The sequence below is a fragment of the Rhizobium sp. S152 genome (genome assembly GCF_030380735.1).
Taxonomy (GTDB): Bacteria; Pseudomonadota; Alphaproteobacteria; order Rhizobiales; family Rhizobiaceae; genus Rhizobium.
On sequence record NZ_JAUDRZ010000010.1, the window covers coordinates 1 to 53684 of the forward strand.

63 protein-coding genes (1 of these 63 running past the window's edge) are annotated in these 53684 nt (G+C 62.9%); 21 read left to right on the plus strand and 42 right to left on the minus strand.

The window, feature by feature from the left end; genetic code table 11:
* Window positions 1–177: 177 nt before the first annotated feature.
* The 10 genes from QTL95_RS14235 to QTL95_RS14280 form a co-directional block, all read right to left on the minus strand.
* Complete coding sequence (locus tag QTL95_RS14235; RefSeq protein ID WP_289720618.1) at window positions 178–1434, minus strand: phage major capsid protein; 1257 nt, start codon at window positions 1432–1434, stop codon at window positions 178–180.
* A gap of 25 nt (window positions 1435–1459) precedes the next feature.
* Window positions 1460–2068 (minus strand): HK97 family phage prohead protease, encoded by a 609-nt coding sequence (locus QTL95_RS14240; protein WP_442981295.1) that lies wholly within the window; start codon window positions 2066–2068, stop codon window positions 1460–1462.
* A 47-nt stretch (window positions 2069–2115) separates the two neighbouring features.
* The gene (locus QTL95_RS14245; RefSeq protein ID WP_289720620.1) at window positions 2116–2433 is read right to left on the minus strand and encodes a DUF6107 family protein; all 318 of its coding nucleotides are present in this window, start codon (window positions 2431–2433) and stop codon (window positions 2116–2118) included.
* 182 nt (window positions 2434–2615) lie between these two features.
* Window positions 2616–2927 (minus strand): type II toxin-antitoxin system RelE/ParE family toxin, encoded by a 312-nt coding sequence (locus tag QTL95_RS14250; RefSeq protein ID WP_289720621.1) that lies wholly within the window; start codon window positions 2925–2927, stop codon window positions 2616–2618.
* Entirely contained in the window at window positions 2924–3202 is a 279-nt protein-coding gene (locus QTL95_RS14255; RefSeq protein WP_289720622.1) for a CopG family ribbon-helix-helix protein, read from the minus strand. Before QTL95_RS14255 ends, QTL95_RS14250 begins: the two co-directional genes overlap by 4 nt.
* Before the next feature lie 52 nt (window positions 3203–3254).
* On the minus strand, window positions 3255–3848 hold the full coding sequence (locus QTL95_RS14260) for an alpha-ketoglutarate-dependent dioxygenase AlkB (RefSeq protein ID WP_289720623.1): 594 nt from the start codon (window positions 3846–3848) through the stop codon (window positions 3255–3257).
* Window positions 3849–3886: 38 nt separating this feature from the next.
* Window positions 3887–5044, minus strand: coding sequence for a phage portal protein (locus tag QTL95_RS14265; RefSeq protein WP_289720624.1), 1158 nt, complete (start codon window positions 5042–5044; stop codon window positions 3887–3889).
* Window positions 5045–5238: 194 nt separating this feature from the next.
* Window positions 5239–5649, minus strand: a complete 411-nt coding sequence (locus tag QTL95_RS14270; protein WP_442981296.1) for a hypothetical protein — start codon at window positions 5647–5649, stop codon at window positions 5239–5241.
* A 104-nt stretch (window positions 5650–5753) separates the two neighbouring features.
* Window positions 5754–6131: a response regulator gene (locus QTL95_RS14275; protein ID WP_289720625.1), complete on the minus strand. Its 378-nt coding sequence runs from the start codon at window positions 6129–6131 to the stop codon at window positions 5754–5756.
* Between the two features lie 6 nt (window positions 6132–6137).
* Window positions 6138–8144, minus strand: coding sequence for a GAF domain-containing protein (locus QTL95_RS14280; RefSeq protein ID WP_289720626.1), 2007 nt, complete (start codon window positions 8142–8144; stop codon window positions 6138–6140).
* A gap of 172 nt (window positions 8145–8316) precedes the next feature.
* Between QTL95_RS14280 and QTL95_RS14285 the strand changes: the two genes are divergently transcribed.
* Entirely contained in the window at window positions 8317–8760 is a 444-nt protein-coding gene (locus tag QTL95_RS14285; RefSeq protein WP_289720627.1) for an SRPBCC family protein, read from the plus strand.
* A 22-nt stretch (window positions 8761–8782) separates the two neighbouring features.
* On the opposite strand, the gene QTL95_RS14290 is transcribed toward QTL95_RS14285, so the two are convergent.
* Window positions 8783–9091, minus strand: coding sequence for a Dabb family protein (locus QTL95_RS14290; RefSeq protein ID WP_289720628.1), 309 nt, complete (start codon window positions 9089–9091; stop codon window positions 8783–8785).
* A gap of 20 nt (window positions 9092–9111) precedes the next feature.
* The gene (locus tag QTL95_RS14295) at window positions 9112–9798 is read right to left on the minus strand and encodes a hypothetical protein (RefSeq protein WP_289720629.1); all 687 of its coding nucleotides are present in this window, start codon (window positions 9796–9798) and stop codon (window positions 9112–9114) included.
* 149 nt (window positions 9799–9947) lie between these two features.
* Here QTL95_RS14295 and QTL95_RS14300 point away from each other — a divergent pair, with 149 nt between their 5' ends.
* Entirely contained in the window at window positions 9948–10079 is a 132-nt protein-coding gene (locus tag QTL95_RS14300; RefSeq protein ID WP_289720630.1) for a hypothetical protein, read from the plus strand.
* Between the two features lie 160 nt (window positions 10080–10239).
* On the opposite strand, the gene QTL95_RS14305 is transcribed toward QTL95_RS14300, so the two are convergent.
* Both QTL95_RS14305 and QTL95_RS14310 read right to left on the minus strand, forming a co-directional pair.
* Window positions 10240–11727: a DNA-packaging protein gene (locus QTL95_RS14305; RefSeq protein ID WP_289720631.1), complete on the minus strand. Its 1488-nt coding sequence runs from the start codon at window positions 11725–11727 to the stop codon at window positions 10240–10242.
* Between the two features lie 64 nt (window positions 11728–11791).
* Window positions 11792–12361: a hypothetical protein gene (locus tag QTL95_RS14310; RefSeq protein WP_289720632.1), complete on the minus strand. Its 570-nt coding sequence runs from the start codon at window positions 12359–12361 to the stop codon at window positions 11792–11794.
* 310 nt (window positions 12362–12671) lie between these two features.
* Here QTL95_RS14310 and QTL95_RS14315 point away from each other — a divergent pair, with 310 nt between their 5' ends.
* Together QTL95_RS14315 and QTL95_RS14320 are read left to right on the plus strand one after the other, a co-directional pair.
* Window positions 12672–14054, plus strand: coding sequence for an HD-GYP domain-containing protein (locus QTL95_RS14315; RefSeq protein ID WP_289720633.1), 1383 nt, complete (start codon window positions 12672–12674; stop codon window positions 14052–14054).
* 46 nt (window positions 14055–14100) lie between these two features.
* Window positions 14101–14445 carry an MmcQ/YjbR family DNA-binding protein gene (locus QTL95_RS14320; RefSeq protein WP_289720634.1) on the plus strand — a complete coding sequence of 115 codons (345 nt, stop codon included), beginning with the start codon at window positions 14101–14103 and terminating at the stop codon, window positions 14443–14445.
* Between the two features lie 14 nt (window positions 14446–14459).
* On the opposite strand, the gene QTL95_RS14325 is transcribed toward QTL95_RS14320, so the two are convergent.
* Entirely contained in the window at window positions 14460–14963 is a 504-nt protein-coding gene (locus tag QTL95_RS14325; RefSeq protein ID WP_289720635.1) for a YcgN family cysteine cluster protein, read from the minus strand.
* Window positions 14964–15149: 186 nt separating this feature from the next.
* Between QTL95_RS14325 and QTL95_RS14330 the strand changes: the two genes are divergently transcribed.
* On the plus strand, window positions 15150–17285 hold the full coding sequence (locus QTL95_RS14330) for a transglycosylase domain-containing protein (protein ID WP_289720636.1): 2136 nt from the start codon (window positions 15150–15152) through the stop codon (window positions 17283–17285).
* 7 nt (window positions 17286–17292) lie between these two features.
* Here QTL95_RS14330 and QTL95_RS14335 read toward each other — a convergent pair whose 3' ends face one another.
* Together QTL95_RS14335 and QTL95_RS14340 are read right to left on the minus strand one after the other, a co-directional pair.
* Complete coding sequence (locus tag QTL95_RS14335; RefSeq protein ID WP_112535359.1) at window positions 17293–17613, minus strand: HigA family addiction module antitoxin; 321 nt, start codon at window positions 17611–17613, stop codon at window positions 17293–17295.
* Window positions 17585–17869: a type II toxin-antitoxin system RelE/ParE family toxin gene (locus QTL95_RS14340; protein WP_289720637.1), complete on the minus strand. Its 285-nt coding sequence runs from the start codon at window positions 17867–17869 to the stop codon at window positions 17585–17587. Before QTL95_RS14340 ends, QTL95_RS14335 begins: the two co-directional genes overlap by 29 nt.
* A 140-nt stretch (window positions 17870–18009) precedes the next feature.
* Here QTL95_RS14340 and QTL95_RS14345 point away from each other — a divergent pair, with 140 nt between their 5' ends.
* Both QTL95_RS14345 and QTL95_RS14350 read left to right on the plus strand, forming a co-directional pair.
* Window positions 18010–18597: a DUF1214 domain-containing protein gene (locus tag QTL95_RS14345; protein WP_037180500.1), complete on the plus strand. Its 588-nt coding sequence runs from the start codon at window positions 18010–18012 to the stop codon at window positions 18595–18597.
* On the plus strand, window positions 18590–19144 hold the full coding sequence (locus tag QTL95_RS14350; protein ID WP_289720638.1) for a DUF1254 domain-containing protein: 555 nt from the start codon (window positions 18590–18592) through the stop codon (window positions 19142–19144). Before QTL95_RS14345 ends, QTL95_RS14350 begins: the two co-directional genes overlap by 8 nt.
* A 33-nt stretch (window positions 19145–19177) precedes the next feature.
* On the opposite strand, the gene QTL95_RS14355 is transcribed toward QTL95_RS14350, so the two are convergent.
* Complete coding sequence (locus QTL95_RS14355) at window positions 19178–19348, minus strand: hypothetical protein (protein ID WP_289720639.1); 171 nt, start codon at window positions 19346–19348, stop codon at window positions 19178–19180.
* 520 nt (window positions 19349–19868) lie between these two features.
* Here QTL95_RS14355 and QTL95_RS14360 point away from each other — a divergent pair.
* Window positions 19869–20075 carry a hypothetical protein gene (locus tag QTL95_RS14360; RefSeq protein ID WP_289720640.1) on the plus strand — a complete coding sequence of 69 codons (207 nt, stop codon included), beginning with the start codon at window positions 19869–19871 and terminating at the stop codon, window positions 20073–20075.
* Window positions 20076–20833: 758 nt separating this feature from the next.
* Complete coding sequence (locus tag QTL95_RS14365; RefSeq protein WP_442981297.1) at window positions 20834–22081, plus strand: DUF2336 domain-containing protein; 1248 nt, start codon at window positions 20834–20836, stop codon at window positions 22079–22081.
* 101 nt (window positions 22082–22182) lie between these two features.
* Here the strand turns inward: QTL95_RS14365 and QTL95_RS14370 are convergent, their stop codons facing one another.
* The 3 genes from QTL95_RS14370 to QTL95_RS14380 all read right to left on the minus strand — a co-directional run bounded on the left by QTL95_RS14370 (window position 22183) and on the right by QTL95_RS14380 (window position 25130).
* A complete protein-coding gene (locus tag QTL95_RS14370; RefSeq protein WP_289720642.1) occupies window positions 22183–22548 on the minus strand; it encodes a DUF1491 family protein in 366 nt (121 codons plus the stop codon).
* A 109-nt stretch (window positions 22549–22657) separates the two neighbouring features.
* Window positions 22658–23626 carry a peptidoglycan-binding domain-containing protein gene (locus tag QTL95_RS14375; protein ID WP_289720643.1) on the minus strand — a complete coding sequence of 323 codons (969 nt, stop codon included), beginning with the start codon at window positions 23624–23626 and terminating at the stop codon, window positions 22658–22660.
* Window positions 23598–25130 (minus strand): sensor histidine kinase, encoded by a 1533-nt coding sequence (locus QTL95_RS14380; protein WP_289720644.1) that lies wholly within the window; start codon window positions 25128–25130, stop codon window positions 23598–23600. Before QTL95_RS14380 ends, QTL95_RS14375 begins: the two co-directional genes overlap by 29 nt.
* Window positions 25131–25591: 461 nt before the next feature.
* On the opposite strand from QTL95_RS14380, the gene QTL95_RS14385 reads away from it, so the two are divergent.
* On the plus strand, window positions 25592–26116 hold the full coding sequence (locus tag QTL95_RS14385) for a DUF5330 domain-containing protein (protein WP_289720645.1): 525 nt from the start codon (window positions 25592–25594) through the stop codon (window positions 26114–26116).
* A 209-nt stretch (window positions 26117–26325) separates the two neighbouring features.
* Window positions 26326–26748, plus strand: coding sequence for a SufE family protein (locus QTL95_RS14390; RefSeq protein ID WP_289720646.1), 423 nt, complete (start codon window positions 26326–26328; stop codon window positions 26746–26748).
* A gap of 81 nt (window positions 26749–26829) precedes the next feature.
* Here QTL95_RS14390 and QTL95_RS14395 read toward each other — a convergent pair whose 3' ends face one another.
* The 14 genes from QTL95_RS14395 to QTL95_RS14460 form a co-directional block, all read right to left on the minus strand.
* Window positions 26830–27357 carry a hypothetical protein gene (locus tag QTL95_RS14395; protein ID WP_289720647.1) on the minus strand — a complete coding sequence of 176 codons (528 nt, stop codon included), beginning with the start codon at window positions 27355–27357 and terminating at the stop codon, window positions 26830–26832.
* The gene (locus QTL95_RS14400; RefSeq protein WP_289720648.1) at window positions 27357–27800 is read right to left on the minus strand and encodes a helix-turn-helix domain-containing protein; all 444 of its coding nucleotides are present in this window, start codon (window positions 27798–27800) and stop codon (window positions 27357–27359) included. Before QTL95_RS14400 ends, QTL95_RS14395 begins: the two co-directional genes overlap by 1 nt.
* The gene (locus tag QTL95_RS14405; RefSeq protein WP_289720649.1) at window positions 27793–28215 is read right to left on the minus strand and encodes a hypothetical protein; all 423 of its coding nucleotides are present in this window, start codon (window positions 28213–28215) and stop codon (window positions 27793–27795) included. Before QTL95_RS14405 ends, QTL95_RS14400 begins: the two co-directional genes overlap by 8 nt.
* A 230-nt stretch (window positions 28216–28445) precedes the next feature.
* Window positions 28446–29297, minus strand: a complete 852-nt coding sequence (locus tag QTL95_RS14410) for a DUF6456 domain-containing protein (protein ID WP_289720650.1) — start codon at window positions 29295–29297, stop codon at window positions 28446–28448.
* A complete protein-coding gene (locus QTL95_RS14415) occupies window positions 29290–29733 on the minus strand; it encodes a helix-turn-helix domain-containing protein (protein WP_289720651.1) in 444 nt (147 codons plus the stop codon). Before QTL95_RS14415 ends, QTL95_RS14410 begins: the two co-directional genes overlap by 8 nt.
* Before the next feature lie 212 nt (window positions 29734–29945).
* A complete protein-coding gene (locus QTL95_RS14420) occupies window positions 29946–30377 on the minus strand; it encodes a MucR family transcriptional regulator (protein WP_037180520.1) in 432 nt (143 codons plus the stop codon).
* A gap of 442 nt (window positions 30378–30819) precedes the next feature.
* Window positions 30820–31149 (minus strand): monovalent cation/H(+) antiporter subunit G, encoded by a 330-nt coding sequence (gene mnhG / locus QTL95_RS14425; protein WP_289720652.1) that lies wholly within the window; start codon window positions 31147–31149, stop codon window positions 30820–30822.
* Window positions 31146–31541, minus strand: a complete 396-nt coding sequence (locus QTL95_RS14430; RefSeq protein WP_289720653.1) for a cation:proton antiporter — start codon at window positions 31539–31541, stop codon at window positions 31146–31148. Before QTL95_RS14430 ends, mnhG begins: the two co-directional genes overlap by 4 nt.
* Window positions 31538–32011, minus strand: a complete 474-nt coding sequence (locus tag QTL95_RS14435; RefSeq protein WP_289720654.1) for a Na+/H+ antiporter subunit E — start codon at window positions 32009–32011, stop codon at window positions 31538–31540. Before QTL95_RS14435 ends, QTL95_RS14430 begins: the two co-directional genes overlap by 4 nt.
* A complete protein-coding gene (locus QTL95_RS14440) occupies window positions 32008–33579 on the minus strand; it encodes a Na+/H+ antiporter subunit D (protein WP_289720655.1) in 1572 nt (523 codons plus the stop codon). The genes QTL95_RS14435 and QTL95_RS14440 overlap by 4 nt, the downstream gene beginning before the upstream one ends.
* Window positions 33580–33812: 233 nt before the next feature.
* A complete protein-coding gene (locus QTL95_RS14445) occupies window positions 33813–34190 on the minus strand; it encodes a Na+/H+ antiporter subunit C (RefSeq protein WP_289720656.1) in 378 nt (125 codons plus the stop codon).
* Window positions 34190–34609, minus strand: a complete 420-nt coding sequence (locus QTL95_RS14450; protein WP_289720657.1) for a Na+/H+ antiporter subunit B — start codon at window positions 34607–34609, stop codon at window positions 34190–34192. The genes QTL95_RS14445 and QTL95_RS14450 overlap by 1 nt, the downstream gene beginning before the upstream one ends.
* Complete coding sequence (locus QTL95_RS14455) at window positions 34606–36984, minus strand: putative monovalent cation/H+ antiporter subunit A (protein ID WP_289720658.1); 2379 nt, start codon at window positions 36982–36984, stop codon at window positions 34606–34608. Before QTL95_RS14455 ends, QTL95_RS14450 begins: the two co-directional genes overlap by 4 nt.
* A 79-nt stretch (window positions 36985–37063) precedes the next feature.
* The gene (locus tag QTL95_RS14460; protein WP_289720659.1) at window positions 37064–37267 is read right to left on the minus strand and encodes a hypothetical protein; all 204 of its coding nucleotides are present in this window, start codon (window positions 37265–37267) and stop codon (window positions 37064–37066) included.
* A gap of 270 nt (window positions 37268–37537) precedes the next feature.
* Here QTL95_RS14460 and msrB point away from each other — a divergent pair, with 270 nt between their 5' ends.
* Both msrB and QTL95_RS14470 read left to right on the plus strand, forming a co-directional pair.
* Window positions 37538–37945, plus strand: a complete 408-nt coding sequence (gene msrB, locus QTL95_RS14465) for a peptide-methionine (R)-S-oxide reductase MsrB (protein WP_289720660.1) — start codon at window positions 37538–37540, stop codon at window positions 37943–37945.
* A gap of 606 nt (window positions 37946–38551) precedes the next feature.
* Entirely contained in the window at window positions 38552–38860 is a 309-nt protein-coding gene (locus QTL95_RS14470; RefSeq protein WP_289720661.1) for a hypothetical protein, read from the plus strand.
* Window positions 38861–38966: 106 nt separating this feature from the next.
* Here the strand turns inward: QTL95_RS14470 and QTL95_RS14475 are convergent, their stop codons facing one another.
* Entirely contained in the window at window positions 38967–39881 is a 915-nt protein-coding gene (locus QTL95_RS14475; RefSeq protein ID WP_289720662.1) for an NmrA/HSCARG family protein, read from the minus strand.
* 99 nt (window positions 39882–39980) lie between these two features.
* Here QTL95_RS14475 and QTL95_RS14480 point away from each other — a divergent pair, with 99 nt between their 5' ends.
* Window positions 39981–40379, plus strand: coding sequence for a winged helix-turn-helix transcriptional regulator (locus QTL95_RS14480; RefSeq protein WP_289720663.1), 399 nt, complete (start codon window positions 39981–39983; stop codon window positions 40377–40379).
* A gap of 140 nt (window positions 40380–40519) precedes the next feature.
* Here QTL95_RS14480 and QTL95_RS14485 read toward each other — a convergent pair whose 3' ends face one another.
* Entirely contained in the window at window positions 40520–41026 is a 507-nt protein-coding gene (locus QTL95_RS14485) for a GNAT family N-acetyltransferase (protein ID WP_289720664.1), read from the minus strand.
* Between the two features lie 26 nt (window positions 41027–41052).
* On the opposite strand from QTL95_RS14485, the gene QTL95_RS14490 reads away from it, so the two are divergent.
* The gene (locus QTL95_RS14490) at window positions 41053–41622 is read left to right on the plus strand and encodes a helix-turn-helix domain-containing protein (RefSeq protein WP_289720665.1); all 570 of its coding nucleotides are present in this window, start codon (window positions 41053–41055) and stop codon (window positions 41620–41622) included.
* Between the two features lie 7 nt (window positions 41623–41629).
* Here the strand turns inward: QTL95_RS14490 and trhA are convergent, their stop codons facing one another.
* The gene (gene trhA, locus QTL95_RS14495; RefSeq protein WP_289720666.1) at window positions 41630–42298 is read right to left on the minus strand and encodes a PAQR family membrane homeostasis protein TrhA; all 669 of its coding nucleotides are present in this window, start codon (window positions 42296–42298) and stop codon (window positions 41630–41632) included.
* A gap of 114 nt (window positions 42299–42412) precedes the next feature.
* Window positions 42413–42829 (minus strand): universal stress protein, encoded by a 417-nt coding sequence (locus QTL95_RS14500; RefSeq protein ID WP_289720667.1) that lies wholly within the window; start codon window positions 42827–42829, stop codon window positions 42413–42415.
* Window positions 42830–43050: 221 nt separating this feature from the next.
* Between QTL95_RS14500 and QTL95_RS14505 the strand changes: the two genes are divergently transcribed.
* From QTL95_RS14505 to QTL95_RS14520, 4 genes are all read left to right on the plus strand, one after another.
* Window positions 43051–44007 (plus strand): VOC family protein, encoded by a 957-nt coding sequence (locus QTL95_RS14505; protein ID WP_289720668.1) that lies wholly within the window; start codon window positions 43051–43053, stop codon window positions 44005–44007.
* Window positions 44008–44449: 442 nt separating this feature from the next.
* A complete protein-coding gene (locus QTL95_RS14510) occupies window positions 44450–44815 on the plus strand; it encodes a hypothetical protein (RefSeq protein ID WP_289720669.1) in 366 nt (121 codons plus the stop codon).
* Window positions 44816–44969: 154 nt separating this feature from the next.
* Window positions 44970–46157 carry an AI-2E family transporter gene (locus tag QTL95_RS14515; protein WP_289720670.1) on the plus strand — a complete coding sequence of 396 codons (1188 nt, stop codon included), beginning with the start codon at window positions 44970–44972 and terminating at the stop codon, window positions 46155–46157.
* 18 nt (window positions 46158–46175) lie between these two features.
* Window positions 46176–47465, plus strand: a complete 1290-nt coding sequence (locus QTL95_RS14520) for an NAD(P)/FAD-dependent oxidoreductase (RefSeq protein WP_289720671.1) — start codon at window positions 46176–46178, stop codon at window positions 47463–47465.
* A gap of 59 nt (window positions 47466–47524) precedes the next feature.
* Here QTL95_RS14520 and QTL95_RS14525 read toward each other — a convergent pair whose 3' ends face one another.
* Together QTL95_RS14525 and QTL95_RS14530 are read right to left on the minus strand one after the other, a co-directional pair.
* Complete coding sequence (locus QTL95_RS14525) at window positions 47525–48376, minus strand: polysaccharide deacetylase family protein (protein WP_289720672.1); 852 nt, start codon at window positions 48374–48376, stop codon at window positions 47525–47527.
* 150 nt (window positions 48377–48526) lie between these two features.
* Entirely contained in the window at window positions 48527–48916 is a 390-nt protein-coding gene (locus QTL95_RS14530) for a DUF930 domain-containing protein (RefSeq protein ID WP_289720673.1), read from the minus strand.
* A 257-nt stretch (window positions 48917–49173) separates the two neighbouring features.
* Here QTL95_RS14530 and QTL95_RS14535 point away from each other — a divergent pair, with 257 nt between their 5' ends.
* A complete protein-coding gene (locus tag QTL95_RS14535; RefSeq protein WP_289720674.1) occupies window positions 49174–51282 on the plus strand; it encodes a S9 family peptidase in 2109 nt (702 codons plus the stop codon).
* 200 nt (window positions 51283–51482) lie between these two features.
* Window positions 51483–52427 (plus strand): homocysteine S-methyltransferase family protein, encoded by a 945-nt coding sequence (locus tag QTL95_RS14540; protein WP_289720675.1) that lies wholly within the window; start codon window positions 51483–51485, stop codon window positions 52425–52427.
* 3 nt (window positions 52428–52430) lie between these two features.
* On the opposite strand, the gene QTL95_RS14545 is transcribed toward QTL95_RS14540, so the two are convergent.
* Window positions 52431–53684, minus strand: partial view of a DHA2 family efflux MFS transporter permease subunit gene (locus QTL95_RS14545; protein WP_289720676.1) — the 3' portion only. 195 nt of this gene lie beyond the right edge of the window; 1254 of the gene's 1449 nt are visible here — the last part of the coding sequence; its start codon lies off the right edge, out of view; the stop codon is at window positions 52431–52433.

Sequence of the window (53684 nt, forward strand, 5' to 3'; positions counted from 1 at the left end):
AAACGGCTAAGAAGGTGACGATCCGACAACCAGCTGCCGGGCGGGCGGCTACCCGCCCGGCAGAAACAATTATCTCATATTTTGATCATCCAAGAAGGTGGCCCGAAGGGTCGGGTGAGGGGTTACACGGCAGAGTGTCAGCCACCTTCGGGGTTGCCGCGCCATCCCCCATCCCACTCAACTCACCGCGAACTTCACCAGCTTGATCGCCTCGAAGTTCTGCACCCCGCCGCCGACGCGCTTGGTCGTGTAGAACAGCACGTAAGGCTTGGCCGAATAGGGATCACGCAGCACGCGCACCCCGGTGCGGTCGACCACCAGATAGCCAGCGCGGAAGTCGCCGAAGGCGATGGCCATGGCGTTGGCGGCGATATCGGGCATGTCCTCGGCCTCGACGACGGGGAAGCCGACCAGGGAAGCGGCCTCGCCTGCCGTCGCCGGCGGCTGCCAGAGATAGCGGCCGTCGCCGTCCTTCAGCTTGCGCACTTCCGCCTGGGTGCGGCGGTTCATGACGAAATCGGCGTTCTGCCGATGCCCCGCCTTCAGCGAATAGATCGTGTCGATCAGCGTGTCGGAAGCCCCCGATGCCTTGAAACCGCCGGCGGCACCGGTGGCGATATAGCCGAGATTTCCCCAGCTCCAGCCGCTGTCGGCAACGGCGGTGTAGGTGAGCAGGCCCTTCGGCTTGTTGATGCCGTCGCCATTCACGAAGGCAGCTCCCTCCTGCTCTGCGAACACGATGTCGACTTCGCCGGATATCCAGGCCTCGATATCGACGGCGGCATCGTCGAGCAGCGCCTGGGTGGCGGCGGGCATGGCGTAGAGTTCCATGGTCGGGAAGGAGAGCTCGGCGAGCTGGGCGCTATTGGTCTGCGGCCGCGCGGCCGTCTCGGCCACCCAGCCGGACGCCATGCCCGATATCGAGAACGGCTTTTTCAGGACCGAACCCGACACCTGCCGCACCGTGGCGATCGAACGGATCGGCGAGACCACCGAGAGGCGGCGGCCGATCTCGCTGTCGGTCTCGTCGGGCACGAGATAGCCGCCGTCTGCACCCGATCCCGCCGACATCGCCTTCGCCTCGATCTCGCGCAGGCCGGCCTCGTCGCCGCGGCGGATATACTGCTCGAAGGCCGCCTTGTGCTCGGTGATCTCGCCGCTGGCGGCATGATTGCGGCCGAGCGGCGGGCGGGCCTTCTTCAGCGCCAGCTGGTCGAGCACCTTCTTCTGCTCGTCCATGGCGCGGCTGATGCGGTCCATCTTGTCGCGGGTGACGACATCGGATGTCAGCTTCTGCTCGATCTCGCCGAGCCTTAAGTCGTTGGTTTCCTTGAAGGCCTCGAAGGCTTCCATGAACTCGTCGAAGGCAGCGGCCATTTCGGGCGCGGCCTTGATCTCGGGGGCGGTCTTGGCGGCAATCTGCGTGTCGGTCATTGCGGGATCATCCTTTTGTGAAGGTCTACTTGAATGTGTCTTGCAGCATCGTCCGGGCGGCCCGGCGCATGGCGCGGACGAGCTCGGTCTCCTTGTCGCGGAACCACCGCGCATTCTTGATGTTCTGCACGCGGGCGGACGGCAGCATGGGGAAGGTCACCACAGAGATCTCCCAGAGGTCGGCCTCCAGGATGCGGCGCACGCCGGATTTGGCGTCGGTCTTGGCGCGGACGGTGCGAAAGCCGATCGACAGCCCATCGAGCGCGCCGTTTTTCAAAAGCTGGTGCACTTCGCGGGCGCGGCTGACGCCCTCGGCGAGCACGCCCTCGACATAGAGGCCGCGACTGTCCTCGCGGATCGTCTTCCAGGCCCCGATCGGCTCGGCCGGATCATGCTGGAAAAGCATGCGCACGCCACCGGCGCCCCGTGTCTTCAGCGAGCGCAGGAAGGCGCCGCGCTCGATCGCGTCCTTGCCGAGATCGACCTCGCCGAAGACGCTGGCATAGCCGGAAAAGGTACCGTCGCGGCTGAGGCCACGCAGCTCCAGGTTGGCGAACTTGCGCGTATCCGCGCCGGGAACAGCCCGGGTAGACAAGCGCGTGGGGGATCGCGCCAGCGCGCGGCTTGCGGTCATGATCATGCTCCTTGGTTCATGAAACGTGTTGGCGGCGCTCTATGCCGTCAGCGGCCCCGGCTGCCGTATCGGCCGGCGATGCGTGAGAGAATGCCGAGCCCCCACCATGCGCAGAGGCTGGAAGCGGCGGAGCCAGACAACATCACCTCGGATACCGAGAGCCGATCGGCCAGTTCCAGCCGCTCGGCGATCCACAGTCCCGTCGGGCCACCGAAGATGAGGCCGCAGGCAAGGCCTGTGAAAAACCGGCTCGCCGCCTCGCGCCGGCTCTTCGGCAGCAGATAGATCAGCGACACGGCGGCACCCGCCGACGCGCCCAGCGCCCTGGTTGCCCACAGGGAGGTATCGTTGGAGAAATCGGCCATTGGTTCGGGCCTTTGTGGTCGGTGTGGGATTGTGCCGGCGGCGTACGTTTTCCGCCGCAGCGATGCAGCGGTTGGTTCAATTCCTGCTGTCTTTTGAATCTGTTGCGGCCAGCCGCTCGCACGTCGATTCCGCGCCAGCGCCCGACGTGCTCCATCTTGTGCAGGCGATTCCGATCTCAGTGTTAACTGTCTGAAAGATCGCCGTCTTCGTCGATTTGGAGAAGTCGCTGCTGACGCCCGTGATAGATCAGCAGGATGACCACTTCATCGGGATGGATTTCATATTCGAAGAGATATGGCGGCGATACGAAGCACCTGACGTCACCGGGCGCGAGGGTCGGCGCGCCCGCGCCGGGGAACTCGGACAGCGTCTTGGTGACCTGCCGGAGCCGTTGCGCCAAGTGAACCGCAGCCTTGTTGTTGACGCGCTTCAGATAGGCCTTTTCGTGGCGGATGAAACGCATGGCTGGCGCTGCGATCCGCACCTTTTTCATGCCGCGTCATCCCGCTTCGCTTGTTCAACGCGGTCTTCCGCCTCAAGCTCCGCCAGGAAATCATCCATATCCATGACGTTGCCCTGCCTTACCTCTTCCTGCGCGGCGAGCGTCTGCAGAACATCATTCCCCTCTTCCATCAGATAATATTTCAGTGCCCTGACGATGACCCAGCTGCGGCTGCGGTCGGTGGCCTTGGCGATGGTCTCGATGTCCTTCAGCATGTCTTCTGGAATGCGCAGGGCAATCGGGTCGGAAAGAACGGGCTTGGTCATCGGCTTGCTCCTCGATTTGTAATACGGTGTATAACAAATTTCCGAGCTGGGCTCAACGCTGCGCCTCACCCGTCGTCCTGACCACATTCCGAAACGTCAGCGATATCCGCCGCCGGCGGGGTCGTTTTTCGCCATCGACCGTGTCCGCCTGCCGCGCCGGAATCTCATGCGTCCACTGATAGCGCGCAGGGCCATCCATTTTCAGCAGCGAGCGGGGCTCCAGCATCAGCACCCGTTTCTCGCCGGTGGCCGGATGACGAAAGATCATCTCGCACGGTGACAGCAGGCTGAGCGAGGCGATATTGTCCCCGAAACAGGGCACGCAATCGACATGGGCGCTGATCCCCTGGCCCGGATGATATTCGTTGGCGATGACCTGATCGGGCGGATGCGGGAAGTGCCCCGCCGAGACCATGCGCGCGACGATCTCGCGGAGCCAGTCCGGCAGAGCCCCGAGGTAGGCATCGCCGATCACCGCCCGGGCCCGATAGTCGTAGCGGTATCCAAAATGCTGGACGCGGCGTTTCAGGGTTTCGTCCCAAGACGATCCATCCAGCGCTGCCACGAGCGCGTCGGCCATCTCCTCGGAGACGAAATCCGGCTGGTATGTCAGACCGTCGGGAAGCGTTGAGTGCATAACTCTCATTTACGCTCCATGGGTGCAATTGACCAGACGTTTCCCCCTCAATACCCCACCGCCTGCCGCTTCTCTTCATCCGTCAGAAACGCCGCCTCGCCCACGCGCTTCCAGAGCTCGCCGCGTTCGGCGCAAAGCCCCGCGACCTTGTCGAGATCCGGCTCCAGCCGCAGGCCGTCGCCATAGCTCGCCGCTGCCCAGGTCGAGAGCGCCGCCAGGGTGCGGGTCAGCATCGGCAGCACGGTGAGGCGGTAGAAGGCGCGGTTGGCTTCCTGGTAGTTGGCGTAGGTGTTGTCGCCGGGGATGCCGAGCAGCATGGGGGGCACGCCGAAGGCAAGTGCGATGTCGCGGGCGGCGCCGTTTCGGGCCTCTACGAAGTCCATGTCCTTGGGCGAGAGACCCATGGATTTCCAGTCGAGCCCGCCTTCCAAGAGCAGCGGCCGGCCGGCACGCATCGGACCGGAGTATCCCTCGTCGAGCTCCTGCCTCAACCGCTCGTACTGGTCTGGTGAGAGATTGCCGCCCTCCTTGGGCTGGTAGACGAGCGCGCCGGAGGGGCGCGCGGAATTGTCAAGCAGCGCCTTGTTCCAGGTCGCGGCCGCATTGGAGAGATCGAGCGCCACCTGGGCGGCAGCCAGCGGCGGAAAGCCGAGATGATCGTCGAGCGGGTGGAAGAGTTTCAGGTGCAGCAGGCCGAGCCCGTCGGTCTCGGCGGGAAAGCGCCTGACGGCGCCGCCGGCACGGTAGTCGTAAGCCTCCGGCCATCCGTCGCGACCTTCGACGATGCCGATGCGATCGGGCCTCAAGAGATGCAACTCGCGCAGCTGACCGCCGATATCGACGGGCTCGACATAGGCGTTTCCCGAAAGCAGCAGGTGGCCATAGAGCGTCTCGAAGAAATCGGGGCCGCTCATGCGGTCATTCGGCTGGCGCAGCAGGTCGAGCAGCGGGTGATCCGACCGCTCGCGGTCGTCCTCATAGATCAGCAGCGGCACGCAGGCGGCCGCCTCCGACACCAGTCTGACGCAGCGATGCGCCACCGGGTTGCGCATGAAGCCCTCGCGCGCAAGCGCCGCGTAGGAGCGGCCGGTCCAACTCGCCCGGCCCTCGGCGGCAAGCGACATGAAGCCGGCGGCGGCTTTTCGTTCAGACACAGGCTTGCGGCCCGCCGCGGAGCCCCACGGCAGGAGAGATCGAAGTTTCATGATCCGTTTTCCTTGATGTCGTCGCGGGCACACGTCAGGCCCGTCGGAGCAGCATCGCGATCAGTTGCGGTGCGCGTGTTCTTTCGCCTCATTGGCGTCGGTCGCGAGCGAGGCTCGCGACCGTTCAGGGCCTTGCCTGTCGCAATTCCGGACGGAAAACTGCTTCACGCTTCGCCTGGAATTTCTCTCAGGGCTTACAGTGCCGAGCCGACGATATTGCAAAGGCCGGTGCGCACCACTTCCTTGGTGGTGAGCTGGCCGGCCTGGATGTCGAAGACGGCATCGACACGAACGCCAGCACCCTTCTGGCGCGCCACGACGCGCAGCGTCTGGATGCGGCCGCTGCCCGAGGTCTCCTGGAAAGCGTCGATCGCCGAGAGTTCCTTGTTGACCTTAATGCCGGAGAAACCTTCGGCGGCAACGGCCTGCGCGAGGTTCTTCAGCACGCTGGCGGCCTTGGCCTTGGGAAAATCCTGGAAGGTACGGTAGCTGAGCGCGGTCACCATCGGCACGCCCGAGACCTTGAAATTGGCTTCGCAGGACGCCGCCTGAGCCAAGGTTGCCCAGCCCAGAAACAGGGCAGCGGCAGTTGTTACAATCTTCAATTTTTCTCTCCTGAAAAGTGCGTATTCATTTCAACCAAGCTGGAATATACGACTTCAGGTTGGAGGAAAACAGCCAAATTGCCCGCCGGTTCGCCTTTAAACGATCAGTGCACCATGCCGCGCATCGTCCGCGCCACGGTTTCGGTATCATAGGGCTTGGCGTAGAACACGCTACGCTCTGGCAGAACGACGTCGGCGGCCCTGATGTGGCCCGAGGTCAGTATCAGCTCGATCGGCGGCCAGCGGTCGCGGATCGCCGCAGCGAGCTTCATGCCATCCATGCTGCCCGGCATGTCGATATCGGTGAAGACGATGGCGATATCCGTGCGGGCCTCAAGTATCGTCACGGCTTCATCGGCATTTTCGGCCTCGATGGCAATGAGGCCGGCGTCCTCGACGAGGGCCACCGCCATCATCCGCAAAAGCGGCTCGTCCTCAACGACCAGCACGGCTCGGGGTTCCTGGGGGTATGTCGCTGCCATAACACGTTAATTCGCTCGCTGTAGCTGGTCGAGGGACGCGGACATGGTTGCCGAGAACCCGGACTGGTCATAATTGGTGACGACGCCGCCGGCGCCGATGAGGCCCATGCCGATCAGCTTCGAGCCGAAGCCCTTGCGCTCGGGTTCCGCGTTCTGGGCGGGACCGCCGGTCTCCTTCCAATCGAAATGGAAGACCGCCTGCGGCCCCTGCCCCTCGACATGCCAGCGCACATCGACATGGCCAGTCGGCCCCGACAACGCGCCGTATTTCACGGCATTGGTCAGCAGTTCGTGGATGATCAGCGACAGCGACAGCGTGCCACGTGCGCCGAGCGCGATATCAGGGCCATCGACATTGACCCTGTTGGACACCGAAAGCCCCTCGGCCGCACCTTCGACGATGGAGGCCACGGCCGCGCTCGACCAGTTGTCGAGCAGCAGGATGTCGTGGGCGCGGCTCAGCGCCTGCAGGCGGCGTTCCAGATTTGTCACGTGGACGCGCTCGGTCACCGGGCGCAGTGTCTGGGTCGTGATGGCCTGGATGATCGCGAAGGTATTCTTGAGACGATGGCTGATCTCGCTGTTGACGAGTTTCTGGTCGGCCTCGGCCTGGAGCCTGGCGATCGCCGACTGGATTCGATCGCCGAAGCTGCGGACGAAGGCGACCTCTTCCTCCAGCCATTCGTAGGGATGATCGTGATGGACAAAGACGACGAGGCTGAAGCTGCCGTGATCGAGGATCGGCACGTTGACCAACACGCGGATGCCGAGCGCCAGCAACTGGGCGGCATTCTCGCTTGTTCTCGGATCGGTCGTCACGTCGCCGATGACGACGGTCTCGCCGATCTTGAGATTATTGATGAAGGAGCCGTAGTCGCGAAAGCGGTGCTTGCCGACCAGCGACACCACCCCCGGCGCGCACCATTCCGGCTGCATGTCGACTGTCTCGTCCATCATGTTGACCACGCCGAAGCCGGCGCGGGTGGCGTCCAGCGCCTTGGCCATCAGGTCGGCCGCGGCGATCGCCATGGATTCCGTATCCTCAAGATTGCGCAGCCGGTCGCCGAGGTCGAGCAGCGCCTGCACCCGCGCCGTCGCCCGCTTCGAGATGGTGACATCCTGCACGGCGCCGATCATCCGCACCGGATCGCCGGCGGCATCGTACTGGAAGGTCGCGTTGCGCTTCACCCAGCGTACCCCGTGGCCGGTAACGATGCGGTATTCGGTCTCGGTAGGCGCCGAACCATCCTTCCTGCTCTCGTCGGTGGAGCGCAGCTTGATGTCTTCGGGATGCGTCATCCGCTCGAATACGGCCGCGTCGTAGGTTCCATGCTCCGGCACGTCGAAAATTCGGCAGAACTCGGCCGAGACCTTCATTTCGCCGGTAGCGACGTCGATCTCGAACGTGCCGATACGCCCGGCCTCCTGGGCGGCGACCGAAGTATCGGCATTGGCCCGCATCGAGGAACTGATCTGCTTCTGCCGCCGGAACAGCGCATCCTTGCGCAGCGACGTCCGCCGCGCCTCGAGGAGCTGAACCACCTGCTTGGCCAGCGCGCGCAGCGCGCGGCGCTGGTCGCTGTCCAGACCCTGCGGCCTGGGAACGGTATCAATGACGCAGAGCGAACCGACCGCGACGCCGTCGGACAGCACCAACGGCGCTCCGGCGTAAAAGAGGATGTGCGGCGCGCCCGTTACCAGCGTATTGTCCCTGGTGCGATCGTCCAGCCGCAGATCCGGTATTTCGAGAATGTCGTTCGACTTCATCGCATGCGCGCAGACGGATTGCGTGAGCGGCGTGTCGCAGCTCTCGAAGCCTATCCTCGCCTTGAACCATTGCCGCTCGGCGCCCACGAGGCTGACCAGGGAAACCGGCGTGTGGCAGATGGTGGCGGCCAGAAAGACGATATCGTCGAATTCGGGCTCCGGCTCGGAATCCAGGATGCTCAGGGATTCCAGCGCGGCCAGCCTCTCGGCGTCATCAGGGGCGTTCTTTTCGGTCGTAATGCTCAAGACAGGTCCGGGTAAAAAGATCGTGGGCGTTGTGATCACAGGAAACGGCACGAGGGGCGAATTTGTTCATTCTCCACGTCGCGGCAGCGAAAAAATCCGCACCAGGCGTGTAGGATCGGCGCGTCCGCGTTCGTCCTAGAGCTATCACGCAACAGATCGAAGGATCACGACCATGCCGAATACCGTCCGCCTGCACCGCGTTCTCGCAACCAGCCCCGACAAGGTCTATCGCGCCTTCATCGAAGCCGACGCGCTCGCCAAATGGCTGCCGCCGAACGGCTTCACCTGTAGCGTGCACGCATTCGACGGCAAGGTCGGCGGCAAGTTCCACATGTCTTTCCGCAATTTCACGACCGGCAACAGCCACGCCTTCGGCGGAGAATATCTCGAACTGGTTCCAGGCGAGCGCGTACGCTACACCGATCGCTTCGACGATGCCAACCTGCCCGGCGAAATGACCGTCACCGTCATCCTGAAAAAGGTCTCCGTCGGTACCGAGATCGAGATCACCCAATCCGGCGTCCCCGACGTCATCCCGCTCGAGGCCTGCTACCTCGGCTGGCAGGAGTCGCTGCGCAACCTGGCGAAACTGGTGGAGCCGGATATCAAGGAATAAGGGCGGCGCTTTTGAGCGCCACTCACCCCATCGGCTGCTTCACCGCCGCATCGCTCTCATAATCCGCGGCCATGCGCATTTCGCGGATGGGGCGCACGAGGTCGATGGAGAGCTGGTAGTTGGGGTGAGCCTTGTAGGCAGCGAGTGCCGCTTCGTCGTCGAACTCGCCATAGACCACCAGATCCACCTCGGTACCGAGCTGGTCCGTCTTCACGTTGGTGCCGATCTCGAGCAGCCGGGAATGCGGGATGGCCGTCAGGATCGACAGGCCCTCGCGTACCTTTTCCAGATTTTCGACCGGTGCCGTGAAGAAGACGATGTGGCGGATCATGAAAGTCTCTCTTGAAATTCCTAAGCGGAGAGCCGGGCGATAACACGCCCGAGCCATGCCTTCAACCGTGCCCACCGCGTCGGCGGCGGCGCGCGGCGGATGGCCGCAAGGAAGCTCTTGCCGTAGCCCGCCAGCTTTTCGGCGCGGTCGGTGCCGTTGACGATGCGCCGCGCGTTCACCCAGTCGTCGCTCGTCTCGTTCAGGTGATCCGCGAGCTTGTGGTTGGAGAAGCTGCCCATGACCATCCCCTCGACCAGGATCGACACCGCCGGCCCCATCTCCATGGCGCGATCGGGATCGGCCACGAGATCGATGCCTGTGAGAGAGCTCATCGCCTCGTAGTTCCGCTTGTGGGTGAGCTGCACCAGGCCGCGCCCAAGCCAGCTCTTGCCATCCTCGTCGGGGCGCCAATAGGGCGTCTTGACCCAGGAGAGCTTGCCGCTTGCAAAGGCGTTCTCCAGGATCTCGACGGCGCGCGCATCCGTTGTCGCCAGCGTCTCGCGCACCGGCTGCATGGTGTAGGCGGTCTCGTGAAACGCGGTGGCCAGGATATAGGCGAGCCAGCGCGGATCGGCATCCGGCATCCTGGCCTCCCAGAAATCGAGAATCGCCGTCATGCCCTCGACCTGCTGCGTCGAGAGCGTCCCCTTGAAGAGCGCTTCACGCACCGTATCGAAGAAAAATGCCCTGTCGATGTGGATAACCATAGCGTGTACCTGGAAAAGTTGAGGGCGGAGAAGACGGCTTAATCGATTAAATTAAATTCAATCGTTTAAAGTGTTTAAGGCACTGATTTACAGACAGTTTGGCGCATGGCAGTGATGAATGCATTCTTAATTCCATTCTGGAGGGACCAATGCAGCAGCCTGCGAGCGCCAATCAGCCTGTCATCCCGCAGCATGTCACGGACCAACTCGAAAGCGAGTGGCGCCAGGTCCGTCCCGAGCCCCAGGCACCGCGCCCGGCGACACAGCAACAGCAGCGTTAAAGCAATTCCAGGAAAAGTGCGAAGCGGTTTTCCGTCCGGAATTGAGCAAAAGTAAAAGGATAGAGCGGTTCCGATAGTGAAAAAAAGCGGAATTGCTCCAAGCGCAAGCGAATAACGTTCAAGGGCGACGCTTGCGCGCCCTTGAACCTGCCGGGTGTCGTCAGATCCCCCGCACACGCGGCTCCCCGCCGCCCTCGAGCATCAATGCCGTCAGCGCCCAGACCAGTGCATCCAGCCGGTCGGGCGAGCGGCCCGAGGACAGTCCGTCCGGGCCGAAATCGCACATCTGGTCCTCCAGCGCCACGAAGCGTCCGGCATGGGCGACACGTCCCTGCTCGTAGAGTGCCGCCACCGGTTCGGCACGCAGGAATTTGCCGCGCGTTGCGCGCACCGTCGTCACAGGCAGCGTCTCGTCGATGCTCTTCAGCATCGCCGTCACCATGTCGCCGCCCTGGTTGACCTCGGCCACGACGCGGTCGGCGGCGAAGCGCCGGTAGGCTTTCGCCACCGCACCGGCCCAGCCGGCGGGGCTTGCGCCCTCCACCGAACAATCCGCCAGCACCACGGCGCGGCCCGAGGCATCCAGCCCGGCAACGACGATGCCGCAGCAGGAGTTCACCCCCGCCGCCGCGGGCGGATCGACCGCCACGACGATGCGGCGGAGATCGCCAGAGAAACGTATTGTTGCTACGTCAAACATCTCCCGACGCCAGAGCGCGTCCTCGCGATCCTCGATCAGTTCGCCGTCCAGTTCCTGCCGCCCCAACCGGGTACCGCCGTAGCGGCCGGCCAGAGCGTCGATGAAACCGGGCGCCAGGTTGTGCGCATTGGCGCGGGTGCTGATCCGTGTCGTCACCGTCGCAGCATCTGATATCAGCGCCTTCAAGAGCGGCACCGGACGCGGCGTCGTCGTCACCAGTTGCCGGGGCGCAGTGCCCAATCTCAGGCCGAACTGCAGCATGTCCCAGGTCTCTTGCCCGTGCTTCCACTTGGCGAGCTCGTCGCTCCAGGCGAAGTGAAACTGTGGACCGCGCAGGCTTTCGGGATCCTCCGACGAAAATATCTGCGCCACCGCCCCGTTCGGCCAGACCAGCCGACGGCGGGAGATCTCGAAATCGGGACGGCAGCGGCGGGCGATCCGCATGATGCCCGAGATGCCGTCGATCATCACCTCGCGGGCATCGCCGAGCGTTTCGGCAATCAGCGCGATGCGCAGATCCGATACGCGCCCGGCGCTGGCAATCGCATGCACCCATTCGGCCCCTGCCCGCGTCTTGCCCGAGCCGCGCCCGCCCATGATCAGCCATGTGCGCCAATCTCCCGGCGGCGGCTGCTGTTCCTCACGGCCGGTAAAGGCCCAGAGGTTGCCGAGCGATGGCCAGAGCGCGAGCCTGTCCGCCAGTTCCTCGGCGGGGAGATCGAGCATGTCGGCCAGCGAGAGATCGGGTTGTCCTGGGGCAGCATCGGTATCGGCGGAGGACCGGCTCATGCCATTCGCCGCCGCTTCAACGCGTGGGGCCGCAGTGGAAACCGTTGCCGCCGTCCCGTCTTCCGAATGCGCCATATCCTGGATAAGCGCGTTAGCAGGCGTGCCAGCACCCTTGATCATTGCGCGGTCATCAGCCCGTTTCGCCACGATCGCACCCATGTCATGCTTGTAGTCTACGAAGACGTCGGCAGCCTGGCGTGTATTTGCCTTGGCGATGTTCCGCTCAGCCCGGTTCGGCTTCGCGGTTGGCGACGGCGGGTCCGTCGTCGGCTGGAGGAGCGCCGTCGCGCTGCCACTCGGCCAACAATTGCCGGGCGCGGGTTTCGGCGCGCTCTTCAATGAGCGCGAGGAACCTGGTCTTGACATGGTCGAGCCCCCTCGCCGCTTCGCTTTCCTCGGCGGCCTGTTCCCGGTCGCGGGCGAACTGGCGCTGCAGCTGGTCGATCTTCTCCAGCGTCCGCACGATCAGCGACATCGCATCCGTCGCCGCCTTGAGATCGGCGCGGGCAAGCTTGGCGGCCGCATCGTCACCACCGGCGGAGGCTGTCTGCTCGGCCGCCTTGCGCAGTTCGCGAAAGGCAGCGAACTGCTCGCGCATCTCTGAAGTCATCTCGTTGAGGAGCACGCGCAGCTCTTCGGCCGGCGATGGGGCCGACTTGGTCTCGAGCATGCAGGCCCCGGCCACCGCACGCGCCTTGTCCTCGTCAAGAGCCTCGGGCGGACCGCCGTCATAAGCACGGCGAGCCGGCCAGAGGCCAAACAGCTCCGGCGCGAAATCGTCGATATCGGTCATGGGGGAATCCCGTGGCAACAGGTGCTGCGTGGAGAAGCGGAGATGCGGGCTCGGTTCATCAATCGGCCGGGAGACCATGCCCCTCGCCGCGCCCTGCCCGCAACTTTCCGACTATGCCATAACCCTAGCAAAGCACCGTTACGTCGTCAAGGATTATTTTCCTAGTCACGGAAAACTCTCCTGACACAGGCGTATACATTGCATTTCGCATATATCTAATCTATTGATAAATATTGATTTTTCCGGCGTACTTCAATCATTCCTCAAGGATCCCGCTGATACAACCGATCGCAGGCAAAGGGCGATCGACATGCGGGCCATCCAGATACGACTAGCGGAGATCATCGAGGCGTTGAGCAAGGCGCTCGACCTCACCGAGGGCCAACCGCCCGGCCACTGCATCCGCGCCTGTTACATCGGCACGCATATCGGCCGCGAGATCGGCATGGCGGACGACCAGCTGCAGGAGCTCTATTACACGCTTCTTCTCAAGGATCTCGGCTGCAGCAGCAACGCGGCGAGGATCTGCGAGCTCTACATGGCCGACGACCTCTCCTTCAAGCGCGACTTCAAGCTGGTCGACGGCAGCCTCAGCCAGGTGCTGCGCTTCGTGCTTTCGCATACAGGCATGCAGGCGGGCCTTGCCGAGCGGTTTCGCGGCATCGTCAACATCCTGCAGAACGGCGGCCGCCTCGTCACCGACCTGATCCAGACTCGCTGCCAGCGCGGCGCCGAGATCGCGAGACAAATGCGCTTTTCCGAAGGCGTGGCCGATGGCGTGCTCAGCCTCGACGAGCACTGGAATGGCGGCGGCAAGCCGCTCGGCCTCTCCGGCGAGGACATCCCGCTCTTTTCGCGCATCGCACTCCTGTCGCAGGTGGCCGATATCTTTCAGATGAGCGCCGGACGCGAGGCCGCAATCGCCGAGATCGGCAAGAGGGCGGGCAGCTGGTTCGATCCCTCGCTCGCCGCTGCCTTTGCCCGTATCGCCGGCCGCGACGACTTCTGGACGACGCTTGCCTCGGACCAGCTGGAGACCATCGTTCTCGACAGCGAGCCGGGGCAGCAGGCAATCTTGGCGGATGACGACTATCTCGATGATATCGCCGCCGCTTTCGCCCGCGTCATCGACGCCAAGAGCCCTTATACGTCGGGCCATAGCGACCGCGTGGCCCTGTTCACGGATCTGATCGCCGAGGAGATGGGGATCGACGAAAACGGCCGCCGATTGCTGCGCCGCGCCGCCCTTTTGCACGACATCGGCAAGCTCGGCGTCAGCAACAGCGTGCTCGACAAGCCGGGCAAGCTCGACGACGAGGAATGGGCTCAGATGAAACGCCATGCCGAGTTCTCGGAGATGATCCTCTCCCACATCGGCGCCTTCTCGGACCTCGCCCGCATCGGCGGCGCCCATCACGAGCGGCTGGATGGCAAGGGCTATCCGCGCGGGCTGACGGCCGGCGAGATCCCGATGGAAGTCAGGATCGTATCGACCGCCGACGTGTTCGACGCGCTCACCGCCGATCGCCCCTACCGCGCCGCCATGCCGATCTCCAAGGCGCTCGGCATCCTCTGGGAAGGCGCCGGTCTGGCGCATGATCCCATCTGCATCGAGGCGCTGCAGCGGGCGCTTGCCAAGACCGATCTGGAGCGGCCGGAACACGCGCCCGAGGACGAGCGCGCGGCCGCTTGAATTTTTCTGATTGGCGGCGGCCCATCCGCTCATGCTAAAATACGTCATGACCCGGGAAGAGCTCATCTCCTTCGCGCTCGGCCTGCCTGAGGCGGTCGAGGGCGTGCATCATGGCACGCGCGATTTTCGCGTGCGGACCAGGATTTTCCTTACCCTGCCGGAGCATGATTTCTGCGTCGTGCGGCTGACGCCGGAGCAGCAGCACATGACGCTGGCCGTTGCGCCCGAGGAGACCTATGCGGTGCCCGGCGGCTGGGGGCTACGCGGCGCGACGCGGGTCATTTTCGGGCTCGCCCGGGATCAGCTGGTGCAAAGCCTCATCCGCCAGTCCTGGCAAAACGTGGCGCCGAAAACCCTGCAGAGACAATATGTTATCATCCCCAGCCCATAAACCGAATCCGTTTGTCAGGAGCGCGACGACTGCCGTTCGTCCTCGTCTTCGGCGTCCTCGGAATCCATCCCGACGGTAAGCGGCCAGTCGACCACGTAGTCCTCGAAATCCTCGACATCGACCTCCGTCTCGCTGACGGTGCGGCCGCGCGCCGAGATACCCGCGGCGTGCACGGTTTCCGGGTCGCCGGAGACCAGCGGATGCCACCAGTAGAGATCGCGGCCCTCGTTGATCAGCCGGTAGCCACAGGTCGGCGGCAGCCAGGGTATGTCGTCGACGTTCTTCTTGGTGAGCTGAACGCAATCGGGCACGAAGTCCCAGCGGTTCGGATAGCTCGAGCAGCGACAGCTTTCACTGTCCAGAAGCTTGCAACGGACAGAGGTGAAATAGATATCGCCGCTGTCCCAGTCCTCGAGCTTGTTGAGACAACAGAGGCCGCAGCTGTCGCAGAGGCTCTCCCACTCGTCGTTGCTCATCTCGGCAAGCGTCTTTTGCTTCCAGAAGGGTTGTTGTTCCATCATTCCGTTCTTGCAACAGCGCTCCGCAAAATCGCGTGAGAGCTTCCATTTCTCTTGTTCTTGGCGGCCAAATCAACCAATGATTCACCACACTCCGGTTACGCCAGGATGTGGACGGCAGATTTGCCATGGTCCGGCGTCAGGCTAGCCGACGTCGAAGCGACTGATCGGGCGGGAATATAAGACGTGACGGATCCGGACAATCCAGAAAAGCGACCGGCCAAGAAACGGCACCTGCTGCTGAAGATCGATTCGTGGATCGATTCGACCATCTGGAACGCCGGTTTCCGCGCCGCCGAGATCTGGGAAGACATCACCATCTTCTTCCGCCGCTTCCGCGTGCGCGGCTGGAAGCGCGTGGTCTTCGAACTTGCCGGCGAAGGCCTCACATGGGGTTCCGTCGGCGCCGTCCTGATGCTCGCGCTCGCCCAGCCTGCGTTCGAGGCTACCAAGGAAGATTGGCGCAATCGCGGCGATTATGCCGTCACCTTCCTTGATCGCTACGGCAACGTCATCGGTCATCGCGGCGTCATCCACCAGAACTCGGTGCCGATCGACGAACTGCCCGACGGGCTGATCAAATCTGTGCTCGCCACCGAGGACCGCCGCTTCTTCGACCATTTCGGCATCGATATCATCGGCCTGTTCCGCGCACTGGTGACCAACGCGCAGGCCGGCGGCGTGGTCCAGGGCGGCTCGACGCTGACGCAGCAGCTCGCCAAGAACCTGTTCCTCTCCAACGAACGCTCGATCGACCGCAAGATCACCGAAGCGTTCCTGGCGCTGTGGCTGGAAGCGAACCTGTCGAAGAAGGAAATCCTCTCCACCTATCTCGACCGCGCCTATATGGGCGGCGGCACCTTCGGGGCGGCGGCGGCCGCGCAGTTCTACTTCGGCAAGAGCATCACCGACGTCAACCTCGCCGAGTCCGCCATGCTCGCCGGCCTCTTCAAGGCGCCGGCGAAATACGCTCCGCACGTCAACCTTCCGGCGGCGCGCGGGCGCGCCAACGAGGTCTTGACCAACCTCGTGCAGAGCGGGCTGATGACCGAGGGTCAGGTGATCGCGGCACGCCGCAACCCGGCCACCGTCGTCGACCGCAACCAGATCGAGTCGCCCGACTTCTTCCTCGACTGGGCGTTCGACGAGACCATGCGCCTGTCGCCGCGCTTCCACCAGCATTCGCTTGTTGTCCGCACCACCATCGACATGGGCCTGCAGAAGGCCGCCGAGGATTCGATGGAGACGTCGCTGCGCGAATATGGCGAGAGCTACCACGCCAAGCAGGGCGCCATGGTAACGATCGAGAACGGCGGCGCGGTGCGCGCCATGGTCGGCGGCCGGGACTATGGCGAAAGCCAGTTCAACCGCGCCACCAAGGCGCTGCGCCAGCCGGGCTCGTCCTTCAAGGTCTATACCTATTCGGTGGCCATGGAGAGCGGCATGACGCCCGACAGCATCGTCGTCGACGCGCCGATCTACTGGGGCAACTGGAGCCCGCACAACTACGAAAACCGCTATGCCGGCCGCATCACGCTGGCAACCGCGGTGGCGCAGTCGATCAACACCATTCCGGTCCGCCTCGCCAAGGAGAAGTTCGGCATCGCGCCGATCCGGGCAATGGCGAAGAACCTCGGGGTCGAATCGCCGGTCCGCAACGACGTCACCATCCCGATCGGTACGTCCGAAGTCACCGTCATGGACCAGGCGACAGCCTATGCGGTGTTCCCGGCCGGCGGCATGCAGTCCCGGCGCCACGGCATCACGCAGATCCTCGATTACGGCGGCGACGTGCTCTACGACTTCGACCGCGACGAACCGCCGGCCCGGCGTGTTCTCTCCGAACAGGCCGACGCCTACATGAACCAGATGCTGTCGCGGGTGCCCTATGTCGGCACCGCAAGGCGCGCGGCACTCGACAACGGCATCCTGACAGCAGGCAAGACGGGCACGACGCAGGCCTATCGCGACGCCTGGTTCATCGGCTTCACCGGCAATTTCACCACGGCCGTGTGGTTCGGCAACGACGACTACACCTCGACCAACAAGATGACCGGCGGCACGCTTCCCGCCATGACCTTCAAGCGCGTCATGGACTACGCCCACCAGGGCATCACGCTGCGCTCGATCCCCGGCGTTCCGGCGCCCGGCCCGGACAAATCGGTCAAGACCGTCGCCGCCAAACCCGCCGCCGGCAGCCCGCCGCCGCTTCAGCGCCCGCGCATGCTCTCGGTGGAAACCACCCGCATCATCAAGGATCTCGGCGAACAGCTGAAGAGCGCCGCGCCGCTGGAACCGCAGAAGGTCGCCAGCGCGGATTGACGTGTGGTTATGCCGCCCTCGGCGTGATTTGCGAGAGGTCAACCTTGATCTGACGGCGGCGCTGCATCAGGTCGTGATCGGCCTGCAGGCCAAGAAAAAAGCCCTCCGACAGCCCGAAATAGCGGGCGAGCCGCAGGTCGGTATCGGCGGTCACGCTACGCTTGCCGAGCACGATCTCGTTGATCCGGCGCGGTGGCACCCGCAGCGCTCGCGCCAGCGCGTTCTGGCTCAGCGCCATCGGCGTCAGGAACTCCTCCAGGAGGATTTCACCGGGGTGCGGGTTCGGCAGATACTCGTCTTCAGCTATGGTAATCGACGATTTCGACATCGGTTGCATTCCCTTCCTGCCAAACAAAACAAATCCGCCATTGGTCATTTATGCGGATCGAGTGCTGCCCGTGGCGATTACCCTTGAGGGCTTCTAGCCGGTTTCCGGGCGGGATACGCAAGTCGTCCACCGTCCTTGCCTGATTGAGCAGGCGGAGCTTTCGCAGCGCGACCGATTGAATATCCGTCGGCAGCCTCCTGCTACGGAGACCATCCCAAATTTTCTCGGTTTCGACACTCGCGAAGCTAACGATCATGGATCATCCAACATGACGCATTCGCACCATAACGCATAACGTTATATACGTCAAAGCCGCAGCCTTTTCCCCGCCCGGCATTCCGCCAAACCAGAATCAGTGGTAACCCTTTCAACTGATTTGGGTATCAAGGGCGACCGGTGTTTCGATTTCCTCTCTTCATCGCAATGACGCTGATCATTGCCTTCGGCGGCGGGATCATGATTTCGCTTTACGCGCTGGATGCGACGCAGGGCTTCGGCGCGATCAAGCTCGGCGCCTGGGAAGCCTATCCGGAGCTGCAGACGGAGAAGGCCGATCCTTACGCGAAATCGCACCGGGCGCGCGCCGGGCGGCTGCTCTACGGCAATGCCGAGGGGCTGATGTTCACCGCCAAGGTGGACGACGCGGGCGAGCGGCTCAATGCCGGCTGCAGCTACCGCATTTCCGGCCAGACGCCGCCCGCGCGAATCTGGACGCTGTTCACCTCCGACAACAGCGGCAACCCGGCGTCGCTGCGATCAGGCCTGCCGGGCGCGATGAACTCCTGGACGGTGCTGCGCCAACCCGACAGCGGCTTCACCATCGACATTTCCGCCAATCCGCACCCCGGCAACTGGCTGGCGACACCGGCGGCCGGAACATACCAGCTGGTGCTCACCCTTTTCGACACGCCGACGGCGGGCAGCTCCGGCGTCATCGACCTCGCCATGCCGAAACTCCAGAAGACCGGATGCGGCAATGCTTAGGGTCCTGTTCGCCCTTCTCGCGGGATTGTTCGGCGCGGCGCTGCTGCATCTCGTCATCATCCTGTCGTTGCCGCACTTCACCGGCAAGGACGCCGCCACGCGGGTGGCGATGGAAGGCGATTTCTACAAGTTCTACCTGCTCGGCGCGACCGATGATTCCGCTGGACTTTCCAACGACGACCCCTATGTGCGCACCGCCGTCTGCTCCTTCGACGTCGAGGAGCATCCGGTGCGGCTGACGGCCAGGGGCAACGTGCCCTTCTGGTCGGTGGCACTGTTCGACGATGCCTCGAACGAGGTCTTCAGCATGAACGACCGAACCTCGGTCGGCGGCGCGCTCGACATCCTGGTCGGCACGCCGATCCAGTTGACGGAGCTGCGCAAGGCGCTGCCGCCTGCACTGCAGAAAACGATCCTGGTGGAAACGCAGCGCTCGGAAGGCTATGCGGTGCTGAGGACCCTTGCGCCCCAGCCGAGCTTCAACAAGGCTGCCAACGACTTCCTGGCGCAAGCCGGATGTGACGAATTCTCCGAGGATTCGAATTAACGACCTCGTTCAAGCCGGAGACGCCGCCCCGGCCTACTTGGTCTTGGCGCGGCGCGAGCCGTGCGCCGAGGGGCGCTTCGGGCTGTCGGTCAGGCGCTCGTAGCGCACGCCCGTGAACAGCAGGATCTGCGCCTCGACCGGCTCTCTGTCCTTGCGGCTTGGCGTCTGGGACAGACGGTCAGCCAATGCGATGACTATTGCCATGCTCGTCTCCAATGCACTGCCCGAGACGGATGAACTGCGAGATCTCACCCTGCCCGCCTGTGCGGGCCAGCGCGTCCGTCAGGCCATGGGCCCTGGGCATCCGCGCCTTTCTCACGGCACCTTTGAGATACACCGTGATGTGGAAGCTTAACGATCGAATCCGTCGATCGCGCCGTTTCATTCCGAATTGAGACAGATGACGGTTAACAGATTACTAATTTAATGCCTGCTATTTCACAGCTTTCGCGACGCTTATTAAACGCGCTGGCCCGTCGATTGGTTTCAAATTCTCACGCCTGGATTCGCGCGGCAACGGCAAAATAAAGTTAGCATTAATTCATATACTTAGCGGCGCGGCCGCGCGGAAACCTGCCGACAAACCCGCTGTTGCAAATTTACGTCACGAAAATATTAATTGCGCCCGCCCACAGCTAGTCTAATGTGCCTTCATCGGCCAAGGGTTTCAGGCGGTGGCCGATTGAGAGCTCGACTGCTCTTGCCATGGCAAGGAGCACTTAACATGACGTTATTCATCGGTTCTGCATTTCAACTCGAAGATCTGGATGTCCTGCGCAACGCGCTCGATGCGTGGTGCCAGGAAAAGCGGGTCGATATTTCAAGCAGCCAGGCGCACCTCGCGGCTTCGGCAGCACTCGACCTCTATCAATCCGGCCACAACGACGCCGGCAAACTGCTGACCGCCCTTCGCGATCACAAGGCGCTCTAGCGTTCAAAGCCGACAACCATCTGTTTCCGCAGCAAAAGCCCACGCGCGACGTCATCCTCGGCCATCGTGCCGAGGATCTAAGCACGCCTCCACGAGTGCAACGGTGCGGATGCCCGGTACGGCGCCAAGTGTCCACTGCCGTCGCCCGAGAGGCAGCGTCGGCAGATGCTCGGCACGAAGACCGAGCATGACGTCGAGAAGGGAGCGGCCGGCAGTGCAAAGCATTGGACCATATCCAACAACCTTCTGTTTCCGCAGCATAAACCCACGCTGGACGTCATCCTCGGCCGCCGTGCCGAGGATCTAAGCACGCCTCCACGAGTGCAACGGTGTGGATGCCCGGCACGGCGCCAAGTGTCCACTGCCGTCGCCCGAGAGGCAGCGTCGGCAGATGCTCGGCACGAGGCCGAGCATGACGTCGAGGGTGGAGTGGCCGCGGTGCCAGACAGGAGGCATCATCCCCCAACCGTTTGTTTCTGAACCGAAAACCCAACGCTCGGCGCCATCCTCGGCCGTTGTGCCGAGGATCTAAGCACGCCTCCGAGATTGAAACGGTGCGGATGTCCAGGGCGTCCCCATCGCTCCCCCACGTCTGTGGACGACTGTCGCCTTTTGGCGCAGTCGACCCTCCATCTTCAGCAAGCATTAACCCTGCTGGTGTAGGATTTGTTCACTAACCGTATGAGGTAGAGGGCGTCTCCCGAACGCGTCCAGATCTGCGGCATCCCTTTGTTATTGCGTTTTCAGGGTGTGTTCTTGTGCGTGACCGGTTCAGAGACCTAGAGACCCCATCCGCCGGCCGGAGGAAGGACGTGGTTCTCATGGCGACCGTCAGCAGCTTCGAGGGATTGCAGCCGCCGACACGATCCGAGCTCAGGCAGTTCGCCGAACTCTTCACGCCCCTCTTCCAGGCGTCGTCCGACGAAGCCAAGCGGCAAGCCGTCGCGGCACTTTCGCAGTGCCCGCAGATCCCGCCCGCCGTGGCGCTGTTCGTCGGCTGCCAGCCGATCGAGATCGCCGCCCCCTTCCTGATCGCCTCCCCCGCCATCGACGACGACACGCTGATCGCGATTGCCCGCATCCAGGGCACCGCCCATATGCGCGCCATCGTCAGCCGCGAAACGCTGTCGCCACGGGTGATCGACGCGCTGGTCGGGCTGCGGCAGGCCGAGCAGCGGCTTGCAGCGCCTGTTGTCGCCGCCGAGACGGTTGCGCCGCATGCCCTTGATATCGAGACGCGGACGCTCGGCGCCGAGATGGTGACGCCTGTGTCACCCGCGAAAACCGAGACGACGACCGTCGCTGCTACCAAGGTCGCCACCGCGCCTGTTGCCGAACCGGTGAAGGCGCTTGTCGTCGAGACGGCGGCCGTGGTTGCGCCTTTTGCCGAGAGCCAGATTGCGGTCGAGCCCGCGGGCCCTGTTGCCGTGGTTACCAACACCGCCGAAGATGCCGCCGAGCCGACGATCGAGGATATCGAGGCGGAGCAGCGCCGCGCGAGTGAACAGGAAATGCGCGAGAAGATCCGCGACCTCGCCCGCCATGTTGCCCGTGACGACGCCGACCGGCTGGGTCTGAGAACGCTGAGCAGCATCGAATCGGCGCTTCTGGTGCGCTTTGCCCGCAGCCGCGAGGCGGCCCTCTTCGCCAAGGCGCTCTCGAATGCGCTGGCTACCAGCCGCTGGCTTGCCGAGCGCGTCATGCTCGACCTCTCGGGCCACCAGCTCGCCACGACACTCGTCAGCCTCGGCATGGATTTTTCCGACGCCGTCTTCGTGCTCGAACGTCTCTACCCGCATCTTGCCGAAGCGCAGCACAGCGTGACGCGCGCCTGGATACTGCTCGACCAGCTCGACCAGGAAGAGTGCAACGAGCGCGTCGAGGCATGGCGGCGCGCCGACAGCTATACCTATTCGACCGAGGAAGCCGCACCGCCGGCGACGCATCGCAACGCCCGCCAGATCCCGCCCGCCCGCGACATCAAGGTCGTGGGACGGGCTCGGTAGCTGGCGACATCAACGACGCCAGCCAAGCCACCGCGAGGCGCATCAGCGCTGCCGGCGGCATCGGTGCAGCCTCAGCCGACAATCGCTATCCGATGTCCGGTCTATGCCCTGTCGAGCGGGTTCCGTCTCTCGTCCGGCATCGGCACGATGCCGTCGATATCATCCGCCTCGAGTTCGATGATCCAGAGATCGGGATCGAACTTTCGCTCGCGGTCGAGCATGTCGCTGACCTTGGCAGCGTCCTCGCGCGTCAGGCGCAGCTCGAACAGCCGGTCGCCGCTATCCTCTTCGTCGAACATGCTTTGCGGCGCCGGGCCGAAGAGGTTCTGCGTACCGTCGCGGAACTGCTGGCGGATGAAGATCGCCCCGGCCTCCTCCGACCCCTTCTTCTCGACGGCGGCGAAATCGCCCCGGGCGAAGACGCGGCGAAGCAGGGCGGAGACGAAGATATCGGAGCGCAATCTCATGATGGCGGTATAAACCGGGGCGGCGGCGGCGGCAACGCTGCCGTGTCGTCAGTAGGCGATGTAGATGTCGCCCGTCCGGTGCTGCCGTGGCCGAAGCGAAAGACGGCGCTCAGAGCGCGCCGATTTCCTTGAGCTTCTTCAGCACGGCATCGCTCGGCTCGCCGTCCTCGGGCAGGCTGTAATGCTTCTGGAAATGGCGGATCGCGGTGCGGGTCGCCTCGCCGGCGACGCCGTCGACGCCGACATTGGAATAGGCCATGTTGCTCAACCCCTTCTGGATCTTCAGAACGAGATCGACGCTTGAGAGCTTGGCGGATTGGAGCTGAGCGGATTGAGCCTGTGTTGCCTTGGCGGGTTGGGCCTTGGCGGGCTGAGCGGGTACCGTCCTGACAGGCTTTTCCGCGGCGCGGATAGCCGCGGCGACCGGGTCCTCGGCGGCGGCCTTTGAGGTTACATCCTCGCGCGGGCGTTCGGTTGGGATGGTCGAAGGGCCGGCGGAACCGGTCCGCAGGGCGGCCAGCACCTCGGGCGTCGCATCGCCCTTCTGCGGCATTCCGACAGTTTCTTCGAAGAACAGGATCGCGGCGCTGGTGCGCGGGCCGATGACGCCATCCGGCGCACCGTTATAGAGGCCGCGGCGGATCAGCTCCTGCTGGATGTCCATGACCATCTGGTTCGGCTGCTGGCCGCCGGGGGCTGCCGGCGGCATACCGCTGGTGGTCTGCGTTTCATCGGCTTCATCCTGGCGCTCGATCTTGAAGGTCGTGACCTGCGTCGCCGGCAATTCCATGGCGGGACGACTGCCGAGCGAGTTCGGAAACAGCGGATCGCGGGTGCGGAAGAAGGGATGCGGATGGGTGCCGGGCTGGTACCAGAGCGCGTTGGCGGCAATGAAGCTGAAGATGATGAGGAAGGCCGCGGCACCGCCCGAAATCGACGGATTGCGGCCGATCACGCCGCCGAGCGCGGCTGCGCCCTGCAGGCCGAGACCGCCCGCCATCGTTGCCCCCGTGAGAAGCAGGCCCGGCTTCTGCCGACCCCTTTTTCCCTTAGGCGATTTTCGCTTGCTCGCGGCCATCGAAAAGCCCCTCTTCCAAGATGCCGGCCGGAACCGGCGCAGTCTTCAGTCGTGGCGGAAACTCGACCAGATCGGTGCTGACGTCGCCGGCTTCGGCGATGCCGGAGCCGTCCGCCGCGATCGAGATGGTGATGATGGTGCCTGAGCCCGGCGTGCTGGCGATGGCGAAATCGCCGCCGTGCAGCGCGACCAGACCCTTGACCAGCGACAGGCCGAGACCGGTTCCCTCGAACCTACGGCTATATTCGTTGTGGATCTGCACGAAAGGCTGGCCGAGCAAGGTGAGCTTTTCGGCCGGGATGCCAATGCCGGTGTCGCTGACCGACAGCGTCAGGATGCCGCCGCGCATGGAGGCGTCGATCGAGATCGCGCCGCCGGCGTCGGTGAACTTGACGGCATTGCCGACGAGATTGATGAGGATCTGCTGGATGGCGCGCTGGTCGGCGACCACTTCGTCGAGCCCGCGCTGGACGCGGCTGGTCAGCGATACGCCCTTGGTCCTCGCCTGCAGCGCCAGCATCGCCTCGCAGGAGCGGACGGCAGCGCCGATCTCGAAAGGTTCAGGGCATAGCTCGTAGCGGCCGGCCTCGATCTTGCTCATGTCGAGCATGGTGTTGACGACCGACAGGAGATGCGCACCGGACTCGCGGACGAGCGTGACGTATTCGCGCTGGCGATCGTTTTCGAACTTGCCGAAATATTCGCCGATCAGGATGTCGGAAAAGCCGAGAATGGCGTTGAGCGGCGTGCGCAGCTCGTGGCTGACGGCGGCGAGGAAGCTCGACTTCGCATCGTTGGCGGAGGCGGCATCGGCGGCGCGGGCTTCGGCCTCGGCGCGCAGATGCTGCTCGACCGAGATGTCGCGCAACTGGGCGACGATGCTGAGAAGCACGCCGTCTGCATCGGCGCGGGCGGTGAGGTCGGCGCGCAGATGCATGAACTGGCGGTTGTCGATCGAGACCGAGGGACGCTCGACGCGCAGGTCGACCGACGCAATCTCTTCTCCCTGGCGCAGGCGGTCGATCGCCTGCAGGAAGGTGATGCGGTCGGAGACGTGGATCTGCTCGATGAAGCCCTTGCCCGTGGGGTCGCGCATGAAGGCGAGGTAGTCGCGCTTGTCACGACCGCCGATCGCGGTGACGGCGCCTTGCGGATCCATGAAGAAGACGAGGCCGGCGCAGGACTCCATGAAGAAATCCTCGGCCGGCTGGCCGGCGACATTGCCCGCGACCACGCTCTGGCGCGACAGCGCGATGCTGCCGACGGCCGAAAACAGGAAGGCGGCGCAGACGGTGGCGACACCGACGGGAAGCGCCACGGCGGGACTGGCAACGAAGGAGAGAGCGGCGGGCGCGACGAAGAGCGCCGCGGACGAAATCAGCGTAAGCCGGCGCATGATCATGAGCTCACGCTGCCTGACCGCCGCACCGCCCCCGGTCCGGGAGAGCCAGCTTGCCGCCGCCCGGTCGATGAGGGCCGTTGCCCGATCCGCGATTTTACTCATTACACGCACGCAATACCCGCCCAAAAAAGGCTCTTGTTACAGGCCGGAGAATAGGCCCCGGGCGCTTAAGGAAAGGATAAGGCAAAAGCCCTCTGCACATCCCAAAAGGGCAAAAGATCCCGTTTTGGGGCACCTTGGCGCTCCTTTGTTTTTTACGGTTAACAGGGGGTAAGCAGCGGAATTCGCTCACATTTCGGAAAAACGTTAAGACTTGTGGCAGCTTGCACGCGCGGTTTGCCTGCAATTACAGGCGGTGGCCCGAGACATGCTTAACGGGAGTGGCTACAATTTGAGTGAAATGCGGCGAAAGCGGTTTCGATTAAAATTTGAACTAAATTTGCCGCAAATGCCACCGAGTTTCGAAAACCGGCATTCGCAAGTTCTCGCTAGGGTGAAAGCACACCGGAGAACCGGACCGATTCGGCAACAAGACCGAACGGTAAAACAGGATGGGCAAGACGATGTGGTTTCTGATCAAAGGATCGTTCTGGTTTGGCCTTGTACTCGTGGTCTTGTCGTTCTTCAGCGGCGAGAGCGCGACGCAGGGTGACAACCAATCCAAATTGCAGTTCGGCGACGTGTTCGTCGCGGCGACAGGCGCCTATGACTACCTGACCGGCATGTGCGGCGAGAAGCCGGAAGTGTGCCTGAAGGGCGGCGAGACGATGTCGGCGCTCGGACACCGGGCGCTAGCCGGCGCCCGCGTCGCCTATGAACTGCTCGACAGCCAGTTCGGCGACGGCACCGCCGCCAAGCCCGCCGTGGCAACGACGGCGCCGCAGGCCACCATTCCCGGCCGCGTTGCGCTGGCTCCGGCACAGGTTCCGAGCCAGGCGATCACCCAGGAGCGGACGACCGCGCTGAACCAGCCGATGCCGTACCGCCCGCCGGTCTATGACGACGAGGCAGACGCGTCTTCCGACGTCGTGACAACGGGCACGATCTCCCGCGCCGTTCCGCTGCCGACCCCGCGCCCGGCCACCTGACGAATTCCGCGGGATCTTCCCGCAACCAAGCTTGCACTGCCGGCGTGCCTTATGGCGGCGCCCTGTGCCTAACGTGCCTGCCCTGTTTAAATTCCAGCATTTTGCTGCGCCGCGAGGATGCCCATCCTTCGCGGCGTCTCTTTTTTTAATGGTTCAAATCTGGCGGCCCATCCCCTATATGAACGGGAGAACACGAAAGGCTGCCGCGCATGACGTCCCTCGACCAGATCATCGACGATTTCTCCTTCCTTGACGATTGGGAAGACCGCTATCGTTATGTGATTGAACTCGGCAAGGCGCTGCCGGATCTGCCGGAGGAGAAGAAGACCACCGCCAACAAGGTGATGGGCTGTGCCAGCCAGGTCTGGCTGGTGACACATGTTTCCGACGACAGCGACAATCCCGTATTGACCTTCGAGGGCGACAGCGACGCGCATATCGTGCGCGGCCTCGTCGCCATCGTGCTCGCCACCTATTCCGGCAAGACCGCGTCCGAGATCGCCGCCCTCGACGCCTTCGAGGTGTTCTCGAAGGTCGGGCTGGTCGAGAATCTTTCGGCGCAGCGTTCCAACGGGCTGCGCTCGATGGTCAACCGCATCCGCGAGGAAGCGCGGATACGGACGGCCGCCTGACCAACGCGCATCACGATCCCAGCTCCGGTCGATATCCCGCCGCGCTGATGCGTTCGCTTTCAGCGACAGTCGCAGCCAGCGCTAGTTAGTATCCTCGTCCATTGCCTTAGCGAGTTTCTTTCGAGACTTTTTCTTCGTCTTGCGCGGAAGATCTTCTCTATGGATCGGCAAAGGCGGCAGGCGCGTATTGGCGGCCCAATCAAGATTCGCGAATACCCCGCGGAAATAAGGATAGCAAGCGAATACACCCACTCGCCCCAAGAAAGCCTTTACCGCCGTCTCATCGCATGGCTCCGAAATTGCGTAGGTGACCGTGTATGTTGCTTCACAGCGCAAGAGCCGCTCATCATCGTGCTTCGCACTGACTTCAAAGTTGATGACGCAGCCTGCAAATCCCTCGTCATGATCATAATGACTGACCTCGGGCGTTATGACATATCCAAGATCTACTTCGTCCTGCTTTTGATGGTAATCAGGAGACACATCGAACTCCAGCTTCACCAGTTGGATTGAGCCCAGCTCAGCGACGGCAACAACCTTATTATAGTCTTCAAGCCGTTGCTCTTTCAGCTTTTCAGCATCAGCAGCCGCTTTCTGTGCTTTAGTCATCACGCAGCTTCCATCGCACGCCGACCATTCGAATTCGCGACCCTACGGGTTTCTCGATTCCAAGTCGTCCGACTCTCACATCGACGTTGGCAAGCAAACCATCTCGTCGTGTCTTCAACGCTGAGCTCTTCGACAACAGCTACCTCGACCACCTTACCAAGCCACGTAACGTCCGCTTCATCAGCGCCCTCGGTGATCGGGCAATACTTGTTCTTCAACCCAACAGCAAGAAGTGCCCGCGCTGCGAGCTTGATCGTGGGATTTGCCTCCGGCGAAAACAGTTGACTCACACGAGCACGCGTTACGCCCAGTGCGGCAGCAAGCGCTGCTTTGTTCATGTCACGCTCTTTCATCGCATCGATCAGGGCAAACTGAAAATCAATCAGCGCATCCTCTTCGGCATAGACTTGCTCGCGGGTCAGCTCGTTGATATCCTTAGCCATTGATAATCCTCACATATTCGTCGGCAGCCTTTTGAAGTTTTTGAGGATCTGCCTTATCCTTTTTCTTTTTGGGATCGCACGCCGTGCCCCGGTAACATCGCTTACCCTTGAGCTCGCCAACGACACCATAGATTCTGAACTGGTAGGCTTTGAACTCGTAGATCATTACGGAAATTCCGCCTGAGCTACGACGATCTTGCTTCTTGAACATGGTGTCGTCCAAATGCTGAGGCCCCATCGCTGCGTATCGTTGGAAATATCGAGAAATTGTTCGATATTCCCTGAAACTTGTCTGGTCGTTGCGTTTCTGAAGCGCCTCATATTCGTCTTTGGCTTCACCAAACAGCCACACAACAGCATAATCGCCGCTTCCCACAAGAAGACCGTCGTCACTTTTCCTGTCAGATGGTTTCATAGGCGGGCTTCGGTTCATGCAACACGAAAATAGTTAAGTTATACCTAAACAGGAATCAAGCGACCCTGGAGAATATATGGAATAATATGCTAGCGAGCTCCATCGAAAACAACTAAAAATTGAACACTTCACAAACCTTTAAACAGTTAGCGACGTACTCGACGCTTATAGAGCTCACCGCGCAATTTTCGACTGAACTAGGACCAAGTTATATAATAATCGACCATAACTCACAGCTCCGGCCGGTAGCCTTCCACACCCCAATGCTCCATGCGCGGTCGATGCTGGTGGCGGGGCGGATCGTAGTGGCGCGAGAGCGCCATCAGCGCGGTGCGCAGCATCAGTTTCGCCGAGCGTACCGGCCATTGCCGCTCGCGCTCCACGGTTTCCAGCCCCTTCATGAAGCAGCAGACGTCGAGCGCCACGCCCGACAGTTCCGGCCCCATGGCCTCGACGGCGCGGTTGACGGCGATGCGGGCGGCCACCGCGCCGTCGTTCAGATCGGCCATGCCGCCGCGCAGGCCGGAGCCACGGCTGGCGAGGCGTGGTTCCCACGAGGCGGTGACGCGCGGCTGGAGCTGGCCGCGGGTGAAATCGGCGAGCAGCCGCTCGCCGGCGGCAAGCGCCTGTTCCGGCAGGAAGCGGCTGCCGTCCTTCTCCTTGAGACGCCCGAGGCTGGCGAGCGGCGAGGCCTCGCTGTTGACGCGGGCGCGTTGGCGCGTGCTGTCGATCTCGACCATGGCATCCGCGATGGCGCCATGCTGGTGGAGAAAGGCTTCGTCGCGATCGGCGGCGGCGCGGCGGAGGTAGGAGCGCACGGCCGACGTCGCTTGGAGGATGCCTTCGGTGCGACTGGCAAGGCCGCGCGCGACGGCCGTTTCGACCAGCGCCGTGGGGACCACGAGCTCGGTGCCATCGTCGAGACGCAGCGCGCATAGCGATGGTTCGCGCGGTTCCGGACGGCAGGCGCCGCGAAGGACTTCACGGCACGGGCCGCGAAGGATGAAACGGAGCAACCGCTCCACCGACTTCCCCTCGCCCGTCGTCTTCTTCCCCTTTGCCTTGCGCACTGCCTTACTCATGGCCGGGCACCCCACCGGACCGGAAGATGGAATTAACGGTGCGCTCGACGGCGGAGACGAAGTCGTCGAAAGCGGGATCGTCGCGTCGATCCTCCACGACGTGGCAAGCGTGGCCCACCGTGGAGCGGTCGCGGCCAAAGGCCTGACCGATGTCCTGCATGTGGATCTGCAGCGCGACGTGGCAGACATACATCGAAATCTGCCGGATATGGCAAAGCGTGCGCCTGCGGTCGCGCCGGACCTGGATACGGTCCGAGGTCAGCATGACCATCTCCGTGATGATCTGGGTGCAAATGCGGCAAACGGCGCGAGCGGGCAGGCTGGCCGGCGGGGCAATAACACCGCGGACATCAGCTTGATTGCTCTCGATCGACAGAGGGGCGGAAAGGTATTGGGGCGCGGCGGCGCCGGGCAAAGGATTATGTTGAATAGGCATATGAACACTCCCGTTATAGGAATTATTTCATACACCTTACACAGCTGCGGGGATGGATAAAAGCGAGCTTGCGCAACTTCGTGTTGTTTTAGCTGCGATATTTCTTTAAGCGGCAGAAAATTATGGGATTATTTTCCTCTTTCATTCCTCTCGAAAAAACACAAAAGCCGGGCTCTCACCCGGCTTTTCACGAGATATCGCTTTGGAGCGTATCAGCCGCGTCCGCGCTTGCGGCGCTGGCCGAGGCCCATTTCCTTGGCGAGGCGCGAGCGTGCTTCGGCATAGGCGGGGGCGACCATCGGGTAATCGACCGGGAGATCCCACTTCTCGCGGTATTCTTCCGGCGAGAGGCTGTGGTGGGTCATCAGGTGGCGCTTGAGCGACTTGAAGTTGCCGCCGCACTCCAGGCAGGTGATCTGCTCGTCCTGGACGGATTTACGAACCGATACAGCCGGCTTCTGCTTTTCGACGACGGCCGTTGCCGACGCCGGGACCGATGTGTTGCTCAGAGCCGAATGCACGTCCGAAATAAGGTTTGCGAGATCGCTGACTGGCACCACATGATTGCTAACATATGCGGCAACAATATCCGCGGTAAGCTCCACCAGCAATTCCGGCCCGCTACCGGCTGCAGTATCCGTCATAGTATGTTTCTCCTGTTTGCATGCTCAAATGGCCTTGGACTTCTCAGCCAAGGCCGCCATCGTAGAGCCAACAGCAAAAAACGCGGGTTACTGCCACCTGTTTCGAAAAACTGAAATCCACCCCTAGATTCCCGCAGCCGAAACCCGAACTTAATACTGCCCGATTCCGAATTAGTACGTTAGCACGCAGCCGACTTCCTCAATTAAACATTGAAATGCAAGCGCAACGAGGAAATAAGCAACGTGATTCTAATTCAATATCAGAACTCTACTTCCGCATCCAAATATCACCGTTTTGCGAAAACGCCAATTATTATTTCATATATATCTACCGAAATCTGCCCCGCTCCCAAGAATTATCAACCCGCGAGCTCAAGATTAACGGCCAAATGGCCGGATAAATATGCAAAAATTTGCTTAAAATACTGAAACGAAAGCACTCTCATCTTTTAGCGAGGTCGTCGCGCACCGATTCCGGGCCTAGCCGGAGCCCTGTTTTGTGTGCCGCGCGGGCCAGCAGATGAGCCGCCACCGGCGCCGTCAGCAGGAAGAAGACAAAGCCCGCCACCGCCCGAACCAGCACCGCCACCTCGCCCGAGGCGATGCCAGCGGCGATCAGCAACAAGCCGGAGCCGACCGTCCCTGCCTTCGATGCCGCGTGCATGCGGGTGTAAAGGTCCGGCAGGCGGAGCAGGCCGAGGGCAGCCACCAGCGCAAACAGTGCGCCCGCGACAATGAGGACGGCGACGACGATTGCTGTCGGATAGCTCATCCCTTGCGTCCCTTCTTCACGGCGCGGCCGGCGGTATTGCCCTTGCGCGCCTTGTTGGCCTTCACTTTTGGCAATTTCGCGGCAGCGGGCGCCTTGCGCGACGGCTCGACGATGGTGGCGCGCGAAAGCACGAAGCGGGCGAAGGCGACGGTGGCAAGGAAGCCGACGAGGCCGAGCGCGATCGCGATATCGATATAGAGCGCGAAGCCGGTCTTTACCGACAGCACGGCGATGAAGCCGATGGCGGTGCCCGACAGCGTATCGAGCGCCAGGATGCGATCGGGTAGCGTCGGCCCGACGAGAACCCGCCAGCTCGCCAGCAGAAAGGCGAGGCCGAGAATGGCAAGGGCAATCGTCGCGGCCGTGGAGACGATGACCAGCGGCTCGATCATCGGAACGCCTCCATGATCTTGCGCTCGAAGCCATCGGCGATGTCGCGTCTGGCCTTGTCGGGATCGGAGCAATCCAGCGCGTGGACGTAGAGGATGCGGCGGTCGTCGGACACATCGACCGACAGCGTGCCGGGGGTCAGCGTGATCATGTTGGCCAGCAGGGCGATCTCGAAATCGCGGTCGACTGTCAGCGGAAAGGCGAAGATGCCGGGCTTGATCGTCAGCTTCGGGCTGAGCACGGTGGCGGCGACCCTGAGCGCCGAGAGAGACAGTTCCTTGAGAAACAGGAGGATCAGCGAAAGGATCGCCCAGCAGCGGCGCAGATAGCCCGCACCGCCATAGGGCTCGCGGACCACAAGCAGGGCGACGGCGCCGAGCACGAAGCCGAGGACGAGATTGTGCGGCGACGTGCTGCCGGAGACGGCGGCCCAGGCGATGGTGAGCAGCAGATTGAGGAGGAGCGCGATCATGGTGCCTCTCCCTCCAGCGCGGCACTTTCGGGGAAGACGGACTGCAGGTAGGCGGCGGGATCGGCAAGGCCATCGGCGGCGGATTGGGTGAGCTGCAGCAGCGTGTTCGGGAAGATGCCGAAGCCGACGACCAGCGCCGTCAGCGCGATGATCGGCAGCGTGGCCGGCCAGGCGATTGTGGCGTGGAGCTGGGCTTCCGTCGCCGGGCGCCAGTAGGCGAGAAGGAAGACGCGGCCGAAGGCGATCAGGGTAATAAAGCCGCCGATCAGGATGACCGCCGCCAGCCACCAGGCGCCGACATCGAGCGAGGCCTTGACCAGCGTCACCTTGGGCCAGAAGCCCGTGAACGGCGGCAGGCCGCAGGCGGCGAGGAAGAGGATGAAGGACAGGCCGGCGAACAGGCCGTTGCGGCGATAGAGGCCGGCGAGCGTGGTCAGCGAGAAGCCGCCGCCGAGCCGGGCCGCCTGCCCCGCCACGAGATAGAGTGCTGTCATCAACAGCATGGAGTGCAGCGCATAGAGGACGGCACCGGAGAGCCCGCCCGCGGTACCCAGCGCCACGCCGATCAGCATGCTGCCGATACCCGAAATGACCGTATAGCCGAGCAGCTTGCGGATATCGTCCTGCGCCAGCGCGCCGAGTGCGCCGGTGATGACGGTGAGCGCACCGATTGCGGCGATCAACAGGCTTAGCTCGTCGCGCTCGGCCGGCAGCAGCATGACGAGGACGCGGATCAGCGCGTAGACGCCGACCTTGGTGAGCAGGCCGGCGAACAGCGCGGAAACGACGATGCGCGGCGTGTGATAGGAGGCCGGCAGCCAGAAATTGACCGGAAAGGCTGCGGCCTTCATGGCGAAGGCGAGCAGGAAAAGGGCAGCCAGCGTCATCATCGGCGCGTGAGAGCGAACCGCCTCGGCCTTCATGGCGATGTCGGCCATGTTGAGCGTGCCGAAGGACGCATAGAGAATGCCGACCGCTATCAGGAACAGGGTCGTGGCGATGAGATTGAGGACGGCGTATTTCATGGCGCCGTCGATCTGGGCGCGCTCGGAGCCGAGGATCAGCAGCCCGAAGGAGGCGATCAGCAGCACCTCGAACCAGACATAGAGGTTGAAGATATCGCCGGTCGTGAAGCTGCCGGTGACGCCGGCCATCAAGAGCAGCAGGAAGGGGAAGAAGCCGTGGCGGCGGCTGTTAGGGTCGATGTCGCCGAGCGCACAGACGCCGCCGGCAAGGGCCGCGATCGACGCCGTCAGCGCCATCAGGGCGCCGAGGACGTCGATGCTGAAGGCGATGCCGAAAGGCGGCAGCCAGCGGCCCATGACCATGGTGAGCGGACCGTGTGCCGCGACGCGGGCGAGCAGCAGCGCGTCGAGGACCACGAGCAGGGCGAGGCCCGCGATGGCGAGTGCTGCCTGCAGGCGGATGGCGCCGCGCATCATCATGAGGATGGCGCCGAGCGTGATGCAGAGCGCGACCGGGGCGATGGCGAGCCAGCTTTCGAGGGTCGCCGGTGTGGTGACGAGGGCGGCGGAGAGGGCCATGGCGGTGTTCGCGGGGGTGGCCATTCAGGGGGCTCCTCGCGATGAGGTCTGAGAAGATAAGGCCCTCTCTGCCCTGCCGGGCATCTCCCCCACAAGGGGGGAGAAGAATCGTGGCGAGCGCATCGCCCAGCATTTAATCCTCGCACCCGTTGCCCGCTTCCCCTGGCGAGCGGGTGAGCCCAGCGGTTCTCCCCCCTCGTGGGGGAGATGCCCGGCAGGGCAGAGAGGGCTTTTTATCCGCACAACACTCATCATCATCAATACCCCAACGGCGGCCGCCCGGGATGGTCGGGTTCGGCGACCCGCATCTCGTCGGTGTTGTCGGTGCCGATGTCCTGATAGCTGCGGTAGGTCAGCACCAGCAGGAAGGCGAGGAAGGAGAAGGAGATGACGATCGCCGTCAGGATCAGCGCCTGCGGCAGCGGATTGGCGGCGCCCGATGGCAGCGTGTCGAGGCTATCAGGAATGATCGGCGGCACCTCGCGCGTCAACCGTCCCGCGGTGAAGAGAAGCAAGTTGACGGCATTGCCGAGGATGGCGATGCCCAGCATGATGCGGATCGAGAACTTCGACAGCATGAGGTAAACCGCGGCTGCGAAGAACAGGCCGACGAGACCGGCAAAGAGCGGCTCCATCACTCCACCTCCCTTTCCTCGAGCGCCAGCGCAATCGCCGTGACGGCGCCGACCACGACGAAATAGACGCCGATATCGAAGAGCATGACCGTCGACAGCGGCACCTCCACGCCTGCGATGACGGGATAGATCCACAGGCCGGTCATGAAGGGAACGGCGAAGGCGACCGAGAGGATACCGGCGCTCGAGGCCATCAGCAGGCCGGCGCCCGATATCGTCAGCGGGTGGAAACGGATGGCGCGGCGTACGGCGTCGACGCCATTGGCGATGCCGAGCACGGCGAGCGCAGAGGCGGCGATAAGCCCGCCGATGAAGCCGCCACCCGGTTCGTTATGCCCGCGCAGCAGCACGAAGACGGAGAAGAGCAGCATCAGGGCCGTGAGGACGGGGGCGACGGTGCGGAAGATCAAAGTGTTCATGGACGCTCCACTCCGAGCGCATGCGGCGCGTCCGGTGGCGGTCGTACCAACTTGCGCTCCTTGCGCGCACGCATGCGGATCAGCGCCAGGATCGCGAGACCGGTGACGGCGACGACGGCGATCTCGCCCAGCGTGTCGGTGCCGCGGAAATCGACGATGATGACGTTCACGACATTGGCGCCGTGCGCGATGGTCTTCGAATAGGTGTTGAAGAAATCGCTGAGCGCCGTGTCCAAGGGCGCCTGCGTCACCTTCATCAAAAGCAGCATGAGGCCGGCGCCGCAGGCGAGCGCTAAGAAGCCGTCGAACAGGCGCTGCGCGGGCGGGCGCCGGTCGGTGGGCGACAGGCGCAGCCGGGTCATGACCAATGCCAGAATGACGACGGAGAGCGTTTCCACCATGAACTGGGTGAAGGCGAGATCCGGCGCGCCATAGAGCAGGAAGATGATGGCGACGGAAAAGCCCTGAATGCCGAGGGAGACGATCGCCGTCAGCCGGTCGCGGGCGACGACAACGGCGCCGAGGCCGAGGACGGCGAGCAGGAGGATCACCCATTCATAGAGGGGAACGCCATGCGGCCACGAGGGCATGGCGGGCATTTCGCCATAGAGCCAGAGCGGCAGGATGAGGACGGCTGCGACCGCGATGAAGGTGGCGGTGACATAGATCTCCAGCCGGCCCGGCTGGATGAAGCGGGTGACGCGGATGGCGATTTTCACGAGGCCCGAGACGGCATGGTCGAAGCCACGATCGGGGCCGGTTCCGATGGTTTCGAGCAGCAAGGCCATCAGCGCCCGCACACGGTCGAGCATCCGGTAGGCGGCGATGCCGAGGGCGATGGTGACAAGCGACAGCAGCAGCGGCAGGCCGAGATGCGGGACGAGCGAGATGTCGACGGTGGCGGCTGCTCCCGAAATCGCCGAGGCCATGGGCGAGGAGATGTAGTGGTGGGTGACCGCCGAAAGGATGGCGGCGACGAAGCCCAGCAGAGAGAGGACGACAGGGCCGAGCCAGAGGAGCGGCGGCGCCTCATGCGGATGCCTTGGGGTTTCCACCCGCGCGCCGAAGAAGGGCTTGATGGCGACGGCAAAGCCGATGGCGAACATCAGGGCGTTGCCGATCACCGCGACGGCGGTGAAGAGGATCGACCAGGGATCGCCGGATGCCAGCGCCGCATAGATCTCCTCCTTGGCGAGGAAGCCGAAGAATGGCGGCAGGCCGCCCATGGAGAAGGCGGCGGCGAGTGCTGTCATCGCCGTCAGCGGCATGGCGTTCCGCAGTCCGCCGAGGCGGGTGATATCGCGGCTGCCGGTCTCGTGATCGATGATGCCCGCTACCATGAAGAGCGCGCCCTTGAACAGCGAATGGGCCACCAGATAGAGCGTCGCCGCCTCCACCGCGTAGGGCGAGCCGAAGCCAGTGAGCATCACCAGCAGGCCAAGCGAGGCGACGGTGGTGTAGGCGAGCTGCAGCTTGAGATCGGTCTGTCGCAGCGAAAGCAGCGTGCCGACGATGAGCGTCGCGCCGCCGAAGAGCGGCAGCAGCGTTTCCCAGGCCGGCGTGCCGCCCATGGCCGGGTTCAGCCGCATCAGGAGGTAGACGCCGGCTTTCACCATGGTGGCGGAATGCAGGTAGGCGGACACGGGCGTCGGCGCTTCCATGGCGTTGGGAAGCCAGAAATGGAACGGGAACTGCGCCGACTTGGTGAAGGCGCCCGCAAGCATCAGGATGAGGATGGCGAGATAGGTCGGATTGGCGCGCAGCAGCTCGCCCGAGAGAAGCAGGCTCGACAGCGATGTGGCGCCGGTCGCGCTCCAGACCAGGAGCAGTCCCGCGAGCAATGCCAGCCCGCCACCGCCGGTGACGACCAGCGCCTGCAACGCTGCGCGGCGCGAGGCCTCGCGGGTGTGGTCGAAGCCGATCAGCAGGAAGGAGGTGATCGAGGTGAGCTCCCAGAAGATGAATAGCATCAGCAGGCTGTCCGACAGCACAAGCCCGAGCATCGATCCCATGAACAGGAAGATGAAGGAGAAGAAACGGCCGAGATCGCGATGCCCCTTCAGGTAGCCGCCGGCATAGAGCACGACCAGCGTGCCGATGCCTGATATCAGCAGCGCGAAGGTGACGGAGAGGCCGTCGAGCAAAAAGGAAAAGCGGATATCGTAGGCCGGCACCCAGTCGTAGCCGCCGGTCATCACGTTTCCGGCGGCGGCTTCAGGCAGGAGGCCGAGAAAGTGGATGAAAGCGAGCGCCGGGATGAGCGCCAGCAGCCAGGCGGCATTGGCACCCATGATGCGTGTGACGAAAGGGGCGAGGACAGCGCCGAGGAACGGCAGAAGGAGGGCCGCGAATGTCAGAGCCGTAACGGCGGCCATGTCCCCTCCTCTGCCCGCGAATCCCCATTCCGACGACGCCGGAAGCGTGTTTCAGGTTTAAGAGAAGAACGCTGGCGGCTCAAGCCTTATGGGACGGCTGGCCTGGCTTGGCGGGCCTGGACTCACAGAGAACGACCGCCGACGGGCCGGCGAAGGCGCGCCACAGCAGGGCGTGACAGAAGAACAGCGCAAGCAGCAGGGGCCAGACGGCGGAACCGAACAGGCCCGCCACACGTGTCAGCGTCCAGCCGTCACGATACATCCATCCCTCAATGAAGGTCATGACAGCAAAAGCCGACGCCACGGCACAATATACTGTAACTATAAAACCCTGAAACATCGTGGCCCCCATGCCACCTTTAGAACCCTAGACTGTAGAATACCGCAATACTTACCGAAATGTGAACATATCTATTACAAGTAGATGCCGACGCCTTGCTTCGCCTAAAGACGTAGCGGCCACCGGCCTTTCCCTTGATCGTGACCGCCGCCCGCCCCACATTGCCACGGTGGACACCGCCCTACCCTTTCCCCGCCCCCGAAAGGAGACGCCATGACCGAGACGATCGCCAAGGTTGAAAAGAGCGACGAGGAGTGGAAGCAGCTGCTGACGCCCGAGCAATATCGGGTCACCCGGCAGCACGGCACCGAGCGCGCCTTTACCGGACCCTACTGGGATTCATTCGAAACAGGGCTCTACCGCTGCGTCTGCTGCAACGCCCCGCTCTTCCGCTCCGATACGAAATTCGATGCGGGCTGCGGCTGGCCGAGCTATTTCGAGGCCGTCTCGCCCGATGCGGTGACGGAATACAAGGATGATTCCTACGGGATGATCCGCACCGAAATCCGCTGCGGTCGCTGCGACGCGCATCTCGGCCATGTCTTCCCCGACGGCCCACCGCCGACGGGGCTGCGCTACTGCATCAACGGGCACGCGATGGTGTTCGAGGCGGGGGGCTGAGGGGTCAGATCTGGCTAAAGTGTCAAACATCCTTAGTCACATATGTCGGCCGCGAAGCTTTGACTTTTGCGACTTGGCGAAGGCAGTCACGTCGCCAGACGCGCGACGAGCGGACGTCTGTTTCGGGTCCTTCCAAATCTCCATGTCCGCCTTGATGGCGGCCACAGTCGATCTTGCACGTTCATAAGTGTCGGGTTGCAGTGTCAAGCCAATGTGAACTGTCTCCATGCGCACAAGGAATTCAACAACATCCTGATCCGGAGTGCCGCGTCGTAAGAGCCCAGCAGTCTCTATCAAGTACGTATCATATTCGTCTGCGAATGCTTGCGCGTCGCCCTCATTCCATCGCTGTCCGGCACCCAGTAAGCCAATAGGATCCCAAAGCGACCAGCCAATGTCGCGCAGTCGCGATAGCTGGAGCTTAGGCGGGGTGCAAAGGGGAGCCATCGATCTAAATCCGGTTGCTGCGCAACAGGGATACACCTCGGGCCCGCAAGTCCGCAATATGCCGACGGCCGCTTTGCGCCGGAAGCGGTCATTGGTTCGGCCACATTGGATTAACCAACAGGTGGTATTGATGAGGCGTCGTTTGCGGTGGAGTAAGCAATGCTCATCGAAGAATCAGCCGTCGCTACCCAAATTTTCTTGCGTCTGTTGATGGCACTCATTGCGCTTGGCGTGTTTGGAGGGATCATCACCAACGCGCTTATACTCTGGCGCACGAAATCGCTTGTAACTCTTTCGGGGGAGGAGAGCCTATCTCGGGGGGAGCGCAAGGGACGCCAGTTTAGTCGTGCCAGCACCTTCTTCACTGACATTCGATTCAAACGTCTGAGAATAGCGATGTTTGCCAGCTTGGGTCTTTGTGTTTCGTCCTTTGCGTTGCTGATTTTGATTGACGGGCTTTCAAGGTGAAAGCGGCCATATGTTACTGTGAATAATGATGTCCGCTTAGGGCCGAAGGCCGTCATGACGGTGAAGCGTCACAACGGCCATCGCTCCCCGGCAGCAAATCGTTGACTTACCGATTGAACTCCCATGTTCCGCCGACACCAAGCGCGCGCTCGAACGCATCTTTTCCCGGTCCGCTTAGCCAGGATTTCAGCGATTGCTGCTCCGGGTTGATCTGACGCAACGCATCGAGATCGGCATGTCCTGCCAAACGTCCATCGTCGACGAGCTGCGTGAGCTTATCCAGAAATGGATTCTCCGCCAGGACCTCGTCGGGAAAGCGTGCATAAGGAATAGGTCGTCCGGCGGCCTCCGAGAAGAAAGCTTGCAGATCACGGCCCGTCACAACGTCGCTGGCTATCTCGAATGTCGTGCCGCCAAACCGCGATGGTTCCGCAAAGATCGCCGCGACGATCTTTCCAATGTCGTCGACGGCCAGAACCTGCATGTGCCGATCCGGCTGCATGAAGAAGGTGTAGCGACCTTCATCGAGACCGAAGCCCGGCATGACCAGAAGCTCCATGAATGTGGCGGGCCTGACGATCGTATGCGTGATCGGCAAAGTCCGGATATGTCTCTCGATCTCGGCCTTCGTGTCGTAATGTGCGACACCCGTCGGCTGATCTCCCGCCGCGCTGCCTGACGTGTAGACAAGGTGTTTCACCCCTTGCGCGACAGAAAGGTCGGCGACGGACTTGCCGTAGCGAACCTCGTCCTCGTCCGTGACGGCACCTCCCGGTGAACTCGGCTGGACACTGAAGACGCCGTGCGCGCCGTTCATTGCGGCACTCATGGAACCGGCGTCATCGAAGGTTCCGGCGAAAAGCTGAACCCCAGCCTCGCCCAGCGCGATTGATTTGGGCGATGTCAGGTCACGAACCATGGCGCGCACCGGCCAACCCGCCTTCAAGAGTGCAGTAACAACCGATCCGCCTTGCTGCCCCGTTGCGCCAAAGACCAGAATGGGCAGTTTTTCATTTTGCATGGCTTAACCCTCGTGTTGAACGTAGGTTACCTATATATACCGTTGAAAAGCCGGCGGAAGACGGCACATTTTTCAGCCTTAGGCACAGGAGTTATACAATTGGAACGGCAGGTCCACGGTCGCCCCTACGAGCAAAAGAACGGCAAGCCGTATTTCAGGCCGTGCGCCCCCAATGCAGTTCTGGCCCGGCTCGGCGATAAATGGACAATTCTTGTCATGTCGCATCTCGCGCTGGCGAACGGGCACCAGATGCGGTTCAGCGAGCTGAAGAATGGTATCGAAGGAATAACGCAGCGCATGCTCACTCTGACGCTGAGAAACCTCGAACGCGACGGGCTATTGATCCGCCATTATTTCCCGGAGGTGCCACCTCGCGTGGAATACCAGTTAAGCGAAATGGGCGCGAGCATGTTGCCCGCACTAGAAGGCTTTACCTCCTGGATCAGAGAAAATTGGCCGAAGATCGAAAACTGCAGGAAGCAATATGACTTGCGGTGAATGGGGGCTTCGGGCCGAAGGCGGTCATTGACAGTGAGACATGCCACCGTGGCCTAACCAGCTGCAATGGTGCGCGCAGTGGCTGAGGCCATCCCAGTGGCAGGTCACTCACATGCTTTCCGGCGAGGCTACGCCGCCAATCAGCCCGGCACCCGCAGCTCCATGAAGGTCAGGTCCAGCCAGCGGCCGAACTTGGTGCCGACCTCGTGGAAGGTGCCGCCGTTGCGGAAGCCGAGCTTTTCGTGCAGGGCGATGGAGGCGGCGTTGCCGGCCTCGATGCCGGCGATCATCACATGGATGCCGTTCTCGCCGGCGCGGGATATCAGCGCCTGCATCAACTTTCTGCCGATACCCTGGCCCTGGTGGTCCTTCTCGACATAGACGGAGTGCTCGACGGTGTGGCGGAAGCCCTCGAAGGCGCGCCAGTCGCCATAAGACGCGTAGCCGGCGATGCGGCTTTCCTTTTCGGCGACCAGAACCGGAAAGCCGCGCGCCATGCGCATCCTGAACCACTCCAGCCGGTTGTCGAGATCGACCACGGTCTCGTTCCAGATCGCCGTCGTGTGCTCGACAGCGTGGTTGTAGATATCGCGTACCTCGGGCAGATCGGCCTCGGTGGCGTCGCGCAGGAGAACGGCTTGCGTCATGATCGTCAGTCCACTATCATTTCAATATGTCCACTATATCAAACGATTTCGACCGCTGTCTAGGGGAACGCGTCCGCGCCGAGCGGGAAATGCGTGGCTGGTCGCTCAGTGATCTCGCAGGGCAGTCCGGGGTTTCGCGCGCCATGATCCACAAGATCGAGCGCGGCGAAAGCAGTCCGACGGCCTCGCTGCTCGGCAAATTGTGCGGTGCCTTCCAGCTGACGGTCTCCTCGCTGATCGCGCGGGCGGAGGCCGGCGGCCAGCGGCTGGCGCGGCGCGGCGAACAGCAGGTCTGGACCGATCCCGAGACCGGTTATGTCAGGCGCCACGTCTCGCCGGTGGCGGGAAGTCCCGTCGATATCGTCGAGGTCGACCTGCCTGTTGGAGCCGTTGTCGCCTACCCCGCCTCCTCCTTCGTGTTCCTGCGGCAATATATATGGGTGACCGAGGGCACGCTCGTCTTCGTCGAGGGCGACATCCGGCATGAGCTGAACGCGGGCGACTGCCTGCTGCTCGGGCCGGCGGCGGACTGCGTCTTCCGCAACGAAACGTCGGCAAGCTGCCGCTATGTGGTGACTGTTCTGAAGGCCGCGTGAGCGCTGATCAGAGGCCCGGCGTGCTCAAGCTCAGGCATGTGAGCACAGCGGAATAGTGGACGGCGGCGGCGGTGACGACGAAGCCGTGCCAGATGGCATTCTGGAAGCGCAGCTTTTCCCAGACGTGGAAGATCACGCCAAGCGAATAGATGATGCCGCCGATGACGATCAGAAGCATCGAGGCGAAGGGGATACGCTCGGCCACCGGACCGGCGACGATGACGCCGCTCCAGCCCATGGCGAGATAGAGCAGGATGGCCAGCCGGTCGAAACGGCCGGGAAAGCCGCACTTCAGGAACACGCCTGATGCGGCCACCAGCCAGATGGCGATCAGCATGCCCGAGAGCAGCGGATTGTCGGCGCCGCGCTGCAAGAAGGGCGTGTAGGTCGCGGCGATCAGGATGAAGATCGACGAGTGATCGAGCCGGCGCAGGAACCATTTGGTGCGCGAGACCGGCCAGGCATTGTAGGAAAACGAGATGCCGAGCGTCAGCACCAGACCGACGCTGTAGATCCATGCGGCGGCGAGCTCACCATGCGAGGCCCAGACGGTGGCGTAGAAGATGAGGACGGTAGCACCGACGAGCGCCAGCGCGAGGCCGACGCCGTGGACGATGCCGTCGGCGATCAGCTCGTATTTGTCGTAAGCCCAGCGGATGCCGTTGAACTCGCCCATGCACGCGGCCCTCTCCTAACGACGGGATGGTCTCACCGATCGGGGGGATGCGCAACCTCGCCACCTCCCCATTATCGGGGGCTTTCAGCCAAACGGCTGTGGCCCGATGTCGCGTCAGCGCGTGCGGTCGACCAGGACCGAGCACCGGGCATGGCGGACGATGCGGTCGGCGGTGGCGCCGATGAAATAGTTGCTGAAATCGGGGATGTGCGAGGCGAGGATGATGAGATCGGCCTTGTGGGTCTCGGCGGATGCCAGGATGGTGCTTGCCGGCCGGCCGTGGCCGATCTCGACCACAGCAGGGATCCTGGTATCGCGCACGAGGCCCGAGAGCTTGGCTTCGGCATCGTCAACCGCGGTGCGGACGATGTCCGGCGGCAGGTCGACGGCGACATAGGTCGGGATATCCTCGACGACATTCAGAAGAACGATCTCGCCGCCCTCGTCCAGCAGTGTGGCGGCCTTGCGGAAAATCCGCTCGCCATCCGCCAAGGCACCGATCTCGATCGCAACAATGATTTTCTTGTACATGCGGGCTCTCCAATGACGCGGTTTGAACTGCAATGACCCTGTCAGAGAATAGATATGACGCCTTGATCGGGATCAAAGCAAGCTCGATCGGGATCAAGTCCAGCAGCGATCCAGCGTCAACATGGAGCGAACGCTTCATCGCCAAAAACTGCCCTTCTGTGAACAGTGGAACTGCGCCATATAGAGTGGCAAGTACGGCGGCCAAGGGACCTTACACAGACATGCAACGGCGCAAATTTCTTGGCATCGCCACCGGCAGCGCACTCGCTGCCAGCGCCGGCATGCCTCATCCATCGAAGGCGGGAGACGCATCCATGACATCCACCGAGACCTCCTACGCGCTGACGCGCCCCGCCTATGTCGACCAGTCGCATCTCGTCGTCACCGACCTGCCTCGCGTTTCCAGCTTCTACCAGTCGATGCTCGGCCTCAAGGTGATCGAGAAGAGCGCCAGCGGCGAAGTGCTCGGTGTCAACGGCGTGCCGCTTCTGACGCTGACGACGGGCAAGAACGTGCGCGTCGCGCCGCGCAATGCCGCCGGCCTGTTTCACACCGCTTTCCTGATGCCGAACAGAACGGAACTTGCGCGCTGGCTGCGCCATGCCGCGCATAACAACGTCGTGCTCGACGGCGCCTCCGACCACCTCGTCAGCGAGGCGATCTATCTTTCCGACCCCGAGGGCAACGGCATCGAGATCTATGCCGACCGTCCACACGAGGCCTGGAAGTTCCACCAGGACGGACAGGTGGAGATGGCGACGCTCGGCCTCAATCTGCAGGCGCTCTACGACAGCGCGCCGCAGGATCCCTGGAACGGCATGGCCGAGGGTACGGCGATTGGCCATATCCACCTGCAGGTCGGCAATATCCCGGAAGCGGACACCTTCTACCGCGACGTGCTCGGCCTGAAGCTGATGGCGCGCTATTCCGGCGCAAGCTTCTTCGCCACCGGCGACTACCACCACCACGTCGCCGCCAATATCTGGAACAGCCGCGGCGCCGGCGCCCGCGCGGCCGGCATGACCGGCCTTTCCGACTATACGCTGCGCTTCAACGACAAGGCGGCGCTCGACAAGGCGGTGGCCAAGCTCGACGAACTCGAGATCAGAAGCGAGAAGCGCGAAGGCGGCGTTTCCCTGACCGACCCGTGGGGCATCGGCCTGACGCTGGCGGCCTGATCTTCCAGCCCTTTCACCACGCTTCGAACGCTCGCCCAAAGGCGGACGTTTTTCATCAGGACCGTACCAACACCGTCGCGTCGTGGCCGGATTGACATCAGGTCGAGTCCGCGACAACTTATGGACGATTTTCAAGGTTGCGTATTTCTCCAGAAACGCGCATCCGTTTACCTGCGGGGGCAAGGGCATTGCATGACGATCCGCAGGCCCTGGACGACAGCAAATGTTTCATTCGTCCTGCATGACGACGCGACAGATGACCCTGTCGTCACCGTGGAGATTTGGACACCTGACGGCGTTCTCTATATATTGGCCGAAGTCGAGATCGTCGGCGCGTCGCTGGCCCTCAAAGGAGCACACTTTTCCGGATTGACGCCGAACGATCTCAGCGTGAGCCGCTTGCGTCAGATCGCCCGCTTGGCCTTGGAGCATGGAGGTTGGAATGAAGTCGTCATTGAAGGAGCGGTTCGCACGACTGGGGCCGGTCCGGGTCATAGACCGCGACCTGTCCGGTTTCGCCGCTGACGCCCGTTTCGTCATGCCGGCGGACACGAGCGTGGTCGACGTGGTGGCTGCCGCCGTTCTCCTGCATACGAAGACGAACCTGTCTCTGGCGGAAGCCAAGGCATGCGTGGAGCATCTGCTTGAAGTCGATGTGTTCGACACATCCTTCGATCGCGTTACCGACACCGCTGCCTTGAGCGCCGGGCTTCTGAAGGCCGGGATCCTCGTTCATTTTCTGCCGTCATCCAACACGTCGGGCAAGACCAATCAATCGGCAGGCAACAAGGCGTTTTCGCTCGGCTGACCCTCACGCATCCATAGCCGGGATGGATGTCGCATAGCAGCATTTCCGCATCACCCATCCGCCATCTCTACATCCCCGATACATAGAAGGAACTCAATTCATTTTTGGGCGTTCCTGTGGCGAAGCATGAAGCTTCCGGGGGATTGAGACGTCCATGGGCATCGCCAGCGGCATCCGGAAACACGCCAAGAAGATCGCGATCGGCGAGCAATACGGCTCCGAGCGCCATTACAGCGCCTGGGCGCAGACGCTGCGCGATAGCACCGAGGCGCTGCCGCAGCCGCAGGCGCCGGTGCAACGGGTGCAGAAGGATGGCCTCGACATCAGCGTGGCCTGGGCAATCATCGGCATTTTCCTGATGCTGGCGCTTTCGGCCATCTACATGATGTCGCTGATCCTGATCCCGCTGACGCTCGCCATCGTCGTCGGCATGATCCTCGGCATGCTCGCCGAGCGGCTAAGCAAGATGGGCGTGCCGCGCATCACCAATGCGGTGCTGCTCTCGGGAACCGTCGCCCTGATCATCTTCTTCGTCGCCAACGCGCTCGCGGGACCGGGCGCCACGCTTGTCAACGAAGGGCCTGCCTTCGTCGAGAAGACGCTGCAGCGGCTGATGCCCTATCTCGAACGGATCAAGTGGCTGCACATCACGCCCGAGACCTTCGAAAGCGGGCCGATGTCGAGCGACAAGCTGTTGGAAAATACCGGCAACGTCCTGCACCTCGTCACCGCAAACCTGACGCCGGCGCTGATCCAGGCGCTGATCTTCTTCGCCGCGCTGCTGCTGTTTCTCGCCGGGCGCGTGACGCTGCGCAAGTCGATCATCATGGTGTTTCGCACGCGGGCGCAGCGGCTGGCGGCGATCCGGGTCATCAACGGCGTCGAGCAGGTGCTCGGCTTCTATTTCGCCACCGCGTCGCTGATCTATGTCTGCCTCGGTGTCGTCATGATGGTGATCGCCTATCTCGGCGGGCTCCCCTCGCCGGTGCTCTGGGGCTTCTTCGCCTTCCTGTCGAGCTTCATTCCCTATCTCGGCATCACCATGATGACGCTGGCGATCGCCATTGCCGGCATCCTCACCCATGACACGCTGCTGCTGAGCCTCATCCCTGCCGCCGCCTTCTTCACCGTCCACCTCGTCATGGAGAACCTGATCTTCCCGGCGGTGATGGGAAAGCGGCTGGAGATCAACCCCTTCGTGGTGTTTCTCGCCATCCTGTTCTGGACATGGATGTGGGGCGCCGTCGGTGCTATGCTGGCGCTGCCGCTGTCACTGATCGTGATGACCATCATCGATGAACTCTTCATCGAAGAGAAACCGCAGCCGCAATTGCCGAAATGAGTGAGGCAGGACGCGTAGATGGCCGAAATTGATCTGAACTTCTCCACCCACGACCGCCTGACCAGCGGCGTGTCTCCCTGGGGCCGCGGCGCCGGCCGCCCCCGATATCATCCCCTCCAGGACCATCTCAGGGTGGATGCGCTCGTGGTCGGCGGCGGCATCACCGGCGCGATGATGGGCCAGCATCTTCAGGAGCGCGGCCTGTCGGTGGCGATCGTCGACCGCGAGCGGCCGGGCTTCGGCAGCACGCTCGCCTCGACGGCGATGCTGATGTGGGAGATCGACCGGACCCTGACGGAGCTCGAGACCTTCTACGGCTACGAGCGGGCCGTCGGGATCTACCGCCGCAGCGCTGCTGCCATGGCGGGACTTGCCAAGCTGATCGCGGCGCATCGCATCCCCTGCCAGTTCCGGCCGCGGCAATCACTGCTCCTGACCAGCAACCAGGAGGGCGCCCGCGACCTTCTGACCGAGGTGGACCTGCGCCGCCGCGCCGGGCTGCCGAGCAGCTATCTAGAACATTGCGACCTGTTCACCGAATTCGAGCTCGACCGCGACGCCGGCATTTTTTCGCGCGGCGCGGCGGAGGCCGATCCGCTGCTCATCACCTGGGCGCTGCTCGATATCGCGACGCGGCAGGGTGCGACGCTGGTCAACGCGTCGGTGACACGGATGCATAGCGAGGGCGGCCGCGTCACCGCGGAGACCGAGAGCGGCTTCGTGATCGAGGCGAAGGCGGCGGTGCTGGCGACCGGCTACACCATGCCCGAGATCGACATGCCGAAGCTGCATCGGAGCACCTCCAGTTGGGCGCTCTCGACCGTGCCGCAGGACCCGGCGACGCTCTGGCGCGACCGGGCGCTGATCTGGGAGGACAGCCACCCCTATCTCTACATGCGCACGACGCCGGATAACCGGATCGTGGTCGGCGGAGAGGATGACGACACGGTGGATCCGGCGACGCGAGACGCCAAGACGCCCGGCAAGATCGCGGCGATCCGCGAAAAGATGAAGCGGCTCTGGCCCAGGGCCGATACCCGCGTCGCCACCTCCTGGTGCGGCACCTTCGGCGAGACCGAGGACGGTCTGCCGCTGATCGGCCCGGTGCCTGGCCTCGCCAACATCTACGGCGCCTACGGCTACGGCGGCAACGGCATCACCTTCTCCTATCTCGCCACGCAGATGATCGGCGCGATGATTTCCGGTGCGCAACGCGACTGGTTCGACGATTTCGCAATGGACCGGGATGGGCCGGGAAACGGCGTGCGGCGGGATGAGGCGGCGCGGGTGGAGATGGTGGTGAGGTAGCCTGCGGAGGCGTTTTGCCGTGGTGGCCGCGAACGCGAACGCCTGGCCGAGCTGCACTCCTACTGCGTCGTCTGATCATCCCCCATGTCCTCGACATCCTGCAGCCGGACGAATTCCACGCCGCGTGCCTTGAGGTCGAGAATGGCCCTGGCGACGCCCTCGCCGGCGGCATGGGTGGGCTGGTTGATATGGGAGATGACCACGTCTCCGTCTTGCGCCGACGCGATGCGCTTTTCGGTGACGGCGGCGCCGAGCAGCGAGCCGCCGTCGCCGTTAACCGAGTAGCCGGCGATGCGGTAGCCCATGGCGCGGATCTGGGCGATCGACGACAGGTCGTATTTGGCGGTCGAGCCGCGGAACCAGTGCGGTGCCGGAACGCCCGACGCGAGCATGGCATCGGCCCCGCCCTGCACTTCGACGCGCACGGCTTCGGGCGACCCGGCGGATGCGATGCCGTAGATCAAGGCCGGCTTGTCGACCGCCGGAATATGGTTCTGGCCGTGGTTCTCCAGCTCGAAGAGATCGGGATTGTCGAGCATGACCTTCAGCGCCTGCGGATTGTGCTTCAGCCAGCGCGCCGTCACGAAGATGGTCGCGGGGATGCGCTCACGAACGAGGGCCGATAGGATGCGGTCGTCGGCCTTGCCCATGCAGGCATCGAAGGTGAGCGCGATGCGCGGACGGTTCTTGATGCCGGAGCGGATGACATGCAGGTGCGGCTCCACCAGCTTCGGACCCTTGAGCTTCGGCGTGGGGGGAACGGCTGGCGTTCCCGGGGACACGGCGAGCGTTCCCGGGGACACGTCCGTTACCGCCGGCACGGGCGCGGCGGCTGCCGCAGCCTGAGGCGCGCGCGGCGACGCGGCCGCGATGCTGACGAGAAGGACCGGAGCGAGAAGAAGACGATTCATAACAGTGAGATGCCGTTTGACGTTGACGCGCTGCATAATGCAAAAAGTGGCAGCGCGCCACCGGCGCGATGCCACCGGCAGATCATATGCCTTGACGCCAGATAGGCGCGCAACACGGCAAATTTATGCAGGCGCGGTAGCGGCCCGCGATCAGTCGTAAAGATAATATTTGGTCCACTTCTCGCGCGGGACCTTTTCGCCGATGGTGTACTGGAGTTCGCGCACGTTGATGTGCTGCGGACCGGTGATGCAGCTGTAGGAAAGGTGATACCAATCACCCTTGCTGCGAAACACCGCACCGGGTGCTTCCAGCCGGTCGTCGCTGGGAACCGGATCCTTGAAGGTGTAGGCGATCACCTTGTCGGGCTTGTAACCTGTCGCGTCCTTGTTGATGCGGCTCATCGCCTCGGTGTCGCAGCTCTGCTCCAGGCGGGTCGCGGGATCGAGCTTTTCGAGCTGCTTCTTGATTGCGGGGTCGACGGCGAAAGCCGGGCCGGCAAGGCTGAGGACGGATAGAAGCAACACGAGACGTTTCGGCATTTCGGGGTATTCCTTTGCATGCTCATTCCGGAATTCGACACCCGATCCGCTGCCGACCTGCAGGGACGAAGACCGATAAGGGGTGGGTAAATTCCGCGCGACGCTAGCGGACTTTCTTAAAGAATGTGGTGACATCAAGGCAACATGAGGGATGCTTGCCTTTTCACACAAGCGTGTTCACGACACCTTATCGACGCTTGATCCGACGCCCGCCCGCCTCTATCTCTTCAGCACCGCAATCCCATCCGGAGCATTCCTTGTCCGCCTTCAAGAACCTGCCGACCCCGCCCGTTGCGCCCAAGAAGCCGCTCGACGATACCCGCCACGGTATTACCCGCACGGACGACTACGCCTGGCTGCGCGCCGACAACTGGCAGGCGATGTTCAAGGATCCGTCGATCCTCGACCCCGAGATCCGCAAGCATCTGGAAGCGGAGAACGCCTACATGAACGCGGCGATGGAAGACACCAAGCCGCTGCAGAAGACGCTGTTTGCCGAGATGCGGGGCCGCATCAAGGAAGATGACAGTTCCGTTCCCTCCAAGGACGGGCCCTACGCCTACGGCACCTTCTTCGTGACCGGCGGCGAGCAGCCGCGCTATTTCCGCATTCCGCGCGATGGCGACGGCAAGGATGAGAGCATCCGCGACGTGCTGCTCGACGGCGACAAGGAAGCAGAGGGCAAGGCCTATTTCCGGCTGGCGGGCATCGACCACTCGACCGACCACAACCGCGGCATCTGGGGCTATGACGACAAGGGCTCGGAGTTCTACACGCTGAAGGTTCGCGATCTTTCAACCGGCGAAGACATGGCCGACCTGATCGAGAACACCGGCGGCGGCGGCGCCTGGGCGCCCGACGGCAAGAGCTTCTTCTATTCGGCGCTGGACGAGAACCACCGTCCCTCCAAGGTGTTCCACCACATCATCGGCACGCCGCAATCGGACGACCGGCTGGTCTACGAGGAAGAGGATGCGGGCTTCTTCATGGGCGTCGGCGGCTCGTTGCTCGACGACTTCATCTATATCGACATCCATGACCACGAAACCTCGGAATACCGGCTGCTCTCGACCAGGGACCTGACGGCCGAGCCGAAGCTGGTGGCTAGGCGCGAGGAAGGCATCGAGTATTCGATGACCGAGGGCGGCAATGTCTTCTACATCCTTACCAACGACGGCGACGCCAAGGATTTCAAGATCATGGAAACGCCGGTGGACAAGCCGGGCAAGGAAAACTGGCGCGAGGTGGTGGCCCACAAGCCGGGCACGCTGATCATCAGCCACATGGCCTATGCGCGCCATCTGCTCTGGCTGGAGCGCAAGGACGGGCTGCCGCAGATCATGGTGCGCGACCGCCGCACCGGCGAGGAACATGCGATCGCCTTCGCCGAGGAGGCCTATTCGCTCGGCCTGCAGGGCTCGTCCGAATATGACAGCGACGTGATCCGTTTCTCCTATTCGTCGATGACGACGCCCTCGCAACTCTATGACTACAACATGGTGACGCGCGAGCGCACGCTGCTGAAGACGCAGGAAGTCCCATCAGGCCACAACATCGACAACTACGTCACCCGCCGTGTCTTCGCGCCGGGCTGGGATGGCGTCGAGGTGCCGGTCACCCTGCTCTATCGCAAGGACTTGGCCCTCGACGGCTCCGCGCCCTGCCTGCTTTACGGTTACGGCGCCTATGGCGTGACCATTCCGGCGAGCTTCAACACCAACTGCCTGTCGCTGGTCGACCGCGGCTTCGTCTATGCCATCGCCCATATCCGCGGCGGCAAGGACAAGGGCTTTGCCTGGTACGAAGACGGCAAGATGGAGAAGAAGACCAACACCTTCAAGGACTTCATCGCGGCGGCAGATTATCTGAATCAACAGCAGTTCACCTCCTACAAGAACATCATCGCCGAGGGCGGCTCGGCCGGCGGCATGCTGATGGGGGCGATTTCGAACATGGCACCGGAGAAATTCGCCGGCGTCATCGCCGCCGTGCCCTTCGTCGACGTCTTGAACACCATGCTCGACGACACGCTGCCGCTCACCCCGCCGGAATGGCCGGAATGGGGCAACCCGATCGACAGCCGCGAGGAATACGAACAGATCGCCGCCTATTCGCCCTACGACAACGTCGAAGCCAAGCCCTACCCGCCGATCCTGGCGCTTGGCGGCCTGACCGACCCGCGCGTCACCTATTGGGAACCGGCGAAGTGGGTGGCGAAGCTGCGCGAGAAATCGATCAGCGATGCGCCGATCCTGCTCAAGACCAACATGGATGCCGGCCACGGCGGGGCTTCCGGTCGCTTCCAGCGGCTGGAGGAGATCGCGTTCGAGTATGCGTTCGCGCTGAAGGTGGCGGGGAAGATGTGAGGATGCTGGCGGGGTGCCGTGGGTAATCCTTGCTCCCCCGCCAACGGAAGGAGCCCCCATGCCCGTCTACATCGCCGAGATGGCAGCAGAGATGGACGACGGCTGAGATTGGCTTTGCGGAGCCAATCCTGTATCTTTCTAATTCCTAATTTACATTACATGGCATCGCATCTGTTTCCTGCTTTCCGGGAGGGACCGATATGGCGAAGTACAGAGCGCATCTGCCGCAGCTCGATGGCGGGTTCTTCGTGAGCGATGGCGGCATGGAGACGACCTTCATCTTTCATGACGGGATGGAGCTGCCGCATTTCGCCTCCTTCGTGATGGTTGACGACGAGGAAGGGCGGGACCGGTTGCTGGTCTACTACCGCCGCTACCTCGATATCGCCCGCAAACACCGGGCCGGCTTCATCCTGGATACGCCGACATGGCGGGCCAATCCCGACTGGGGCGAGAAGCTCGGCTATGACGCGCAAGCGCTGCACCGTGCCAATCTCGCCGCCGTCGATCTGCTTGTGCCGCTTCGCGAGAAGTGCGAGGAGCCGGGCAGGCCGATCGTGATCTCAGGCGCGATCGGGCCGCGCGGAGACGGCTACAGGGCGGGCAACATGAGTGCTGCCGAGGCGGAGGATTATCATGGTGCGCAGATTAAGAGCTTCGCCGAAAGCGAGGCCGACATGGTGGCGGCCTATACGCTGACCAATATCGACGAGGCGATCGGCGTCGCGCGCGCCGCTGCCGCCCGCATGCCCTGCGCGATCTCGTTCACGGTCGAGACGGACGGCCGGCTGGTGACGGGGCGGAGCCTGCAGGATGCGATCGAAACCACGGATGCGGCGACCGGCGGCTCGCCCGCCTACTACATGATCAACTGCGCGCACCCCACCCATTTTTCCGGTGCTCTCGATCGCGGCAGCGGCTGGACACGGCGCATCGCCGGCTTGCGCGCCAATGCCTCGCGCATGAGCCATGCGGAACTCGACGAAAGCGAGGTGCTGGATGCCGGTGATCCTATCGACCTCGGGCAGCGCTACCGCGACCTGTTGCGGAATATGCCCGCCATCAGGATCGTCGGCGGTTGCTGCGGCACGGATCACCGCCATGTGGCGGCGATCTGCGAGGCCTGCCTGCCCGAGGCCGCCTAAGCCTCAATGCCCGCCGTGATCAGTCGCAGCACCCCGATGGCCGCTGATATCGGCTCCGGCGGTCTTCGAGAAGCGCAGGTTCCAGAAGGTGGCGGTGATCGAGATCGCGGTTACGAAGAGGAAGGCGGCGGAGAAATCTTGCAGCTGCGGGGTGTGGCTGCCGGTAAACGACATAGACGTGTGGAGCGCCAGCGCGCCTATGCAGATGCCGAGCGACAACATCAGCTGCTGGAAGGTGGTGTAGAAGCTGGTGGCGGCGCTCATGCGGTCGCGGTCGATCTCGTCATAGGCGACAGTGTTGTAGGCCGTGAACTGGAACGACATGAAGAAGCCGCACATGGCGAGGATAGCGAAGATCAGGCCAAGCGGCCAATCGGGCCGGAACAGGGCACAGAGCGCATAGCCGACGGTGGCGATGACGCCATTGAAGACAAGGCTGCTGCGGAAGCCGAAGCGCCGCAGGATCCGCGGCGCGAATGCCTTCATGGCCATCGAGCCGATGGCGGCGGCGGTGACCAACTGGCCAGCCTTGGCGGCCGACAGCCCGAAGCCGAGCTGGAAATAAAGCGGCAGCAGGAAAGGCTGCGCGCCCTGCGTGATGCGGGTGAGCGAACCGGCGATGACCGACGTGCCGAAGCTCGGGATCTTCATCAGCGAGAAATCCATGATCGGCGACGGATGGCGCTTCGCGTGCTTGAGGTAGGCGATGCCGAAGAGCAGGCCGATGGCGATCAGGAACAGCGCGAAGGCGCCCTCGCCCGAGCGGCTCGAGCTTTCGAAGCCGAAAAGCAGTGAGCCGAGCGCGATGCCCGAAAGGATGAAGCCGACGGTATCGAAGCGCTTGCGCGTCGTGCCCTTGAAATCCTCGATATAGATCGAGACCAGCGTGAAGCCGAGAATGCCGATCGGCACGTTGATGTAGAAGATCCAGCGCCAGTCGAGATAGGTGACGATGAGGCCGCCGACCGGAGGCCCGAGGATCGGGCCGATCAGCGCCGGGACGAGCAGCCAGGACATGGCGTTCATCATGTCCTTGCGGTCGACAGTGCGCAGCAGCACCAGACGCCCGACCGGCATCATCATGGCGCCGCCCAACCCCTGCAGCAGGCGGGCCAGCACGAGGCAGAAAAGATTGGGCGCGAGCGCGCAGAATATCGAGCCGGCGACGAAGACGGCGATCGCCGAGCGGAAGACGGTGCGCGAACCGTAGCGATCGGCGATCAGCCCGCTTGCCGGAATGAAGATGGCGAGGCTGAG

What these genes read in the sequence shown, in the direction of transcription:
- QTL95_RS14235 (WP_289720618.1), bottom strand. Translation starts at nt 1,434, where the DNA reads ATGACCGACACGCAGATTGCCGCCAAGACCGCCCCCGAGATCAAGGCC.
- QTL95_RS14240 (WP_442981295.1), bottom strand. Translation starts at nt 2,068, where the DNA reads ATGACCGCAAGCCGCGCGCTGGCGCGATCCCCCACGCGCTTGTCTACC.
- QTL95_RS14245 (WP_289720620.1), bottom strand. Translation starts at nt 2,433, where the DNA reads ATGGCCGATTTCTCCAACGATACCTCCCTGTGGGCAACCAGGGCGCTG.
- QTL95_RS14250 (WP_289720621.1), bottom strand. Translation starts at nt 2,927, where the DNA reads ATGAAAAAGGTGCGGATCGCAGCGCCAGCCATGCGTTTCATCCGCCAC.
- QTL95_RS14255 (WP_289720622.1), bottom strand. Translation starts at nt 3,202, where the DNA reads ATGACCAAGCCCGTTCTTTCCGACCCGATTGCCCTGCGCATTCCAGAA.
- QTL95_RS14260 (WP_289720623.1), bottom strand. Translation starts at nt 3,848, where the DNA reads ATGAGAGTTATGCACTCAACGCTTCCCGACGGTCTGACATACCAGCCG.
- QTL95_RS14265 (WP_289720624.1), bottom strand. Translation starts at nt 5,044, where the DNA reads ATGAAACTTCGATCTCTCCTGCCGTGGGGCTCCGCGGCGGGCCGCAAG.
- QTL95_RS14275 (WP_289720625.1), bottom strand. Translation starts at nt 6,131, where the DNA reads ATGGCAGCGACATACCCCCAGGAACCCCGAGCCGTGCTGGTCGTTGAG.
- QTL95_RS14285 (WP_289720627.1), top strand. Translation starts at nt 8,317, where the DNA reads ATGCCGAATACCGTCCGCCTGCACCGCGTTCTCGCAACCAGCCCCGAC.
- QTL95_RS14290 (WP_289720628.1), bottom strand. Translation starts at nt 9,091, where the DNA reads ATGATCCGCCACATCGTCTTCTTCACGGCACCGGTCGAAAATCTGGAA.
- QTL95_RS14295 (WP_289720629.1), bottom strand. Translation starts at nt 9,798, where the DNA reads ATGGTTATCCACATCGACAGGGCATTTTTCTTCGATACGGTGCGTGAA.
- QTL95_RS14300 (WP_289720630.1), top strand. Translation starts at nt 9,948, where the DNA reads ATGCAGCAGCCTGCGAGCGCCAATCAGCCTGTCATCCCGCAGCATGTC.
- QTL95_RS14305 (WP_289720631.1), bottom strand. Translation starts at nt 11,727, where the DNA reads ATGGGTGCGATCGTGGCGAAACGGGCTGATGACCGCGCAATGATCAAG.
- QTL95_RS14310 (WP_289720632.1), bottom strand. Translation starts at nt 12,361, where the DNA reads ATGACCGATATCGACGATTTCGCGCCGGAGCTGTTTGGCCTCTGGCCG.
- QTL95_RS14315 (WP_289720633.1), top strand. Translation starts at nt 12,672, where the DNA reads ATGCGGGCCATCCAGATACGACTAGCGGAGATCATCGAGGCGTTGAGC.
- QTL95_RS14320 (WP_289720634.1), top strand. Translation starts at nt 14,101, where the DNA reads ATGACCCGGGAAGAGCTCATCTCCTTCGCGCTCGGCCTGCCTGAGGCG.
- QTL95_RS14325 (WP_289720635.1), bottom strand. Translation starts at nt 14,963, where the DNA reads ATGGAACAACAACCCTTCTGGAAGCAAAAGACGCTTGCCGAGATGAGC.
- QTL95_RS14335 (WP_112535359.1), bottom strand. Translation starts at nt 17,613, where the DNA reads ATGTCGAAATCGTCGATTACCATAGCTGAAGACGAGTATCTGCCGAAC.
- QTL95_RS14340 (WP_289720637.1), bottom strand. Translation starts at nt 17,869, where the DNA reads ATGATCGTTAGCTTCGCGAGTGTCGAAACCGAGAAAATTTGGGATGGT.
- QTL95_RS14350 (WP_289720638.1), top strand. Translation starts at nt 18,590, where the DNA reads ATGCTTAGGGTCCTGTTCGCCCTTCTCGCGGGATTGTTCGGCGCGGCG.
- QTL95_RS14355 (WP_289720639.1), bottom strand. Translation starts at nt 19,348, where the DNA reads ATGGCAATAGTCATCGCATTGGCTGACCGTCTGTCCCAGACGCCAAGC.
- QTL95_RS14360 (WP_289720640.1), top strand. Translation starts at nt 19,869, where the DNA reads ATGACGTTATTCATCGGTTCTGCATTTCAACTCGAAGATCTGGATGTC.
- QTL95_RS14370 (WP_289720642.1), bottom strand. Translation starts at nt 22,548, where the DNA reads ATGAGATTGCGCTCCGATATCTTCGTCTCCGCCCTGCTTCGCCGCGTC.
- QTL95_RS14375 (WP_289720643.1), bottom strand. Translation starts at nt 23,626, where the DNA reads ATGGCCGCGAGCAAGCGAAAATCGCCTAAGGGAAAAAGGGGTCGGCAG.
- QTL95_RS14380 (WP_289720644.1), bottom strand. Translation starts at nt 25,130, where the DNA reads ATGAGTAAAATCGCGGATCGGGCAACGGCCCTCATCGACCGGGCGGCG.
- QTL95_RS14385 (WP_289720645.1), top strand. Translation starts at nt 25,592, where the DNA reads ATGTGGTTTCTGATCAAAGGATCGTTCTGGTTTGGCCTTGTACTCGTG.
- QTL95_RS14390 (WP_289720646.1), top strand. Translation starts at nt 26,326, where the DNA reads ATGACGTCCCTCGACCAGATCATCGACGATTTCTCCTTCCTTGACGAT.
- QTL95_RS14395 (WP_289720647.1), bottom strand. Translation starts at nt 27,357, where the DNA reads ATGACTAAAGCACAGAAAGCGGCTGCTGATGCTGAAAAGCTGAAAGAG.
- QTL95_RS14400 (WP_289720648.1), bottom strand. Translation starts at nt 27,800, where the DNA reads ATGGCTAAGGATATCAACGAGCTGACCCGCGAGCAAGTCTATGCCGAA.
- QTL95_RS14405 (WP_289720649.1), bottom strand. Translation starts at nt 28,215, where the DNA reads ATGAAACCATCTGACAGGAAAAGTGACGACGGTCTTCTTGTGGGAAGC.
- QTL95_RS14410 (WP_289720650.1), bottom strand. Translation starts at nt 29,297, where the DNA reads ATGAGTAAGGCAGTGCGCAAGGCAAAGGGGAAGAAGACGACGGGCGAG.
- QTL95_RS14415 (WP_289720651.1), bottom strand. Translation starts at nt 29,733, where the DNA reads ATGCCTATTCAACATAATCCTTTGCCCGGCGCCGCCGCGCCCCAATAC.
- QTL95_RS14420 (WP_037180520.1), bottom strand. Translation starts at nt 30,377, where the DNA reads ATGACGGATACTGCAGCCGGTAGCGGGCCGGAATTGCTGGTGGAGCTT.
- mnhG (WP_289720652.1), bottom strand. Translation starts at nt 31,149, where the DNA reads ATGAGCTATCCGACAGCAATCGTCGTCGCCGTCCTCATTGTCGCGGGC.
- QTL95_RS14430 (WP_289720653.1), bottom strand. Translation starts at nt 31,541, where the DNA reads ATGATCGAGCCGCTGGTCATCGTCTCCACGGCCGCGACGATTGCCCTT.
- QTL95_RS14435 (WP_289720654.1), bottom strand. Translation starts at nt 32,011, where the DNA reads ATGATCGCGCTCCTCCTCAATCTGCTGCTCACCATCGCCTGGGCCGCC.
- QTL95_RS14440 (WP_289720655.1), bottom strand. Translation starts at nt 33,579, where the DNA reads ATGGCCACCCCCGCGAACACCGCCATGGCCCTCTCCGCCGCCCTCGTC.
- QTL95_RS14445 (WP_289720656.1), bottom strand. Translation starts at nt 34,190, where the DNA reads ATGGAGCCGCTCTTTGCCGGTCTCGTCGGCCTGTTCTTCGCAGCCGCG.
- QTL95_RS14450 (WP_289720657.1), bottom strand. Translation starts at nt 34,609, where the DNA reads ATGAACACTTTGATCTTCCGCACCGTCGCCCCCGTCCTCACGGCCCTG.
- QTL95_RS14455 (WP_289720658.1), bottom strand. Translation starts at nt 36,984, where the DNA reads ATGGCCGCCGTTACGGCTCTGACATTCGCGGCCCTCCTTCTGCCGTTC.
- QTL95_RS14460 (WP_289720659.1), bottom strand. Translation starts at nt 37,267, where the DNA reads ATGACCTTCATTGAGGGATGGATGTATCGTGACGGCTGGACGCTGACA.
- msrB (WP_289720660.1), top strand. Translation starts at nt 37,538, where the DNA reads ATGACCGAGACGATCGCCAAGGTTGAAAAGAGCGACGAGGAGTGGAAG.
- QTL95_RS14470 (WP_289720661.1), top strand. Translation starts at nt 38,552, where the DNA reads ATGCTCATCGAAGAATCAGCCGTCGCTACCCAAATTTTCTTGCGTCTG.
- QTL95_RS14475 (WP_289720662.1), bottom strand. Translation starts at nt 39,881, where the DNA reads ATGCAAAATGAAAAACTGCCCATTCTGGTCTTTGGCGCAACGGGGCAG.
- QTL95_RS14485 (WP_289720664.1), bottom strand. Translation starts at nt 41,026, where the DNA reads ATGACGCAAGCCGTTCTCCTGCGCGACGCCACCGAGGCCGATCTGCCC.
- QTL95_RS14490 (WP_289720665.1), top strand. Translation starts at nt 41,053, where the DNA reads ATGTCCACTATATCAAACGATTTCGACCGCTGTCTAGGGGAACGCGTC.
- trhA (WP_289720666.1), bottom strand. Translation starts at nt 42,298, where the DNA reads ATGGGCGAGTTCAACGGCATCCGCTGGGCTTACGACAAATACGAGCTG.
- QTL95_RS14500 (WP_289720667.1), bottom strand. Translation starts at nt 42,829, where the DNA reads ATGTACAAGAAAATCATTGTTGCGATCGAGATCGGTGCCTTGGCGGAT.
- QTL95_RS14505 (WP_289720668.1), top strand. Translation starts at nt 43,051, where the DNA reads ATGCAACGGCGCAAATTTCTTGGCATCGCCACCGGCAGCGCACTCGCT.
- QTL95_RS14510 (WP_289720669.1), top strand. Translation starts at nt 44,450, where the DNA reads ATGAAGTCGTCATTGAAGGAGCGGTTCGCACGACTGGGGCCGGTCCGG.
- QTL95_RS14515 (WP_289720670.1), top strand. Translation starts at nt 44,970, where the DNA reads ATGGGCATCGCCAGCGGCATCCGGAAACACGCCAAGAAGATCGCGATC.
- QTL95_RS14520 (WP_289720671.1), top strand. Translation starts at nt 46,176, where the DNA reads ATGGCCGAAATTGATCTGAACTTCTCCACCCACGACCGCCTGACCAGC.
- QTL95_RS14525 (WP_289720672.1), bottom strand. Translation starts at nt 48,376, where the DNA reads ATGAATCGTCTTCTTCTCGCTCCGGTCCTTCTCGTCAGCATCGCGGCC.
- QTL95_RS14530 (WP_289720673.1), bottom strand. Translation starts at nt 48,916, where the DNA reads ATGCCGAAACGTCTCGTGTTGCTTCTATCCGTCCTCAGCCTTGCCGGC.
- QTL95_RS14540 (WP_289720675.1), top strand. Translation starts at nt 51,483, where the DNA reads ATGGCGAAGTACAGAGCGCATCTGCCGCAGCTCGATGGCGGGTTCTTC.